Origin of the sequence: Sphingobacterium wenxiniae (assembly GCF_900116225.1) — a bacterium.
Taxonomy (GTDB): Bacteria; Bacteroidota; Bacteroidia; order Sphingobacteriales; family Sphingobacteriaceae; genus Sphingobacterium; species Sphingobacterium wenxiniae.
In genome coordinates this window covers 1-57,671 of the sequence record NZ_FOZZ01000015.1, presented here as the reverse complement: position 1 = coordinate 57,671, position 57,671 = coordinate 1, and the positions used below count along the sequence as shown (strand labels likewise).

At 40.6% G+C, this 57,671-nt stretch carries 50 protein-coding genes and 1 tRNA gene (1 of these 51 running past the window's edge); 20 read left to right on the top strand and 31 right to left on the bottom strand.

Annotated features, from left to right (window positions below; genetic code table 11):
- Both BM375_RS15660 and yidC read left to right on the top strand, forming a co-directional pair.
- Positions 1-275, top strand: partial view of a CTP synthase gene (locus tag BM375_RS15660; RefSeq protein ID WP_093367439.1) — the 3' end only. Its footprint begins 1,354 nt before the window's first position; 275 of the gene's 1,629 nt are visible here — the last part of the coding sequence; its start codon lies off the left edge, out of view; it ends in the stop codon at positions 273-275.
- A gap of 10 nt (positions 276-285) precedes the next feature.
- A complete protein-coding gene (yidC, locus tag BM375_RS15655; protein WP_093367438.1) occupies positions 286-2,109 on the top strand; it encodes a membrane protein insertase YidC in 1,824 nt (607 codons plus the stop codon).
- Between the two features lie 38 nt (positions 2,110-2,147).
- On the opposite strand, the gene BM375_RS15650 is transcribed toward yidC, so the two are convergent.
- Positions 2,148-2,936 (bottom strand): M48 family metallopeptidase, encoded by a 789-nt coding sequence (locus BM375_RS15650; RefSeq protein ID WP_093367436.1) that lies wholly within the window; start codon positions 2,934-2,936, stop codon positions 2,148-2,150.
- 415 nt (positions 2,937-3,351) lie between these two features.
- Here BM375_RS15650 and aspS point away from each other — a divergent pair, with 415 nt between their 5' ends.
- On the top strand, positions 3,352-5,106 hold the full coding sequence (aspS, locus tag BM375_RS15645) for an aspartate--tRNA ligase (RefSeq protein WP_093367435.1): 1,755 nt from the start codon (positions 3,352-3,354) through the stop codon (positions 5,104-5,106).
- A gap of 412 nt (positions 5,107-5,518) precedes the next feature.
- Entirely contained in the window at positions 5,519-6,799 is a 1,281-nt protein-coding gene (locus BM375_RS15640; RefSeq protein WP_093367433.1) for an LUD domain-containing protein, read from the top strand.
- 77 nt (positions 6,800-6,876) lie between these two features.
- On the opposite strand, the gene priA is transcribed toward BM375_RS15640, so the two are convergent.
- Both priA and BM375_RS15630 read right to left on the bottom strand, forming a co-directional pair.
- Positions 6,877-9,357, bottom strand: coding sequence for a replication restart helicase PriA (gene priA, locus BM375_RS15635; protein WP_093367432.1), 2,481 nt, complete (start codon positions 9,355-9,357; stop codon positions 6,877-6,879).
- Positions 9,358-9,366: 9 nt separating this feature from the next.
- On the bottom strand, positions 9,367-9,756 hold the full coding sequence (locus BM375_RS15630; protein WP_093367430.1) for a DUF423 domain-containing protein: 390 nt from the start codon (positions 9,754-9,756) through the stop codon (positions 9,367-9,369).
- Positions 9,757-9,971: 215 nt separating this feature from the next.
- On the opposite strand from BM375_RS15630, the gene BM375_RS15625 reads away from it, so the two are divergent.
- The 6 genes from BM375_RS15625 to BM375_RS15600 all read left to right on the top strand — a co-directional run bounded on the left by BM375_RS15625 (position 9,972) and on the right by BM375_RS15600 (position 18,152).
- Positions 9,972-12,575, top strand: coding sequence for an NHL repeat-containing protein (locus BM375_RS15625; RefSeq protein ID WP_093367429.1), 2,604 nt, complete (start codon positions 9,972-9,974; stop codon positions 12,573-12,575).
- Between the two features lie 212 nt (positions 12,576-12,787).
- Entirely contained in the window at positions 12,788-13,798 is a 1,011-nt protein-coding gene (locus tag BM375_RS15620; RefSeq protein WP_093367427.1) for a DHH family phosphoesterase, read from the top strand.
- 22 nt (positions 13,799-13,820) lie between these two features.
- On the top strand, positions 13,821-14,780 hold the full coding sequence (locus BM375_RS15615; protein ID WP_093367425.1) for an FKBP-type peptidyl-prolyl cis-trans isomerase: 960 nt from the start codon (positions 13,821-13,823) through the stop codon (positions 14,778-14,780).
- A gap of 171 nt (positions 14,781-14,951) precedes the next feature.
- The gene (locus BM375_RS15610; RefSeq protein WP_093367424.1) at positions 14,952-15,734 is read left to right on the top strand and encodes a TatD family hydrolase; all 783 of its coding nucleotides are present in this window, start codon (positions 14,952-14,954) and stop codon (positions 15,732-15,734) included.
- An 8-nt stretch (positions 15,735-15,742) separates the two neighbouring features.
- Positions 15,743-16,765, top strand: a complete 1,023-nt coding sequence (locus tag BM375_RS15605; RefSeq protein ID WP_093367422.1) for an asparaginase — start codon at positions 15,743-15,745, stop codon at positions 16,763-16,765.
- Between the two features lie 91 nt (positions 16,766-16,856).
- Positions 16,857-18,152 (top strand): sensor histidine kinase, encoded by a 1,296-nt coding sequence (locus BM375_RS15600; RefSeq protein ID WP_093367420.1) that lies wholly within the window; start codon positions 16,857-16,859, stop codon positions 18,150-18,152.
- 8 nt (positions 18,153-18,160) lie between these two features.
- Here BM375_RS15600 and BM375_RS15595 read toward each other — a convergent pair whose 3' ends face one another.
- The 4 genes from BM375_RS15595 to BM375_RS15580 form a co-directional block, all read right to left on the bottom strand.
- A complete protein-coding gene (locus BM375_RS15595; protein ID WP_093367418.1) occupies positions 18,161-19,243 on the bottom strand; it encodes a dipeptidase in 1,083 nt (360 codons plus the stop codon).
- A gap of 4 nt (positions 19,244-19,247) precedes the next feature.
- The gene (locus BM375_RS15590) at positions 19,248-20,354 is read right to left on the bottom strand and encodes a D-TA family PLP-dependent enzyme (protein ID WP_093367417.1); all 1,107 of its coding nucleotides are present in this window, start codon (positions 20,352-20,354) and stop codon (positions 19,248-19,250) included.
- A gap of 2 nt (positions 20,355-20,356) precedes the next feature.
- Positions 20,357-20,830 (bottom strand): RidA family protein, encoded by a 474-nt coding sequence (locus BM375_RS15585; RefSeq protein WP_212611702.1) that lies wholly within the window; start codon positions 20,828-20,830, stop codon positions 20,357-20,359.
- A gap of 71 nt (positions 20,831-20,901) precedes the next feature.
- A complete protein-coding gene (locus tag BM375_RS15580; RefSeq protein ID WP_093367413.1) occupies positions 20,902-22,230 on the bottom strand; it encodes a gluconate:H+ symporter in 1,329 nt (442 codons plus the stop codon).
- Positions 22,231-22,439: 209 nt separating this feature from the next.
- Here BM375_RS15580 and BM375_RS15575 point away from each other — a divergent pair, with 209 nt between their 5' ends.
- Positions 22,440-23,030: an MCP four helix bundle domain-containing protein gene (locus tag BM375_RS15575; RefSeq protein ID WP_139227623.1), complete on the top strand. Its 591-nt coding sequence runs from the start codon at positions 22,440-22,442 to the stop codon at positions 23,028-23,030.
- Positions 23,031-23,078: 48 nt separating this feature from the next.
- On the opposite strand, the gene BM375_RS15570 is transcribed toward BM375_RS15575, so the two are convergent.
- Complete coding sequence (locus tag BM375_RS15570; RefSeq protein ID WP_093367410.1) at positions 23,079-23,795, bottom strand: MIP family channel protein; 717 nt, start codon at positions 23,793-23,795, stop codon at positions 23,079-23,081.
- 315 nt (positions 23,796-24,110) lie between these two features.
- Here BM375_RS15570 and BM375_RS15565 point away from each other — a divergent pair, with 315 nt between their 5' ends.
- The 4 genes from BM375_RS15565 to BM375_RS15550 all read left to right on the top strand — a co-directional run bounded on the left by BM375_RS15565 (position 24,111) and on the right by BM375_RS15550 (position 29,525).
- Positions 24,111-25,148, top strand: coding sequence for a UDP-glucose--hexose-1-phosphate uridylyltransferase (locus BM375_RS15565; RefSeq protein WP_093367409.1), 1,038 nt, complete (start codon positions 24,111-24,113; stop codon positions 25,146-25,148).
- An 8-nt stretch (positions 25,149-25,156) separates the two neighbouring features.
- Positions 25,157-26,329, top strand: a complete 1,173-nt coding sequence (gene galK, locus BM375_RS15560; protein ID WP_093367407.1) for a galactokinase — start codon at positions 25,157-25,159, stop codon at positions 26,327-26,329.
- 32 nt (positions 26,330-26,361) lie between these two features.
- Positions 26,362-27,516, top strand: a complete 1,155-nt coding sequence (locus BM375_RS15555) for an aldose epimerase family protein (RefSeq protein WP_093367406.1) — start codon at positions 26,362-26,364, stop codon at positions 27,514-27,516.
- Between the two features lie 161 nt (positions 27,517-27,677).
- Positions 27,678-29,525 (top strand): glycoside hydrolase family 2 protein, encoded by a 1,848-nt coding sequence (locus tag BM375_RS15550; protein WP_093367404.1) that lies wholly within the window; start codon positions 27,678-27,680, stop codon positions 29,523-29,525.
- A 401-nt stretch (positions 29,526-29,926) separates the two neighbouring features.
- Here the strand turns inward: BM375_RS15550 and BM375_RS15545 are convergent, their stop codons facing one another.
- The 8 genes from BM375_RS15545 to BM375_RS15510 form a co-directional block, all read right to left on the bottom strand.
- Positions 29,927-30,529 carry a LysO family transporter gene (locus tag BM375_RS15545; RefSeq protein ID WP_093367403.1) on the bottom strand — a complete coding sequence of 201 codons (603 nt, stop codon included), beginning with the start codon at positions 30,527-30,529 and terminating at the stop codon, positions 29,927-29,929.
- Positions 30,519-30,794, bottom strand: coding sequence for a LysO family transporter (locus BM375_RS15540; RefSeq protein WP_093367401.1), 276 nt, complete (start codon positions 30,792-30,794; stop codon positions 30,519-30,521). The genes BM375_RS15545 and BM375_RS15540 overlap by 11 nt, the downstream gene beginning before the upstream one ends.
- A 53-nt stretch (positions 30,795-30,847) precedes the next feature.
- Positions 30,848-33,022: an alpha-galactosidase gene (locus BM375_RS15535; RefSeq protein WP_212611701.1), complete on the bottom strand. Its 2,175-nt coding sequence runs from the start codon at positions 33,020-33,022 to the stop codon at positions 30,848-30,850.
- Between the two features lie 185 nt (positions 33,023-33,207).
- Positions 33,208-34,734, bottom strand: a complete 1,527-nt coding sequence (locus BM375_RS15530) for a sulfatase family protein (RefSeq protein WP_093367400.1) — start codon at positions 34,732-34,734, stop codon at positions 33,208-33,210.
- A gap of 172 nt (positions 34,735-34,906) precedes the next feature.
- Complete coding sequence (locus BM375_RS15525) at positions 34,907-36,778, bottom strand: RagB/SusD family nutrient uptake outer membrane protein (protein WP_093367398.1); 1,872 nt, start codon at positions 36,776-36,778, stop codon at positions 34,907-34,909.
- Between the two features lie 13 nt (positions 36,779-36,791).
- Positions 36,792-40,247, bottom strand: coding sequence for a SusC/RagA family TonB-linked outer membrane protein (locus BM375_RS15520; RefSeq protein WP_244525930.1), 3,456 nt, complete (start codon positions 40,245-40,247; stop codon positions 36,792-36,794).
- A 132-nt stretch (positions 40,248-40,379) separates the two neighbouring features.
- A complete protein-coding gene (locus tag BM375_RS15515) occupies positions 40,380-41,462 on the bottom strand; it encodes a FecR family protein (protein ID WP_093367396.1) in 1,083 nt (360 codons plus the stop codon).
- A 62-nt stretch (positions 41,463-41,524) separates the two neighbouring features.
- Positions 41,525-42,079: an RNA polymerase sigma-70 factor gene (locus tag BM375_RS15510; protein WP_212611700.1), complete on the bottom strand. Its 555-nt coding sequence runs from the start codon at positions 42,077-42,079 to the stop codon at positions 41,525-41,527.
- A gap of 424 nt (positions 42,080-42,503) precedes the next feature.
- Here BM375_RS15510 and BM375_RS15505 point away from each other — a divergent pair, with 424 nt between their 5' ends.
- Positions 42,504-43,187 carry a DinB family protein gene (locus BM375_RS15505; RefSeq protein WP_093367393.1) on the top strand — a complete coding sequence of 228 codons (684 nt, stop codon included), beginning with the start codon at positions 42,504-42,506 and terminating at the stop codon, positions 43,185-43,187.
- Positions 43,188-43,245: 58 nt separating this feature from the next.
- Here the strand turns inward: BM375_RS15505 and BM375_RS15500 are convergent, their stop codons facing one another.
- Both BM375_RS15500 and BM375_RS15495 read right to left on the bottom strand, forming a co-directional pair.
- Entirely contained in the window at positions 43,246-43,728 is a 483-nt protein-coding gene (locus tag BM375_RS15500) for a hypothetical protein (RefSeq protein WP_093367391.1), read from the bottom strand.
- Between the two features lie 170 nt (positions 43,729-43,898).
- Positions 43,899-43,980: transfer RNA gene (locus BM375_RS15495), tRNA-Leu, on the bottom strand.
- Between the two features lie 621 nt (positions 43,981-44,601).
- Here BM375_RS15495 and BM375_RS15490 point away from each other — a divergent pair.
- The gene (locus tag BM375_RS15490; RefSeq protein ID WP_093367390.1) at positions 44,602-44,913 is read left to right on the top strand and encodes a hypothetical protein; all 312 of its coding nucleotides are present in this window, start codon (positions 44,602-44,604) and stop codon (positions 44,911-44,913) included.
- Positions 44,914-44,922: 9 nt separating this feature from the next.
- A complete protein-coding gene (locus tag BM375_RS17245) occupies positions 44,923-45,096 on the top strand; it encodes a hypothetical protein (protein WP_170852687.1) in 174 nt (57 codons plus the stop codon).
- Between the two features lie 534 nt (positions 45,097-45,630).
- Here the strand turns inward: BM375_RS17245 and BM375_RS15485 are convergent.
- The 4 genes from BM375_RS15485 to BM375_RS15470 are packed head-to-tail and all read right to left on the bottom strand — an operon-like array spanning position 45,631 to position 49,254.
- Entirely contained in the window at positions 45,631-46,485 is an 855-nt protein-coding gene (locus tag BM375_RS15485; RefSeq protein ID WP_093367388.1) for an aldo/keto reductase, read from the bottom strand.
- A gap of 49 nt (positions 46,486-46,534) precedes the next feature.
- Positions 46,535-47,662, bottom strand: a complete 1,128-nt coding sequence (locus BM375_RS15480) for an aldo/keto reductase (protein WP_093367386.1) — start codon at positions 47,660-47,662, stop codon at positions 46,535-46,537.
- 12 nt (positions 47,663-47,674) lie between these two features.
- Positions 47,675-48,784, bottom strand: a complete 1,110-nt coding sequence (locus tag BM375_RS15475) for an L-dopachrome tautomerase-related protein (RefSeq protein WP_093367385.1) — start codon at positions 48,782-48,784, stop codon at positions 47,675-47,677.
- Entirely contained in the window at positions 48,781-49,254 is a 474-nt protein-coding gene (locus BM375_RS15470; RefSeq protein WP_212611699.1) for a PPC domain-containing DNA-binding protein, read from the bottom strand. The genes BM375_RS15475 and BM375_RS15470 overlap by 4 nt, the downstream gene beginning before the upstream one ends.
- A 179-nt stretch (positions 49,255-49,433) precedes the next feature.
- Here BM375_RS15470 and BM375_RS15465 point away from each other — a divergent pair, with 179 nt between their 5' ends.
- Positions 49,434-50,276: an AraC family transcriptional regulator gene (locus BM375_RS15465; RefSeq protein ID WP_093367382.1), complete on the top strand. Its 843-nt coding sequence runs from the start codon at positions 49,434-49,436 to the stop codon at positions 50,274-50,276.
- Positions 50,277-50,629: 353 nt separating this feature from the next.
- Here the strand turns inward: BM375_RS15465 and BM375_RS15460 are convergent, their stop codons facing one another.
- Positions 50,630-51,691, bottom strand: a complete 1,062-nt coding sequence (locus BM375_RS15460; RefSeq protein ID WP_093367380.1) for a linear amide C-N hydrolase — start codon at positions 51,689-51,691, stop codon at positions 50,630-50,632.
- A 19-nt stretch (positions 51,692-51,710) separates the two neighbouring features.
- On the opposite strand from BM375_RS15460, the gene BM375_RS15455 reads away from it, so the two are divergent.
- Entirely contained in the window at positions 51,711-51,947 is a 237-nt protein-coding gene (locus BM375_RS15455; protein WP_093367379.1) for a hypothetical protein, read from the top strand.
- Positions 51,948-52,089: 142 nt separating this feature from the next.
- Here the strand turns inward: BM375_RS15455 and BM375_RS15450 are convergent, their stop codons facing one another.
- From BM375_RS15450 to BM375_RS15420, 8 genes are all read right to left on the bottom strand, one after another.
- On the bottom strand, positions 52,090-52,959 hold the full coding sequence (locus BM375_RS15450; protein ID WP_093367377.1) for a hypothetical protein: 870 nt from the start codon (positions 52,957-52,959) through the stop codon (positions 52,090-52,092).
- Between the two features lie 182 nt (positions 52,960-53,141).
- Complete coding sequence (locus BM375_RS15445) at positions 53,142-53,591, bottom strand: GyrI-like domain-containing protein (protein ID WP_093367376.1); 450 nt, start codon at positions 53,589-53,591, stop codon at positions 53,142-53,144.
- Positions 53,592-53,816: 225 nt separating this feature from the next.
- Positions 53,817-54,581, bottom strand: coding sequence for a type I methionyl aminopeptidase (gene map / locus BM375_RS15440; RefSeq protein WP_093367374.1), 765 nt, complete (start codon positions 54,579-54,581; stop codon positions 53,817-53,819).
- 225 nt (positions 54,582-54,806) lie between these two features.
- Complete coding sequence (locus BM375_RS15435; RefSeq protein ID WP_093367373.1) at positions 54,807-55,340, bottom strand: dihydrofolate reductase family protein; 534 nt, start codon at positions 55,338-55,340, stop codon at positions 54,807-54,809.
- Positions 55,341-55,412: 72 nt separating this feature from the next.
- A complete protein-coding gene (locus BM375_RS17670; RefSeq protein ID WP_398358623.1) occupies positions 55,413-55,619 on the bottom strand; it encodes a helix-turn-helix domain-containing protein in 207 nt (68 codons plus the stop codon).
- A 5-nt stretch (positions 55,620-55,624) separates the two neighbouring features.
- The gene (locus tag BM375_RS15430; RefSeq protein WP_212611698.1) at positions 55,625-56,140 is read right to left on the bottom strand and encodes a DUF6597 domain-containing transcriptional factor; all 516 of its coding nucleotides are present in this window, start codon (positions 56,138-56,140) and stop codon (positions 55,625-55,627) included.
- Positions 56,141-56,670: 530 nt separating this feature from the next.
- Positions 56,671-57,300: a DUF6414 family protein gene (locus tag BM375_RS15425; protein ID WP_449618947.1), complete on the bottom strand. Its 630-nt coding sequence runs from the start codon at positions 57,298-57,300 to the stop codon at positions 56,671-56,673.
- Positions 57,267-57,554 carry a DUF6414 family protein gene (locus tag BM375_RS15420; protein ID WP_093367370.1) on the bottom strand — a complete coding sequence of 96 codons (288 nt, stop codon included), beginning with the start codon at positions 57,552-57,554 and terminating at the stop codon, positions 57,267-57,269. The genes BM375_RS15425 and BM375_RS15420 overlap by 34 nt, the downstream gene beginning before the upstream one ends.
- Positions 57,555-57,671: the final 117 nt, after the last annotated feature.

The following is a 57,671-nucleotide window of genomic DNA, read 5'->3' as shown; positions in this document are numbered from 1 at the left end:
GCAAAACCAAAATATCTGAACGCCACAGACACCGCTATGAATTTAACAACGCTTATTTGAAACAATACGAAGAAGCAGGCATGGTAGCTTCCGGTATCAATCCAAAAACTGGATTAGTAGAAATCGTAGAGCTAAAAAACCATCCGTTTTTTGTCGCAGGACAGTTTCACCCCGAATTAAAATCAACAGTAGCAAATCCTCACCCACTTTTTGTTAGCTTTGTAGCCGCTTCGCTCGCTAACAAAAAAGGAGAAGCAAATGCAAGTAAAAAATAACAGTTAAAAAATGGATAGAAATACCCTCATTGGATTAGTGCTGATTTTTGGAATCCTTGCCGGTTCATTTTACATGATGAAACCGTCCGAACAAGAATTAAAACAAGAACAGCTGCTCCAAGACTCTTTAAAAAGAGCAAAAGAAGGATTACCCCCTTTGAGCTCAGACTCTCTCTCCGCCACAAAAAAAACGGAGACAATTGACACCGCAGCTTTGACCGCACAGCCTTTCGGCACAGCAAAACTTGGTGAAGAACAAGTCATCACCATTGAAAACGAACTTATCAAAGCCCAAATCAGCTCAAGAGGCGGACGTGTAAAATCGGTAGAGCTAAAACAAGAAACAAATTTTGATGGCACACCACTTATACTTTTTGATGGTGATGCTAACAAATTCGGTTTCCTTTTCAAAGCAAACGGAGAAAACATCAACACCAACGACCTAAACTTCACCCCACAAGGTGGTAATATTTCGGTAACTGGTGAAACAGCTCAGTCCATAAGCTTCCGTTTGAACTACAGTGAAAACCAATATTTAGAATACACCTATTCTTTAAAAGGCAACGATTACAACCTTGGTTTAGGTGTAAAAGCTGTAGGCATACAAAACTTGATGGATATCAAAGCCAGCACGATTGCTTTAAACTGGGAAACTTCTTTATTGCAAAAAGAACGCAACATCAAATCCGAACGTGAACGCTCTTCTATTTTCTACAGAGAGGCCAGTGGCAGTGTTGACCACCTGTCCGAAACAAGCGATGATAAAGAAAGTATTGACGAAAAGTTAACTTGGATCGCTTTCAAACAGCATTTTTTCTCCTCGGTGCTAAGCTCAAAACAACCATTTAGCAACTCAGAATTGGAAGTTACTTTCTCCAACAACGATAAGATTGTAAAACATTACCGTGCAAATGCTGACCTGGAATTCTCTTCGCAAAAAGATAACCACTATGCATTCGATTTCTACTTTGGCCCGAACCAATACAAGATCTTGAAAGCACATGGCGATAGTTTCGAGAAGATTATCAAAATGGGTTGGGGGCCTATGGGTTGGATTAACAAGTATATCACCGTACCAATCTTCGATGTGCTGGACGGACTCCATGTAGGTTATGGTCTTATCATCCTGATATTAACTTTATTCCTGAAAGGAATCTTGTTTCCATTGACCTACAAGTCATACCAATCCATGGCTAAGATGCGCGTCTTAAAGCCACAGATAGATGAAATCAAAGAAAAAGTAGGTGAAGATAACCCGATGCTTCTGCAACAGGAAACCATGAAACTCTACAAACAAGCAGGCGTGAATCCATTGGGCGGCTGTTTACCTTTACTATTGCAGATGCCATTCACGTTAGCCTTCTTCTTCTTTTTCCCGAACCTTTTCGAACTACGAGGAGAAAGTTTCCTATGGATAAAAGACCTGTCCACATACGATGATCCGATTACTTTTCCAGCTATCTTTGGCGTGGATCACATCTCTTTGATGTGTGTGTTGATGACCTTGACTACACTATTGACTACATGGTATAACAATGCTACTTCCGGGGCTGCTAACAACCAGATGAAATACATCGGCTATATCATGCCGTTGATTTTCTTCTTCGTATTGAACAGTTTCCCTGCCGGATTGAACTATTATTATTTCCTTTCTGCAGTATTTACCTTCTTAACCCAGTTCATTATCCGTCAATTCATTGACGACGATAAAATTCTAGCGAAAATAGAAGACAACAAAAAGAACCCTAAAGCAGCTAAGAAATCATCCTTCCAGCAGAAAATGGAAGAAATGATGAGACAGCAACAAGCTGCGCAACAGAAAAAAAATAATTAATAAAAAGTAAAGGCTTGGAAATTCCAAGCCTTTACTTTTTATTCTGTAGGTTTTTCAAACCCATCCTTTTCAGCTTTCTTAGCCATTTCCTCTACCCGTTTTTGCGTATCTGGATGTGAGGAGAACAGTTTCTTTGCCAATCCTCCATCCGAAGCCCCTCCGGAAAGTTCTACTAGGCGCTCAAAAGCCATAGACATATACCAAGGATTAACATTATTATCTTTTAGAAATTTATATCCATACTCATCTGCAGTGCTTTCCTGTTTACGGGAGAAACTCATATTAGCAACCTGTTCTCCAAGTTCACCCAACTGAGAACTAGACAAAGCAGCAGCAGTACCGCCTTGCGACGAAACACCATCCTTCAAAGCCGAAGTCATCAATGCCGTTTTAAAAGCATCACGAGAATCCGTATTCTTCACATGACCTATCTCATGACCAATTACGCCAAGCACTTCATTATCACTCATAGCATCCATCAGCCCGGCACAGACCCGTACACTACCATCCGCACAAGCAAAAGCATTTACATCCCGAACCAAGTACACCTTGAAGTTCAAGTCCAATCCATCGTAATTTTGCAGATCCTTGGTCAGGTTCTTTAGGCGTACAGCAAATTCATGGTCATCGGGAGCTACGGGGTTGTTTGCGTCCATCCATTCAATGTATTCCTTTGTATAGCCAATAACATCCTCATTGGAAAGGGTTACCGCCTTTACAGCCTTTGTCGCCGCCCCGACAGATTTTGTATTAATTTTAATCTGTCCATAAGATACCGACGCCATCAACAAGGCCGCCGCACCTAATACCACATGTTTAGTTCCCATAAATAAAATTATATAGTTTGAAATCGTTTTAATTCTTGTTCAACCATAATTGTAACAAATACAATACCAAACATCAAATTTTTCAATTCCTATCTTAAGACAAACACATCTTATTTTTTTATTTAAAATAAAGAGATTGTCCGAAAAGGGTATTAACATTTGAAAAACGCGTCATACTTCCTCCATCGCCAGAGTCGAGGCACAGCGCAATGACGATGATGTTTGACTTTTCGGATACCCTCCTATTTCCCCTCAACACAAATCCCTTTAAAAATAATTTTTGATGCGTTTATCCTGACTCTATTACTAAAGCCTTCGTTATTCTCCATAAAATCCAATATTTTTGTACAAAATCCGACATATTGTTATCATCGTTTGGTTTTTAATTTTTACTTTTTAATTTTCACTTGAGTACATGTACAGAAGTCATCACTGCGGCCAATTAAGAATCGCCGATGTAAATAAGGAAGTGACCTTGGCCGGCTGGGTTCAAAAGACCCGCGATAAAGGTTTTATGGTATGGGTAGATCTGCGTGATCGTTACGGTATTACCCAATTGATTTTTGACGAATCACGTACAGACGCCGCAATCATGCAATTAGCGAAATCTTTAGGACGCGAATTCGTCATCCAAATCAAAGGAACCGTCATCGAACGTGAATCCAAAAACAAAAACATCCCTACAGGAGAGGTGGAAGTGTTGGTTACAGAACTGACTATATTAAACCAAGCAATCCTTCCCCCTTTCACAATCGAAGATGAAACAGACGGCGGCGAAGACCTTCGTATGAAATACCGCTACCTCGACATCCGCCGTAATCCGGTTAAGAACAGCCTATTGTTCCGCCACAAGGTAGCACAGGAAGTTCGGAATTACTTGTCCAATTTAGATTTTTGCGAGGTAGAGACACCTTACCTTATCAAGTCAACACCAGAAGGCGCCCGAGATTTTGTCGTCCCTTCCCGCATGAATCCAGGACAGTTTTATGCTTTACCACAATCCCCTCAAACATTCAAACAGCTGTTGATGGTAGGCGGATTGGACAGATATTTCCAGATTGTGAAATGTTTCCGTGATGAAGATTTGCGTGCGGACCGTCAGCCGGAGTTTACACAGATCGACTGTGAGATGTCCTTTATTGAGCAAGAAGATATTTTAAATGTTTTCGAAGGACTGACCCGTCACCTATTGAAAACCATCCATCAAATCGATATTGCGCAATTCCCCCGCATGACTTTTGACGAAGCGATGCGTACATACGGAAACGACAAGCCCGACATCCGTTTCGGCATGAAATTCGGCGAATTGAACGCCGTAGCACAACATAAGGAATTTGCTGTATTCAATAGTGCGGAATTGGTTGTCGGTATAGCCGTGCCAGAAGCCGCTTCTTACACCCGCAAGCAGATTGATGAACTTATTGACTGGGTAAAACGCCCACAAGTAGGCGCATCGGGCATGGTGTACGTCAAATGTGAAGCCGATGGCAGCTACAAATCTTCCGTGGATAAATTCTATGATCAAGCTGACTTAGCAAAATGGGCTGAAGCTACAGGCGCTAAAGCAGGTGATTTGATTCTGATATTATCAGGTCCTGCAAACAAGACCAGAGCACAACTAAGCGCATTACGTATGGAACTGGGCAACCGCTTAGGTCTGCGCAAACCAAACGAGTTTGCACCGTTATGGGTTGTAGACTTCCCTTTATTGGAGTGGGACGAAGACACAGAACGCTATCACGCGATGCACCACCCTTTCACCTCACCAAAGAAAGAAGATATGCACCTCTTAGATACCGATCCGGGCAAAGTACGTGCAAACGCCTATGACTTGGTGTTGAATGGCAATGAAATCGGCGGTGGTTCTATTCGTATCCACGACAAAGAGACACAAGCCTTAATGTTCAAACATTTAGGTTTTACGCCAGAACAAGCACAGGAACAGTTCGGTTTCTTGATGAATGCCTTTCAATACGGTGCACCTCCACACGGTGGTTTAGCATTCGGCCTAGACCGCTTAGTAGCGATCTTAGGTGGTCAGGAAACTATCCGTGACTTTATCGCCTTCCCGAAAAACAATTCTGGTCGTGATGTCATGATTGATGCTCCGGCAGCAGTTGACCAAGCGCAATTGGAAGAATTAAGCTTGGCGCTAAATATCAAAGGATAATAATTATTTTATTTCTGAAGGGGGCAGCCACAAGGCTGCCCCTTGTTTATTTATCAATAGCATAAAAAACGCTGTCAACCCTATAACGACACAAGCCCAACATAAGAAACACCCAAGAATGACACAAGAAACACCCAAGTCAAAGCCTGTCTAAGACCTGCTTAAACACTGTCTAAGCACAAGAACCGAACAACAAAAAACCATCAAACATCCAACAAACAGGCAGGAGAAAATGGAGAATTTATTCCGACAATTGTCATTCCCTACCATCTAACACTCTGTCTGGCTTCGGAAGACAAAAAATATACAAGCGAAATCTCCATATATTTTAAACATAAAAACAAGATGCACTTACCCTTACACTTCCTCTACACCTCTTGTGTATTTTTTGAAAAAAGAGTAGCTTTACCTCATGGCTCAAAACGTTGCGGAAAAGTTTTTAAAAGATAGTGCGGCTAAGTCTTTCCACCAAAGACATCGGGAGATTATCAACACCAACATTGATAAGTACAATACAGCTTTTGAGCGTGGAAAAAGCAAGTTTTTCAACTTAGAAAACTCCAGGAAGAAAGCCAATATCATCAAGTGGAAAGTCATGGAAAATCTTGATCGCTACTTATTGGATTTTGAAAGCAATTTCCAAAAGAGGGGTGGTAAAGTTATCTGGGCGAACGATGCAGAAGAAGCACGGCAAGAGATTGTCAAGATTATGGAGCGCCATCAGGCTCAATGCGTTGCAAAATCCAAATCCATGGTAGCAGAAGAAATAGCATTGCACCATTTTTTGAAAACACAAAACGTCGATATATTCGATTATACTTCATTGGATACATCGGCAGAATCCCTGACAGATGAGCAAGAAATAGAAGCACAAAAGCTGTTGCGCGAGCAATACACAATGGCTGATATTGGTATCACAGCAGCAAATTTTATAATCGCCGATACCGGAAGTATAGCTATTACGGACAACGAAGGCAACGCACGACTTAGCGCAACTTTTCCTAAAATACACATCGCTTTGGTCGGTATAGAAAAAGTTATTCCGAGCATTAACGACCTCGACCTGTTTTGGCCATTATTAGCTTCACATGGAACAGGGCAGAATCTAACAGTTTACAATACAGTTTTAAGTGGTCCGCGTCAACCTCATGAAACCGATGGACCAGAGGAGATGTATGTCATCCTATTGGATAACGGCCGTAGCAACCTTCTGATAAAAAACGATCAGCGTCAAGCGCTGTATTGCATTTGTGGCGAAGTCTGTTTGAGCACATGCCCAACTTATCAGAACATTCCCGATCAAGCGTACGATACGAGCTATCATACACTTATCAATTCGCTTGTCCCTGCCCGACTAAACAGCATATCGGAATTCAAGCATCCAGCATATGTATCACCGCTGTCCGGAGATGGTTTAGATGCCTGTGCCATTGGTATCGACTACCGCCGTCTGGCATTACTCAACCGCCGTGACTCAGTACAGCACAGTTTAATCTCAAAAACGGATAAACGTACATGGAAATTATTTACATATATCATGCTACGCCGACGATTGATTGACTTTTTTGGAGGAAAAACCAAAAATTTTTTTCTCCGTAACTTCTTCAAAAAAACATGGCAAAAATACGGCGAACTTCCAAAACTGGCTGATAAATCTTTTTCAAAACAATGGAAAGAACAGAATAAAGAATGAGATGTGAGATGTGAGATGTGAGATGTGAGATGTGAGATGTAAGAAAGTTAGTTAACTATATAATTACTTACCACTATCTAATACGGATCCACATCAATAGAAAGACGGACACCTTTATAAGTCTTGTCGACTTCAAAAAGTGTAATAGCTTGACGAATCAGTTCCTTAACCTTCACAATACTGACGTTGTTCCGCTCTATTTTCAAGGTTATGGTCTGAATGAACTGATTCCGTATTCGAGATACCAATGGAGGCTCCGGTCCTAAAACCCGTTCACCTAAAGTAGAACGTAAGAGAGCAGCCAAACGTGAAGCCGCATCCAATGAGATTTGCATGTCCGTATGCCGCACATCTATTCGAATAATACGATAAAAGGGTGGGTACTGATAATTTTTACGTTCCTTAACTTCCGTCATGAACATTCCCTCATAATCGTGGTTTACCACCTGTTCCAATACCCGATGATTAGGGTTATGGGTTTGTATGATAACCTTTCCTGCTTGATTTCTCCGCCCTGCGCGTCCCGCTACTTGTGCAAATAAAGAGAACGCACGTTCGTAAGCCCTAAAATCAGGGAAATTAATCATAGCATCCGCATTAATGATACCGATAAGACTCACACGTCCAAAATCCAACCCTTTGGCTACCATCTGTGTACCAATCAAAATATCGAATTCATGCTCATCAAAAGCCGTAATAACTTTATCAAAGCCGTACTTGCCTTTAGTAGAGTCCAAATCCAAACGCCCTATTCGTGCTTCAGGCAACAAAATCTCCAGCTCCTCCTCTATACGTTCCGTTCCGAAACCCTTGTTTTCGATATGAGGCATCCCACAAGCTGGACATACCTGAATTGGAGCCTCACTATGCCCACAATAATGACAATGCAGATGATGCGTAGATTTATGATAGGTCAAGCTAACATCACAGTTGACACATTTGGCAACCCATCCACAGGTATTACACTGCATAAAGGGTGTATGCCCTCTTCTGTTTTGGAAAAGAATAACCTGCTCCTTACGTTCAATGGCCTCGGTAATACCCTGCAACAATGCCCCCGAGAAATACGAAAACATCTGTTCTTTGCGACCTTCCTCCGCAACATTGATAATCTGTATCTCCGGCAATTGAGATTCACCATAGCGCTCTCTTAAAGCTACTAAACCATATTTATCAGCCTTGGCATTATAGTAACTTTCTATAGAAGGTGTGGCCGAACCCAACAATACCTTGCCTTGATGTAAATGCGCTAAGTAGATAGCGGTATCCCGAGCTTGATAACGAGGTGCAGGATCATATTGTTTATAAGAGCTTTCATGTTCTTCATCAACAATGATTAACCCCAATTGCTGAAAAGGTAGAAAGACAGAAGAACGAGCACCAATGACAACCTTATACTCCCCTTTCAACACTTTATGCCATACCTCCGCCCTTTCATTATCGTTAAACTTAGAATGATATACACCTAATTTATCTCCAAAATGCAGCTTAAGACGATCGGTAATCTGTGCCGTCAACGCAATTTCAGGTAAAAGATATAACACACTTTTACCTTGCTGTATGTGTTCTTCTATGAGTCGAATATATAATTGGGTCTTACCAGAGGCTGTCACACCATGCAACAACACAACATCCTTTTTTTCAAAATATCCACGTATATCCGCTAAAGCACGTTCTTGATTCGTATTCAGATTGAAGTCCACAGTCACTTCCACATCCTCCCCGCCTAATCGGGAAACGATTTTCTCTCGAACAACAAAAATTTCTTTCTCTATCAGACTGGTCAACACACCTGCACTCACCCCTGCCGCTTCCATCACATCTTGCCGACTAACCTCCCCTTTCGTCTTTTCCAATTGCAAGAAAGCCAATACCGCATCCTGCTGTTTAGGCGCACGGTTTAGCGAATCTAACAGTAACCGTTTTCCTTCTGCATCTGAAAATCCCTCAGCCAATAATAAATAAGATTTGCGTTTAGGTTTATAGCGGTCTTTAATTTCTTCGGAGATGAGAATAAAGCCTTGTTCAAACAGAGATTTCAACAAAGGGAAAACGGTCTTTTGCTCCAAAAGTTTGACAATATCATTAATGGTCAATTCACCAGCCATATCCAAAGCTTCCATAACCAAGAATCCTTTGTCGGACAATAGGCTGCGGTCCAATTCATCATTGTCAGAAGCCATAATCTTGGTCTCAGAAGCCATTTTCATGGCCGCTGGCAAAGCCGCCTGCATCACTTCTCCCAAATAGCACATATAGTAATCCGACATCCATTCCCATAAGGCCAACTGCCTTTGGTCAACAATAGCATGCTCGTCGATAATGCTTAGGACGTATTTTGCTTGATATTCTTTAGGCGCTTCGTGGCTGATTTTATGGATGATAGCCGCATAAATCTTATTCCGGCCAAATTGCACAATAGCACGCTTTCCGACCGCAACTTCAGCATTCCATTCAGCAGGAATACGGTATGTATAGGTTTTGGCAATATACAACGGCAAGATAACCTCAACAAATAAGGTTTCGCGCTCCTGCTGAAATAAGGAAATATCCGACATGCACCAAAGTTACGAACGATTTCTAACCGCCGCAACAAAGAGTCCTATCCAACCAATCATAAAAAACAAACCGCCAACAGGTGTAACCGGCCCTAACCATGTCCAACCTTCCAAGCCAATCAGCGAACGTACACTCAATAAGTATAACGAACCTGAAAACAACAGGATGCCCAACACAAATGCGATAAAGGACAATCGGATAGAAGCATTCTTCGCTCTCGAAAATGTAGAAAGGAACAAAAGAGCAAAAGTGTGGTAAAAATGATATTGATTAGCTGTTTTCCATGTACCAATATGGTATTCGCTGATTTTCCCTTCCAATCCATGCGCACCAAACGCACCTAATATGACAGCCAAGAGTCCGGAAAGAGACGCTACCAATATAATTTGTTTATTCATAAAAGAGACTAAATTCCTTAAAAGTACAATTTACGCCTTAAATGTAAAAAATATATAACAAATAGTATGTTTATTTACAGAAAAACATCCCATACATGGCATTATTTTTCCTTCTACTGACATATCTCCCTCTCCCATAGCCATACAGATTTCTCCATACAGAATACTCACAATTATTTTTTACTTTTGAATAGAATAGGGACACAAACTGTGCGATGAGGAACACGATTATTATTACGATACTATTATTTGTTGCTGTTATTGGCGCTTCTATATACTACTTTTCAGATCTAAACAAAGAAAAGACCGAGCCTGTAAAACCGCTTACATTTTTACCGAAAGAGACTTTTCTGATTACGGCTTTCCGCAATGACGCGACCACGGACAATATCTTCAAGGATTTTGAGATTTTCGAGGCTATCATGGGAAAAGAGCAGTTTGAGCAGATGCAATCTTTTAAAAACAAACTGTTGCGCCATAGCGCCATCCAACCTCATGTAGCAGAAGCTGAGATGTATGTTTCCTTTCATCCCGAAGACGGAAAACAACAAGCGTTATTCACTATTCCTACGGTGCAGCGTATAAAAAAAGAACAACTCCAATCCTTATTGGAATCTTTGGATAAGTCTTTCCCTGTCACCTTGCAGGACACCCTACAGCAGCAGATTTTCCGTTTTGATTATGGTTCGAAGGACTCTTCGCTATATGTAGCCTACCACAGGGATATATTCTTTGCTGCTTATTCCAAAAACCTGCTGTTGAAAACCATCGATGACAAAGCTCCTAAAATCGATAAAAAATCAATCCAGTACTTTGCCGAAAACAATAGCCGCAATTCACCTTTGAGTGTATATTTTGTACATAATCAAGTGCCTGAAATCGCAAAATTGCTCATGCGTAAAAAATATGGTAAGGTTATTAGCCTGTTTGACAGTTTAGGTGGGCAATCAGCTTGGAACCTCAATTTCAAAAACGATGCACTTATCCTCAGTGGTGAAAGTCAAACCGAGCACCGGGACAATTACATCGAGTTATTTGGTCATCAGACCAAAACAACACAAAGCTTACACCCTTATTTTCCGGCAAACACAGCATCTTACCTTTCTTTTTCCCTAAGCGATAAAGCACAATTTCATAAAAACTTATGGTCTTTGCTGGAAAAGCGAGAGGAACTTAAACAGATACAAGCACAGTTAACTGAAATCAAAAATAGCAAGAACCTTAGCTACGATACAGATTTCCTTCCACTTTTCAGTAACGAGTTTGCCGTTGTCGAACAGACCAACCAAACAGAACTGGCTTTTATCACACTGAAAGACTCCGCAACATTTCTGAATCAAGCTGAAAAATTTGCCACACGTATTGCCGACTCTATTTATCGTTTCGACCATTCCAATCTGCTCTACGCTTTGTATGGCGATCCGCTTAAATCATTTACTCGTCCTTATTTCACGCAGGTAAACAATATCCTCATCGTGGCTAACAGCCAAAATCTCATCCAACAGTACCAACGTGACTGGAATAGAACGAATCTTTTAGTGGGCTCACTGGGCTTCAAAAATGCCGAACGCATACAGGGAAACGAAGCGAATGTTACCTATTTTGTCCGTACGCAAGCCGCAGCTAACATTATAGCCAATACACTGAAAACCGATTTCAGCCAGACTTTCCGCGATAAGGAAAATTTCGGGTATCAGGACTTTTACGGTTGGTCTATGCAGATCTCCGGCAACGACGGTAATTTTCTCAGCAGCATATACGGTATTTACAAAAGCAAGCATGCCCTTGGCACAACGCCGGAATGGACCTATGAGTTTACCAATCGCCCGATTACGCAACCTTGGGTGTTTGAGCATTCGGATACCAGCCAATTTATTCTCATACAGGAGCAGGACCATACCATACATGGCATACACCCTTCCGGTCATCGGATGTGGTCCACGGTATTCTCTGGTCGGGTCGTAGGACAAATTCAACAGCTCAAAGACCGTTCTATTATACTCGTAACGGACAGAAACCGCTTATACCGATTCGACACGAACGGTAAGCCTTTAAGTGGGTTCTCCGTAGGTCTGCCGGCTGAACCCAGCTTCTCACCGACAATAGCTACTATTGATAACGAAGAACTTATTTTCATACCTGCAGGACAACGCCTATTAGCCTACACCATGGATGGAGAGTCTGCCGAAAATTGGGTAAACAAGAATTTGGATGGCAAAATATTATTCGACATTAAAGTCCTTGACAATAAAGTTTTCGTAGGTACAGAGAATGGACATTTCTATCAATTCAGTAGCCGTGGCGAACTGTTAAAAGAAGAAAACATAGCTGGAAGATTTAAAAACCCTATCCATGTCGCCGCCAATGAGGTCATCCATACCGTAGATACGGCCAACAATCTATTAAGCATCCCATTTGGAGGCCAACCCAGTAAAAGACAACTCATCGATGGCAGTAATAAAGCACTTACTTCATTTGGTCAGATTAATTCGCATCAGCAGCCGCAGTTAATTATCCTGGACGAAAAGAGACTCGCTGTCTTTGGCTTGACGGACAGCACAGAGATGTTTGCCTTTACTTTTACACAGGATGTCGACGACAGACCTCAGTTCTTCAGAGATAGCCAAGGCACATCCTTGATGGGAGTAGCCTCCCGAACAAATAATCTGATTTACATCTTCGATGAACGAGGCGGTGTATACGATGGCTTTCCAATCGAAGCCATGCCATTATTCTATTATGGGAAAATCGACTACAACAGCGCTGATTATTTACTCTGTGTAAGGCGTGATAAAAAGCTGTATGCATTCAAGAAATAACTGTCTTTGAATGAAGTTATCTACAAAGGTTAGATAACTGCAAAAACACGTCATTGCGAGGAGCATAGCGACGAAGCAATCTGCATTTTTCTGGTCATCAGATTGCTTTGTCGTCATTCTTCCTCCTCGCAATGACGATGACAGAGAGCTTTTTAGCTCCCCTATTCTTAAACTCAAATTTTTATTAGTAGGTTTGCATTCTTAAAATTGTTATGCTCACAGGAAAAGAAAATTTAGCGTTACTTAAGACTCCGCGACATATCGTTATCACGACACACCACAAACCCGACGGCGATGCTTTAGGCTCATCATTAGGTCTTTACCACTGGCTAAAAAGCAACGGTCATCAGGTTGATGTAATATTATCTTCAGACTTTCCACAATTCCTGGATTGGATGCCGGGACGTGAAGATGTACTCATTTACCCTCAGGCTACAGAACAGTCAAATGCACTTTTTGAAAAAGCCGAGATTATCTTTTGTTTGGATTATAGCGCCTTAAGCCGTACCAATATATTAGAACCCGTTATACGTGAGGCGAAAGGTCAAAAATGGATGATTGATCATCATCTGGACCCGGAAGATTTCGCGGATTTATCCTATTGGGATTCTCAAGCGGCAGCTACAGCACAACTAATCTATACGTTTATAGCCGATGTTAACAACGAGCCGGAAGCCATCACTCCCGAAATAGCAACTTGTCTTTATGCAGGAATCATGACCGACACTGGTTCTTTTCGTTTCAAGTCAACAACTGCTGCAGTACACCAGATTATTGCCCACCTGATTGAAGCCGGTGCAAAAAATTGGGAAATCCACCAGCATGTATACAATAGTTCCACGGAAAACCGTTTAAAGTTCTTAGGATACTGTCTGTTGAACTGTCTGGAAGTCATTCCCGAGTACAACACCGCACTCTTTGCCATCACAAAAGATGATTTGGCACAATTTCAGGTCAGCACAGGCGATACAGAGGGATTAGTGAATTACGCGCTCTCTATAAAAGGCATTCGTTTAGCTGCTTTATTTATTGATAGAACTGAATTAATTAAACTATCTTTGCGGTCGATTGGGGAAATCCCATGCAATGAGATTTGCAAAAAATACTTTAACGGAGGCGGTCACTTGAATGCTTCTGGCGGAAGTTCTGATGAAGAAATCAGCCAGGTCGTAAACAGATTCAAGTCTGTGCTTCCCGAATACGAAGAAATATTAACAAAATAACAATAGTGATTATATCAAAAAAATGAAGAAATCAATTTTATTCCTTTCAGCTGCTGCTACTTTGTTAGCTACCGCAGCTTGTCAAAATTTCAAAAAAGGTCCAGGTGGTCTTGAATATAACATCGCCAAGGATGCAGGAGCAGAAAAAGCTGAAGCCGGAGACTTTCTGGTTGCACATATCGAAGTATACACCGATAGAAAAGACTCGTTGCTAAGCAGCACTTACGATTTCGGTATTCCACAGCCTATCAACGTTGTTGGCGACTCTATCCCAGGCACATACCCTGGTGACCACAATACTGTGTTGAGAATGTTGGGTGAAGGCGATAGCGCTGTCTTCCGTATCAATTTGGATACTATGGCTGCTAAAACAGGTCAACCAAAACCTGAAATCGCGGATAAATACTTCACTTTTAAAGTAAAAGTTCAAAAACACATCAAAAAAGGTCAATTGACTGATTCAGCATTGTTCGCACAAATCAACACCTACATGGAAGAACAAGTGAACAGCCTTAAAAATGCAGAAGAAAGCAAATTGGCAAAATATGTAGCTGACAAAAAATTAGAACCAAAGAAAACAGCTTCTGGCCTTCAATATGTAGTTAAAGAAGAAGGTAAAGGCAACAAACCTGTCGTTGGTGATACGGTTGTTGTGAACTATGTTGGTTCTTTGGTTTCCGGTAAAATTTTCGACACGAACAATGTAGAATTGGCGAAAAAAGAAAGCCTTTTCAACCCAATGCGCCAATACGAGCCTCTTCGTTTCCGTATTGGACACGACCCTGTAATCCAAGGATGGACTGAAGGTATGCAGTTAATCAACAAAGGTGGTAAAGCAACGTTATTGGTTCCTTCTAACTTAGGTTATGGTGAGCGTGGCGGTGGCCGTGATATTCCTCCATACGCACCGTTGGTCTTCGAAGTTGAATTGGTAGACATTATTCCTGGTCCTGCTGCTGATACTGCAGCTCCACAGCAGTAACGAAAACTAAACATCTGATACAAAACGGGGCCGTTAGAAATTAACAGCTCCGTTTTTTTATTGCCAAAATACCAACAATTTCCCCTTTGATTTAACATTTTCTTTTTTCTGCACATCGGATTAGGCTTTATAATAAGAATATTCTAATTTTAGAGCCTTTAAACACTGATAATGCCCGAAGAAGAATTCATCCTGACCGACACACATACGCATATTTATTACCATGCGAACTCATCCAAATTGGATGAACAGTTGCAACGTTGTTTTGAAAGAAACATATACCGCCTTTTCCTACCCAATGTGGACAGCGAATCCATCCAACCCGTTTTGGATACAGTGAACGCTTATCCCCAGAATTGTTTTCCCATGTTGGGATTGCATCCCTGTTCCGTCAAGGAAAACTATAAGGAAGAGTTAGATATTATTGGTAAAGCATTAGCCGATAATAAAGTGTATGCAGTTGGTGAGATTGGTCTGGATCTCTATTGGGACAAATCTACCTTGGAAATACAGAAAGATGCCTTCCGTACACAAGTCGCCTGGGCAAAGGAACTTAACCTGCCTATTGACATCCATTGTCGGGAAGCCTTTGATGAATTGTTTCCGCTATTGGAAGAATTAAAGGACGAAAAGCTATTCGGTATCTTACATTGCTTTACCGGTACTTTAGAACAAGCACAGCGAGGTATTGACTTAGGCTTTGCTTTAGGTATTGGCGGTGTGGTAACCTATAAAAAAGCAGGGTTGGATGCCGTTGTACGTGAAATAGATCTCCACCATCTTGTTTTGGAGACGGATGCCCCATATCTTGCTCCCACGCCATATAGGGGGAAGGAGAATGAGAGCAGCTATTTATATCATGTTGCAGAAAAAGTAGCCGACCTACATCAAATCAGCGTTGAGGAATTGGCAAAGATTACTACAGAGAATTCTAAACGTATCTTCAACATTTAATACCAATCATGCAAAATATATTTATCATATATACAGGCGGAACCATCGGAATGGTTCAGGATCACGCAACAGGGAGTTTTGTTCCTTTCGACTTTGAACTTATTGCCAGCAATCTGCCAGACCTAGCTCGTTTAAATTACAAGCTGACCGTACATTCTTTTACGCCAATCATCGATTCTTCCAACATGAAACCCTCCATTTGGGTCGAAATGGCACAATTGATTAAGGAGAATTACGACCATTATGATGGCTTTGTGATATTACATGGCTCGGATACCATGTCTTTTTCGGCTTCCGCATTAAGCTTTATGCTGGAAGGCTTACAAAAGCCTGTGATTCTTTCCGGTTCGCAGCTACCAATCGGCGAGATCCGTACCGATGCGCGTGAAAACCTCATGACAGCATTAGAAATTGCGTCTGCGAAAGAAAATGGAAAATCCATTATCCAGGAAGTATGTATACTTTTTGACAACAAACTTTTCCGTGGCAACCGTTCCTTCAAATATAACTCGGCTAAATTTGAGGCTTTCCGTTCCCCAAATTATCCGGTATTGGCAGAAGCAGGCATCCATATCAACTATAATCGCGAGGCTCTGCTGGACAACACAGACCGGGAATTTATCATGCATACGGAGTTAGACAACCGTGTAGGCGTGTTGAAACTGTTTCCCGGTATCAGCCCGTCTTTTGTCCAATCCATTCTGGATGCGGATGTGCGCAGTATCGTGATGGAAACTTTCGGTTCGGGAAATACCATGACCGATGAATGGTTTCTCAGTATGCTGACGGATGCGGTAGCAAAAGGAAAGAATATTGTTGATATTTCGCAATGCAAAGTAGGTTCGGTAGAATTAGGCCGATACGAGACCTCTCAAGGCTTGAAATCATTGGGTGTCCTCAATGGTTATGATATGACTTTTGAAGCTGCTGTCACGAAGCTCATGTATCTTCAAGGACAATTGGCCGACCAAAAAGAAGTTGCTTACTGGATAGAGAAAGATATTCGAGGAGAACTTACTGTTAACGATTAACAGTAAGTTCTTTACAGCACCTTTCCCTATATACAACCAAACTAATTTATTTCTATCTTTACCTAAATTATCATGCCAAGCTACCTGGGGAATGAAAGGGATTTTACTTTTATACAAGCGATTGATTAATATAGGAGTCTATAAGGATATCTCTTATCTAGAGAATCGACGTACACAAATGCTTAACTTCATCGCTTTATGTTGTGTTCCTCTCACGCTTTTTTTTACCATCTATAACTTTTCGGACGGCCGGTATATCCTTTCCGCTATTAATGCAGGTAACTTTCTGGTATCTTTCTTAGTTTACCCACTTCATTACAACCGGCAATACGGTAAAGCTCGCTTCATATTGTTGGGGTTCAACTTTATCCTCTTCGCCTCTGGCAGTTACTTTTTTCACAACGGAGCGATCTATTTTCTTTTAAGTGCTTTCATTGTATCCATTTTAGTGTACGATAAACGCTGGATACCTATTACGACAGGCATTTTAACTGTTATTATTATTATTCTCGTTGAATTTTACCCCTTCCCCAACCTCATGCCCACACCTCTGCCAGAAGGCCGAAAAATGTTCAACATGGTAACGGCTATTTTGTTCATAGGGTTTATTATCAGTTTTTTTAAACATATCCAATACGGTTATCAAAACAAGATTAGAGAGCAAAACGAGCAACTGAAGGGAATGAACCGCAATATGCAAAAACTTTTTTCTATCATTTCTCATGATATAAAAAGTCCCTTAGCTTCCCTACAGAATACACTCATGCTTTTTCGACAAAACCTATTGTCCGAAGAAACAACGAAGGAATTTGTCCATCAGATCAACAAGCGAGTTTCTCACCTGAATATCACCATCGAAAACCTTCTACAATGGAGCAGTAGCAACCTACAGGATATCCAAGCGCATCCAGATCATATATCACTATTGGGCGCTGTAAAAGAGACCTCTCTTTTTCTGGAGGGGATCATTACACATAAAAATATAACACTCGATATTCATATAGATCCTGAGCTTTTTGTATTTGCAGATCGTAACCAATTAGCGATGATACTACGCAATGTCATCAATAACGCCATAAAGTTCAGTTATTCTGATGATGTAATTGCTATAATAGCAACTTCTGACAAGAAGAACATTACCCTTCAAATCATTGATAACGGAATGGGCATTACAGAGGAACAGTCCAACTTATTATTTCAAACATTACAGTCCCCAACTTTCGGAACACAGGGAGAGCGCGGTTCAGGAATAGGCTTACTGCTGACTAACGAATTGGTACAACAAAACCAAGGTTCCATAGCCGTGAAAAAAAATAAGGAGAGAGGAACAACCTTCACAATTATCCTTCCTGTCGGTACAATACAGCGGAAGATTGTCCTTGCATAATTTTTTTCTTACAGAGCTCTTCGCATAAAGCGCAACCAATTGCCGTGGGCAATCTTATCTATATCTTCTGCTGTATATCCTCGATTTCTTAGTATGGGAAATACCTTTTGAATATCAGCAATGGTTTCCAAGTCGTAGGGACATTGCTCTCTACCAAATGCCCCGTCCAGATCACTACCCACTGCAACATGATCTGTATTTCCTGCCAATTGGCAAATATGATCGATATTGTTTGCCATGATCTCCATATTACAGTTGGTAGAAATTGGTGTGGATTGACCACGTATCCAATTTGGCACCATCATCCAAGCATCCAACGCCACACCAATAACAGCATCCCGCTCGATCAATGCCCGAATCATGTCATCACTGAACTGACGGTTATGGTCAACAAAAGTTCGACAATTATTATGACTTGCCCATACCGCCCCCTGATAACGTCCCAATGCGTCCCAAAATGCATCATCATTCAGATGCGTAGCATCCATAATCATGCCCAAGCGATCCATTTCCCTTAGCAAAGCAACACCTTGATCGTTGAGTTTTCCTCTGGCATCTGTACCATTAGCATATCGTCCCGGTCCATAATGAGCGGGACCTATCGCACGCAAACCATATTGATAAGCTTTCTCCACATAACTTATATCAACAATCGAGTCAGCTCCTTCCAAGCTTAAGATATACCCAATGGGATTATCTTGGTTATCACTTCTATGTTCCCACTCCTCTATATGTGCATCCAATTGTTCACGGCTACAAATCATACGCATGTGTCCGTCTGCCTCCATAGCTTTGTACCAGGCCAACTGTCCTTGGGTTTGTGCCCAAGCTTGTTCTGGCGAATACCAACCCGGCAGTGGGCTTCCAGGTTCCACATATCGAGCTATCTGCGTTACTACGACCAGACCAATATTCCCTTTCCGTAACTCTTCAAAAGTAATCGTCGCCTTTCCTCTATCAGGTTTATCCGTCATGCCCTCTTCCCGACGGTTCAGTTCGTCTATTGGTATCCGTAAATCCCGATTCCATTCCATGGCATTCATACTCAAGTCCAGATGCGCATCTATCAAAAAAGGTATTTTCTCGTTCATCAGTTTAAAAGTTTAACATTCTATTCCGGGCAATAACATTCCATGTATCTACAGATACTTGCTCTTCAATTACAGAGACACGGTCATAAAGAGCCACCGTTGGGCATATATGCCGGGGTACGGCATACAATACGGTACCAATAGGATATTGACTGCTGTCAGGCACTTCTAAAACCAAATGTTCTTCACTTTGGAACAACGATTTTGCCTCTTCTACATTCAGGAAAGTAACACGAGGCAAAGGACTTTCAGAAGCCACAGCTTTATAACCCAGATCTATGCAAATATGCTGCTCATCGATAACGGATATAACCCTCGTCAATAATACCGCCGCATAAACAAACTCTTGCTCTGGTAACAGATCACTATAACCCCAATCCCAAAATACAAATGTCCCTGGACTACAAATCACATCCGAACGCGTAGCATGTGCAGTGAATGATGGGCTTCCACCAATTACCATCTGCAAGGGCAAAGCAACATTTGCCTGTAAAAAGTCAAATCCTTTTTTTAACAAAGCATAACTGGCATCACTTTGCTCTCGGCGCACAGTCAAATCCGACGCATGAATATGCCCATCATAACCATGTATCCCTTGCAAGGTCAAGTATTTTTGTATCTGTAATTGTTCCAGCAACTTTGGTAATTCGTGAGAATCAGCACCTGTCCTCCCCATTCCCACATTGAGATCTACATAAACCGATAGATTCAGATTTTCGTCTTGGCCTATATCCCCCAATGACTTAATACTGTCCACATGGTCTACCAAACAAGAGAATTGTATCAACGGATACGCTTTCAAAAGCTGCACCCAACGTTGCAGCTTTGGTCCAACTGGCTGATAAGCCAAGAGCACTTCTTTTGCGTTCGCCATTGCCAACATTTCGGCTTCGGCAATGGTCGAACATTTGAATTGCGTAATCCCTTCAGCGATCATTAACTGACAGACCTCTATCATTTTGTTGGTCTTAACATGGGGACGCAACCTATCCGTATTATTTCCGACCAAGGCTTTCAATAAGCGAATATTGTATTTTATGCGCTCGGGATAGACCAATAGTGCCGGTGAATCTATCTGATCTACGTTCTCTACCTCGTACCAGTTTTCCATCGCTAATCTTCGTGCAATTCAAAAAGCGCTTCGATCTCAACAGGAATATTATCTGGCAGAGAACCAAACCCAACTGCACTACGTGTACCTATACCGTTTTCTTCCCCCCACACAGCTGCAAAAAGTTCGCTACAACCATTGATAATATAAGGGTGTCGTTCAAAATCTCCTGTACAATTCACCATTCCCAACACCTTGATAACACGTTTAATCTTATTCAACGAACCAAGATTCGTTTTGATAGTAGATAACATGGTTAACCCCACTTGCCTTGCTGCAAGTTTACCTGCTTCAGCATCCATATCTTTACCAATACGTCCAATAATAAGTTCTGCATCATCTTGCACAGGCCCGTGTCCTGATAGATAAAGGTATTTCCCGTCAATCACATAAGGCTTGTATACGCCTTTTGGCGCAGGTGCCGGTGGTAAACTCAATCCTAATTCTTCAAATTTTTCATCTGCATTATACATCATCTATCTATTTTTTTTTGTTTTATAAATTTACTATTTGTCATCACTCCCTTTACAGCCATCACTTTATCGCATTAAATCACAAAGGATAACCCAAGTACACCAATCAAACCAACAATCGCAACTAAAGCTTCCATTACCGACCAAGAGCGTAAGGTGTCCTTCACGGTAAGCCCGAGGTATTCCTTGAACATCCAAAACCCGGCATCGTTGACATGAGAAAACATCAGACTTCCTGCCCCAATAGCCAATACCATGAGGTTAGGATCAACTCCGGACGATTTCAGCAAAGGCAATAACACGCCTGCCGCCGTCAAGGCGGCAACCGTTGCAGAACCTACACACCCACGTATTACCGCGGTAATCAACCAAGCTAAAATAAATGGATGAACCGGCAATGTCTGCAAGCTTTCTGCCAATTGCAAGCTTACGCCACTTTCCTCCATAACCTGTTTAAACACACCAGAACCGGCAATGATCAACAAGATCATGGCAATATCTTTTACGGCTTCCCCATAAATGGACATAATTGATTTCATGGATCGCCTCTGTCGTAGGCCCAATGAATAGGTCGCATAGGCTATGGCCAAGAGCATCACAATAGCAGGAGAGCCCAAAAAGCTGATCAACTCATGTGCAAAAGTATTAGATGGTGGAACAATATAAGGCAAAACTGTAAATAATATCAATAAAGCCACCGGTAATAAAGCGGTAATAAAACTATTCCATGTTGTTGGCGCATGATGTAGGCTATCCTGTACTGTACTTTCTGTTGGCTGAAACACTTCAGATTGACTCGTTTTAATATGACCTAATGTTTTTCCAAACAATGGTCCTCCAACAATAATTGCCGGAACCGCAATGACAAGACCATATATCAATGTCAACCCCATATCAGCCTCAAACAAAATCGCTAAAGCAACAGGCGAAGGATGAGGAGGAATAAAACCATGTGTCACGGATAATGCAGCTAACATAGGCAAACCAATATAGACCGCAGAGAGTTTATATTTATATACGATAGAAAATATCAAAGGTACGAGCAAAACAAACCCAACCCCATAAAATAAAGGAATCCCCACCACAAAACCGGTAAACGCCATCCCCCATTGCAAATTCTTGATACCAAACAGACGAACCATTACGCCTGCAATCTTCTCGGCAGCACCTGTTTCAGCAATGAGTTTACCAAGCATCGCCCCCAATACGATGATTAAAGTCAAGCTTCCCATAATTCCGGCAATGCCTTTCTCTACCGTAGTAGGGATAGCAGTCAAAGGAATTCCCAAAGCAACCCCTGCTAATATGGAAACAATAAGAAAGGAAAGGAAGGCATTGATTTTAAAATAGGTGATAAAAACTATCAACAAAAGTAGGCTTAGTAAAACTATTGCAAATACCATTTAGTTTATATGTGTCAGTTATGAAGGTTTATGAAGTTCCTTTTTCCGGAAGCCTCGGTTATTGTTATTGGCTAATATAAGGAATATTGAGAAACAAAGAACAACACATTCTCGAAATAATTCATTAAATTGTCTGGATTATAAACTTAACGCATCGCGTTTAACAGTTAATTTAAGGATTTATGTGGGCATTTGCGATAAAACAAAAAATGACAGCGGCGATACTTTTGTTCACCGTGATTAGCTTGGTGATGCTGACCAATATGCGTGAACAACGAATTGCTACACAGATAAGTACAACGGTCACCTCCATATACGAAGATCGATTGGTAGTGGCACAATATATTCTCCAACTGTCAAAAAAAATAGAAGGTGTTATCACGGTATTGGAAAGGGAAGATAATGAGATTACTACACGTGTACATGACTACTTAGTCCAGATTGCCACCCTCAATGACTTATACGAAAAAACATTTCTTACGGAAATAGAAAAAAACAATTTTGAGGCTTTCAAACAGTTGTGTCAAGATATATCCAAAAACAACAAAACGGGCAACCATGACGCAACATTATTGGCTGCACGTGAAGCAGGCGACACCTTACAGATTCTATCCTTAATACAGGTAGAAGAAGGCAAAAACCAATTAGATGAGGTCCTCAACATGACCTCCTTCTCGAACATACTCTCCTATTTGGAGTTAGCAATTCTCATTGTCATCGCCGTTATCATACAAGTGCTTGTATTTGCTTCAAAAACAATGATGGGAGCAAAAAAACCAACACATGAAAATTTGAACTAATTGAAACCTGAAGGCGTAAGTGTGCCTTCAGGTTAACAATGAATTTTATTAGGATTTCGGTTCAATAGCTTTCCAAGTGAACGCAGCAACAACTGCACCGACAATAGGTGCAACAATGAATAGCCATAGCTGTGACAGAGCCTGCCCCCCAGCAAGGATAGCTGGACCAAATGAACGAGCCGGATTTACGGAAGTACCTGTAACAGGAATAGCGACAAGATGGATCAGCAATAAGGCAAAGCCAATTGCTAGGCCCGCCATAGTAGAATTACCCACAGTTGAAGTTGTTGCTAAAATCACGAAAAGGAACACAAACGTCAAGACTGCCTCGATAAGAAATGCTGCCGTCACACCGTATTCATTTTGGTAACCGGTTCCCCATCCGTTGGAACCATAAGCCCATTCACCCCCGGTAAAGCCTGCCAATTGTCCCTGAAGAATCTGCTGTAATACAAATGCTCCCAATAGCGCACCGATAAATTGTGCTGCGATATAAACCCCAGCATCTTTTACGGATATTCTTCCTGCTGTCAACACACCTATGGTAACGGCCGGGTTAATATGACACCCTGTAATACCGCCAATGGCATAAGCAAAAACAACTACGGAAAGTCCAAATGCCGTAGAAATACCCAACAGCCCAAGTCCTGAAAGCCCTCCAGCTGTGTCAACTCCTGCAATAGCCGCCGCTCCGCAACCAAACAGAACCAAGCCGAACGTACCTATCAGTTCAGCCACAAATTTTGATGATGTTTTAATTTTCATAAATTACATAAAATTAATATTAAGGAAATTTACAACTACTTTATAAAAGAATAAAATCGAATAAAATATTTGTAGATATTCATTTACAACACATTACGGTAGAAAATATTTTTTTTAAAGGATAAAACATTTTACAAAAAAATGTATCTTATTTTTATGTTTAAAATAAACGAAGGATTGAAGACTTCCAAAGTTTGCGAAACTTAGGAAGTCTAAACTCTACTCACACCCCATATATCCAATCAAAAGTATTGTGAAAACCGTTCAAAAAAATTAACTTAGAAAACGCTTAACAACACAAACCTGATAAGACTTATGTTTGATTTTGATCAACCTCATCTGCGTACCAATATCCTGACTGGAGAAAAAGTTCTGGTTTCACCACATCGGAGTGCCCGTCCTTGGCAAGGACAGGTAGAAGCTGGACAAACGGAAACCCGGCCTACTTACGACTCACAATGCTATCTCTGTCCTACCAATACGCGAGCCAACGGAACACAAAATCCTGATTACAAAAACGGTTTTGTCTTCACAAACGATTTTTCAGCGTTATTGCCTAACCCAAATGCAGAAGGTACATTTGATAATGATCTACTTCAAGCCGAGACCGAGCGTGGGATTTGTAAAGTTATTGCCTTCTCACCCCGACATGATCTTACGCTGCCCGAAATGGAAGAGACTGATATTGCGGCTATAGTTGACCTTTGGCAAGAGGAGTTTATGATGTTAAAACAAACACCATGGATTCATTATATACAGATATTTGAGAATAAAGGATCCATTATGGGCTGTAGTAATCCCCACCCTCATGGTCAGATCTGGGCACAACAATCCATTCCTGTAGAAATTAAGAAAGAAGGCAAACAGCAGCTTGCTCATTATCAGCGAACAGGACGCTCACTCCTGCAAGACTATATCGCTGCAGAGGAAAAAGAGCAAAGCCGCATCATTATTAATAACGAACATTTTCTGGTAGTCGTCCCATTTTGGGCAATCTGGCCATATGAAACATTGGTACTCAGCAAGCGTCATTGTCAGCATATCGGACAGTTCACCGACATAGAAAAGCTCAGCTTAGCCCATACACTTAAAGAGTTAACAACCCGTTATGACAATATCTTTAAAACCTCTTTCCCTTATTCGGCCGGGATGCATCAAAGCCCCGTAAACACGGAGGAAATGCCTGAATGGCATTGGCACATGCACTTTTATCCACCCCTACTGCGTTCGGCATCCGTCAAAAAATTCATGGTGGGATATGAAATGCTGGCCAGTCCACAACGGGATATTACACCTGAATATGCCGCCAAAATATTACAAGAACAATCTACGACACACTATAAAAAATCTTAACCACCCCTATGTTTGACATTGCAAATTTTAAACAACGTTTTCAAGAACATTATGGTGAAAACCCCGTACTATTGGTCAAATCACCGGGTAGGATTAACCTTATCGGCGAACATACCGATTACAACGAAGGATATGTACTCCCCGCCGCCATTGATAAGTATATCTACGTAGCATTGAGCAGTCGCGACGATACAGAAATTCATCTGTATTCCGCTAGCTACCAACAAAGTTTCGCCACCTTAACAACAAAAAACGATCTAAGTGATGCCCCTGAGTGGGCAAAGTATATTTTAGGAGTGGTACAGCAGATACAGGCTAGAGGTCGTCACATTAATGGTTTTAATATATCCGTAGACGGCGACGTACCATTAGGTGCAGGTTTGTCCTCTTCAGCAGCCTTAACCTGTGCCGTAGGCTATGCGCTCGACAATCTATTCTCATTGGGACTATCTCGGCAAGATATCGCCTTAATCGGTCAACAAACAGAACATGAAGCCATTGGTCTGAAATGTGGCATCATGGATCAATTTGCTTCGGTTATGGGGAGAGCACAGCATGCCATACAATTAGATTGCCGAAACCTGAGGTATGACTATATACCTTTGCAATGGGGTGAATATGAACTGCTGCTCCTGAACACCAATGTGAAGCATTCCTTAGCCACATCAGCCTATAACGATCGACGGGCCGCTTGCGAACAGGGAGTAAGTTGGGTGCAGGAAGCTTATCCCGAAGTGCAATCTCTTCGTGATGTGACTTTACAACAGCTAATGGTGTATGTACAACCTAAGTCGGAAGACGTTTTCACCAAATGTCTGTTCGTCATCAAGGAAAACCAACGTCTATTAGACGCTTGCCAAGCATTACTCCGTAAGGATATCGAACGCTTCGGGGAACTATTGTTCGAAGCCCATTGGGCACTGAGTCGGGAATATGAAGTAAGCTGTGCAGAATTGGACTTTCTCGTTTCTGCGGCGCAAGAACATCCCGATGTAATCGGGGCACGCATGATGGGTGGTGGTTTTGGCGGTTGTACCATTAACCTCGTAAAAAAAGGACGTTCTGCCGACTTTATACAACAGGTCGCTCCACAATACGAAACACAATTTGGACATGCCTTCACACCTATCGACATCGCTATTGGCGAAGGTTCATCATTGGTTACAAGTGGTGAAGCATAATTATAAAGTTAAATCAAAAACACAAGCTATACATGAAAAGAAACATCCTCCTTTGCCTCAGCCTGGCAGCAGTGTGGAATTTTGCCTGCCAGTCAGGGCATAATACAACACAGGAACAGAAATCTGATACGGTTACTTTAGATTCTACGGCCTTCACTTCGGACATCAATGGAAAGACAGTCACACTTTATACTTTAAAGAACGAGCAAGGTATGACTGTATACCTAACCAATTTTGGAGCACGTATCGTAGGACTTCATGTTCCGAATAAAGAAGGAATACCGACCGATGTAGTTTTAGGTTTTACGAAAGCCAGTGCGTACCATAATCCCGAAGAGCCTTATTTTGGCACTATCGTCGGACCATTTGGAAACCGTATCGCCAAGGGAACGTTTTCGCTTGGAGAGAACACCTATAAACTACCGCAAAATAACGGTGTCAATACTTTACATGGAGGTTTTGAGGGTGTACACTTTGCCATTTGGGAAGCGACAACAATTACACCACGAGCCATTACCTTTGCCTATACCCTCCCCGATGAAAAGGAAGGTTTCCCTGGCAATATAGCGATGGAAGTTACCTATAGTATCCTTCCCGACAACAAGCTGCAGATTGATTACAAAGCTCATACAGATAAGGAAACCATTATCAACCTGACCAATCACGCTTATTTCAATCTGAATGGTGAAGGTTCAGGTACTATCCTGAACCACGAATTGCAACTTTTTGCCGACCACTATACACCTGTGGACAGCACATTAATCCCTACCGGAGAACTGGCCTCGGTTCAAGGATCACCTTTTGACTTCACCGCGACAAAGACAATCGGTCAAGATATAGAAGCCGAGAATACCCAATTGCAATATGGTAAAGGTTATGATCATAATTTTGTACTGAATGGTACAAGGCTTAATGACCTCAACCATGCAGCGCGCATTAAAGGGGAACAATCGGGCATCATTATGGATATTTTCACCCAAGAACCGGGCATACAATTCTATAGTGGCAATTTCATGGCTGATAAAGTGACGCTTAAAAATGGGAAAACGGATAGTTTCCGTACAGGTTTCTGCTTAGAGCCACAGAATTTCCCAGATGCGCCCAATCAACCCAACTTTCCCTCCAGTCGGTTAAAACCCGGAGAAATATATAAAACAAAATCTGTGTATGCTTTTTCTGTGCAGTAGTATCGGCGGGATAGATATTAAGTGTTTGTCGCGCTTCGACTACGCTCAGCGTGACAAATTTTGTGTATCATCCTGAGCGTAGTCGCTGTGCCTCGCCTCTGGCGATGGAAGGATAAACAAATTACTAACAATAAAAACACGATCATTATAAAACGAATACCATGAAAAAAACACTTGTAACACTGACACTACTCTGTTCTACGTTCATACTATCAGAGGCACAAGAATGGAAGCCAGCAGGAGATAAGATTTTAACCTCCTGGGGCGAACAGCTCGATCCTACCAATCCACATTCCGAATACCCTCGTCCACAACTACAACGCAAAGGTAATTGGCAAAATCTCAATGGGCTATGGCAATATACCATAAACAGCAAAGAGCACAACGACATACCAACACAATGGGATGGAGACATCCTTGTTCCTTTTGCTGTCGAATCTGCCCTTTCCGGTGTAGGCAGAAGCCTGAACAAAGACCAAGTTTTGTGGTATCACCGAGAAATAAAAGTGGACAAGAAAGTGCGTAACGGACGCACCTTGCTTCATTTCGGCGCGGTAGACTGGCAATGCGACGTCTACGTCAATGGTCAACATCTTGGACGCCATGAAGGTGGTTTCGATCCGTTCAGCTTTGATATTACCAATGCTTTAAAGAAAGGCGAAAAGCAAGAGATTACCCTTCGTGTATGGGATCCAACCAGTGATGGCCCACAACCACGAGGCAAGCAAATCAATAATCCCCACGGTATTTGGTATACTCCGGTTTCGGGAATATGGCAAACGGTATGGTTAGAGGGCGTACCCGAAACCTATATCGTCCGAACGAAACAGACTCCTGATGTAGATAACGCTCAGCTTCACCTCAGTACCGAAGTAGCACAGGCACAGCCTAACGACCTAATCATCGTCGAAGCTTATGACCAACAGACAAAAGTAGCAGAAACCTCAGCTGCACCAAATGAAGCATTTATCTTACCTATTCCTAATGCGCAGCTTTGGAGTCCGAACTCCCCAAAATTGTACGATCTTCATGTGAAGGTAGTACGTAAAGGAAAAGTCATTGACCAAGCAGATAGCTACTTCGCCATGCGAAAAATCAGCATGAAAAAGGACGGACAAGGCATACAACGCATGTATCTAAATGATGAATTTGTATTCCATTACGGGCCTTTGGATCAAGGCTGGTGGCCAGATGGCTTACATACGGCTCCTTCGGATGAAGCGCTTATATTTGATTTAATCAAAACCAAGGAAATGGGTTTCAACATGATACGTAAGCATATCAAAGTAGAGCCTGCACGTTGGTACCGTCATTGTGATAGCCTTGGGATACTGGTCTGGCAAGATATGCCAAGTGGCGACCTAGACGGCAATATATGGGATATGCACCCTGGTAAAATCCGTTATGGCAAACATGACAAAGACCGTTCCCCTGAATCTGAAGCGATTTATAAAAAAGAGTGGACAAGTATCATGGATGCATTGCACAACTTTCCAAGCATTGTCATTTGGGTTCCGTTCAACGAAGCCTGGGGACAGTTCAAATCCAAAGAGATCGTAGATTGGACAATCCAAAAAGACCCTTCACGCTTAGTTAATGGTGCCAGCGGAGGTAACTTCCTTGCTCCAGGACATATTTTCGATATCCACAATTATCCCGAGCCGGCGATGCCAAGCCCTGAACTGTTCGGTGCAAACTATGTTTTAGCTTTAGGCGAATTCGGAGGACTGGGTCTGCCTGTTGATGGACATACTTGGCAACAAAAGGACAATTGGGGATACCAATCCTTCAAGAATAAAGAGGAATTGAAAAAACGCTATGAAGAGCTTATCAACGACATGAGTAAATTGATTCCGTTGGGTTTGTCGGCAGGTGTATATACACAGACCACGGATGTGGAAGTAGAAACCAATGGTCTGATGACCTACGACCGTAAAGTCATCAAAATTCCGGAAAGCGAACTAAAACGTATCCACGAAAAACTTTATGATAAGAGTTTAGTGAAATAAGAATAACAATCGTCATTTCGATGAGGACATAGGACGAAGAGAAATCTATAGATAGGTCATCCAACTATTAGATTTCTCCTCCTATCGTCATCCTGCTCCCAACCTAAGATAACGTGAGTTCGGTTTAAGCAAACAAACTAAATAATGTCATCCTCTCAGGGTTTCTATTATGATTTATCTAAATATTCTTCAATAATTTCACCACTTCGTGGTTTTTTAAAGTCCGAAGGACTGTTATTATTATACAATAAGATTGATTAATAAATTTTAATCCCGAAGGGATGAAATTATTCTTATCCCGAATTGACGTTAAGGTAGTATGTTCTTACTATTGTCAGATTGCTTCGTTCCTCCATCGCCAGAGGCGAGGCACGGCGCAAAGGACGGTTCTTCATATAGCCTTATACCGAACAAAAGAATGTCACCAAGAAAGGCACTGTTAAATCAACAATAATACCATGGGAAATAGCAATCAGTACATAATCCCGACCGGAATATTGCGTGATAATCGGTAATGTGGTATCCATACTGGTAGCGCCAGCTACGGAAATAGGCGCAAGACGTCCAAACCACCGCAACAATAACGGTGTCGCCAAAAGGGCAATAATCTCCCTCATAATGTTAGACATCAAAGCAATCGTTCCCAAAGCAGCGCCTTTATATTGTGTAATAAAAATACTGGACAAGGAGTAATATCCAAAACCGGATCCCACCGCCATGCTTTCTGCCATTGTCCACTGTGGAAGCAACATACTAACCAGAGCAACACCACCCAATGTACCAACAATAGTTGCCAACGGCACGAACAATATCCGCCAATTCGTTTTACGCAAGGAACGCAAAAGTTCCTTATCATAACCAATTGTCACCCCAACGAGGAACATTAATGCATAAAGTACATAGGTACTGATCTGTTCAGACAAGAATCCCTCGGGAATAACCTTTCCCAAACCGACAATAATGCCCAGCACAAAAAAGCCTATGATGATAAGACTACCCTTCATGTTTCTTGAAAAATAGGTTATATACGAGCTTAGCACAGAGGGCGCTTCCCACTACTGCTCCCAACGTAAGCAATAAAGCCTGCACCCCTAAGGTGTCCAAACTGGACATAATGCGATCATCCTCACCTGCCTCCTTACCCAGCAGAAAAAGCAAGGCATAAATGACCACCATAATGACTTTCCCAGTGTGTTTTAACTTGGGAGTGGATCGCAATAGGATACCCACTCCCACGCCAAATAACATAATTAAGAATACATTTAACATTTCTCCTAATTCAATTTGTCGTTAGATTTTATTTATAAACACTTTAAACTTCATTATTGCACCTTTCCACCAACATTATCATCAACAACCAACCAAGTATAACCATTACCAGGAATGGTCACCTCCAACTCTACTGAAAAATCACGTTCCAGAGGATAGGTTTGCATGTCTTCTCCCTCCGTTCTAACACACACACTTTCTTTCAAGCCAGTATAATACAACGGCAACCGTATTGTACGGATAATAGTTTCAGGTAGCGGATTATACAACATCGCCAAGCCCTTGTGCTTGCTAAAGGCATCCACGTGCAAAATACCATCCCAATCTCTTCCATCGGCCCGTCGCAGATGGATAATATCCGCATTCAAAATATCACGATATTGCTTATACCAGTCGATGACCCCGATAACCATATTCTTAGTTTTCTCGGTATCATACAGACGAGGTCCCCGGTAACAAGCCTGTATCCCAGCCCCATAATATTGTACCATCAGCTGCTTATAATCCTCCAAATGGTCCTCCAAAGGTTCCAATACTGCATCTGGCCCACCCCCGTGATAAGCCGTAAGAGGTACAAAGCCCCAACCCATAGAAGGAATTTGCTCCCATGTCGCATCGTATATATTTTGACGGTTGAGAATACGTTGGTTGGCTCTGGGTAATGCAAAGTTCACTTCCCGATAACCCAATGCTATCTTATTCGTACCATCTAAGAAATACCAATCAGGTGCGTTGACATACACGCCTCTGGCATTTAACCAGTGATACAACTCTTTCTGCATCTGGAATTGATTCCATTGGCTATCATGAAAATCGTGGTGGCCGGGATGACTGGTCGAAGAACATTGATCGCCGGGATAAGGCCCGTCGTTCTCCCAAATATCGAAACCAGTTTCAGCAAAAAATATCTTGATCTTTTCGCTATACCCCTGCCCCCAAACACTCCCAAAACAAGGCGCATTCCCAAAGAAGGCATCACCCGTTTTACCGGTAAGCGGATTGACAACATCATGCTCTTCACTGATTTTTCGCGAACTGAACAAAGAATACCCACCTATCTTTATACCCTGTTGATGGGCATAGTCTGCTAAATTTTTCCAACGCTGCAGATTAGCTGAGGTCGTATCTTCCATGTCGATATGGCTACCAAAGCTTAAAATAAGTGCTTCGTAACCCGTTGTCTTACATTGATCGATAGCTTTACGCACCTGTTCATCATTTTTACTGACCAAATGCATAAATATTGGATTTGACATCGTCCAAGGTGCTATGGTGCGGTACATCTTACGGATAGCCAGTCCTCGTCTTTCACGGTCATAGCTGTCCATCAACAATTCCCAACTACGAATAGATTGTAAAGATTCATTTGGGGAAAGCATGACGCCTACCCCCTTTTCTGGGTAAATAGCAAGTTTAGCAGGAGTATCATAATTATAGTTGACCTGCGAAGTGTAAGCAGTATCTCTTTTCCAGTGCGTCGTCTGGTCACTTAAATGATAGCGCATAGCATTGTTAAAAGCAAAGTTACTTTCTATATAGATGCCGTGCTGCTTCCACATATCTTCCGGACTTCCGACAACCGCACTTTCCTCTTCCACAAGTGCCAGCTCCTCATGTGCGATTTGATTTACGCGGATTGGTTTATTACCCATATTTGTCAGGGTCAGCCATTTGGACAGTAAGGGAATATCATCGTACAGAGCATAATGCACCTCGACCTGTATGTCTTTTAAATTCTCTTGCGTAGAACGATAGTAAAATGTCACTTCCTTACCTTTCGGCAACGTATAGGCAGGAACCCACCAACGTTGATCATTCCAAGGCAATAGTGGTTTTAGTTCTTTGATTTCGTACCTTACAAAGGTAAAATCCGTTGCATCTGTTTGCAGATTGTCCAACCAAGAAGAGAGAAAATAAGCCCGTTCTTTTTGACCATGGAGCCCCCCGATATTATACCAGGCACTATCCAATTGAATCCGGGCTTCAGGCCCCACTGCACGAATAAGTTGCTGCCCTGTAGACTTATTCACAAAATCATAACACACAACATTGGGATATAAATGAAATGTGCGCCTTAATAATCCATTCTGCAGTGTCAGTTCCTTTTTATTGGTTTCAAGAACTTCAGCCCTATATTTACCCTTAGTCAGTAACCAGTCTTCTCCATTTTTTGTTTTTAATATCGGTTGTGCAGAAACTACCGATAAACCAAAAAATATTGCTATCAAAAAAAGGTCTTTAATAAGTTTCATCGTATGAGGTTTCTCTTTAGAATATACAGTTTGTTAGGTTATGCTATAATGCAATTAAAAATACTGAAAACTTTTGTAATCCTAGCAGCAGAAGCCAAAAACGCCCCAATTAATTGGGGCGTAAACTATATATCCTATTTTTAACACAACTAAAACAGTGGTCAATCCTTTAAAAGAATATCATGTGCTTCCTTATCGTCAAATCGTTGGATTTCCTTTTTCAGTTTGGTTTTCATCTTCTTCACAATCCGTTGGTAAGATGGATCGTTGTATATATTGCGAAGTTCCTGAGGGTCGTTCTTCAGGTCAAACAATTCCCAACCCTCAACTCTTTTATAAAAACGAATCAGTTTGTATTGGTTATCCCGCACTCCAAAATGTGGAGAAACGGCATGCTCACCATTTTCATAGTAATGATAATACACTGTCTCTCTGTGTTCTTTCTTTGGATTTTTCAGCGTTTTCAAAAAAGAAATTCCTTGCATATCCTTTGGTTTGCTGACATCTGCAATTTCCAAGATAGTAGGCCCAATATCTGCATTCACGACTTTACTATCCACCTGTGCACCAGCTGGAATTACCCCAGGCCATCGTGCAACCATAGGTGTACGGAACGACTCCTCATACATGAACCGTTTGTCAAACCAACCATGTTCACCCATATAAAAGCCCTGATCGGAAAGATAGACGACCAAGGTATTATCTTCTAAGTAATGAGACTTAAGGTAATCCAACACTCGCCCGATATTTCTATCCATAGACGTTGCGGTATTCAGATAATCAACCATGTACCTTCTGTATTTCCATTCTGCTAGCGCTTTTCCAGAAAGATTATCTAATTTTAACTTTTCATAAATCGGTCGATAATATGCCCAGTATTGTTTCTTTTGCGCATCGGTCATTCGGCTAAAATTACCATCTTTCATCATGTTCTCCCACGAATCGAACATTTTCAGATCGTATCCCATTCGCATATCCTTGTCGATGGACATTTCTTGAACAGCGGCAGCTTCCCGTCCAGCATAGGCATCGTAATAGGTATCTGGCAATGGAATAGAATCCCTATCGTATAATCCAAAATCTTTAGGATCCGGCATCCAAGTACGATGAGTTGCTTTATGACCTATAATCAAACAAAAAGGGTCTTCTGTCCCGATACTATCCAACCATCCCAAAGCTTTATCCGTAACAATATCCGACACGTAGCCTTCTACTCGGGTTTTACCGGTATTGGAAATAAAATCAGGATTAAAGTAGTGTCCTTGCCCGATAAGCACATCATAATAATTGAACCCTTGAAGCTGATGCCCCAGATGTATCTTACCTATCCATGCGGTTTTGTAACCTACTTGCTGCAGGTCTTTGACAAATAGATTCTGGGAAAAATCAAAGTTTGACGTTTCATTATCTTTAAATCCATTTTTATGACTGTATTTTCCTGTAAGTAATGTCGCTCGACTTGGCCCACAAATAGAATTATTGACAAATGCCCTATGAAAAGTCGCCCCCTCTCCCGCTATACGATCGATATTGGGAGTTCGTCCTGTATTGGAACCATATGCGCCAATCGTCTGATAAGCGTGATCATCGGAAATGATAATCACGATATTGGGCTTTTTCTGCTGGGCATGTATTTGTACAGCAATAAAAAGACAGACTACAAAACACGGTATTTGTATTACTCTCATGTAATTCATCTTTGTTCGTTGAGTTATATTAAAGACGTTAAGTTTGTAATGCATAGAGGAATTACCGACATACCTTAAATTTAGAGAAAAATTATAACCTATGGATATTTACAAATAGAAAAAATGCCCAAAATAATATTTTGGGCATTTTTTCATCAATTAAACAGAAGCGTTAATATCCGGGATTCTGTTCGAGTTCAGTATTTCTATTCATCTCGTCACGATGGAAAGATGTGAAGTACATTTTATCGTTCCACACCCTGTTTTCTATACCAGGATCAATAGTATTAACAGCATAGGTATATGTATAGTTATCTTGATCGTATTTATACACAGATACCGATTTCCCAGGCTTTAATTTTCCTTCTATTTTAATGGTTGTCACTTTTCGGCCTAAGGTTTCCGGAGCAATCATCCATCTCCTTACATCGAAGTATCGGTGCTCTTCATAAGCTAATTCGATACGCCTTTCATTACGATAACGAGCCATTAGTGCATTTCCACTATCATTAACAGCGGGCATACCTGCGCGATAACGCACTTTGTTGAGCCACAATCTCGCCTCTGTTTCCTCTCCCAATTCAATACATGCTTCTACATAATTGAGGACTGCCTCAGTGTACCTGAGTAAAGGCCATGGAATAAATTGTCTCGTATTCTGATCGACTATGGCGGGATCTGCATCCACAAATTTACGATAATAATATCCTGTATAAGAACCATTCCAATCTTCTATGGGGCTATTCCGTGTATCCAATCCAAACTGCACAACTTTTACTCCGGAAGCATTTGTTACTTCATATTGACCCGTTTGAATCTGATTATGCGGATCTCTTCCTTTTACATCATCTGTACGAGGTTTCCATTCGGCACCATCATATAATATGGAAGCATAAAGACGAGGATCTCTATTCTGATATGGGGCAGTTTTATGTGCCTCATTTTCCCAATTGAACCTGCTTCCGTCAATCATCTCGTAATCATCGACCAACAATTGTGTTGGCGTATTTCCTGCCCAGTTGTGATAGCCGTTAGGACCGTTATCCCGCCCAACCCAACTGCCGCGCTCATCTTTCAAATCAGAGAAGAAGCGACCTAAGATAAGATCTCTTTTTCCATCCGCATCCGCGACCTTGCTTCCGCCGGCCATAGCAATAGCAATATAATTATTCTTGCCTTGTTCTGCTTCTTCCGCAGCCTCTAAATTAAGTTTATAGCTGTGTTCTGCACGATCAAGAACAGCTTTGCTGGCATCTTTAGCTTTTTTCCAACGATCTGCACGATTTCCAGAGGTATATCCGATATACTGTGGCGACTGATAAACATTGATAACGGAAGATTTGGATTTCGCAGTAGCATTATCATACAGATCACTTGCCGCATAGGTCAATACCCGCGATTTAAGGGCAAGTGCTGCCACTTCGTTTGCCCTACCATCGGTTCTTGCTACACCATCCAATAGAAATGCTGCCGAATCACAATCTTTAACAATAAAATCTACACACTCTTCAAAAGTATTCCGCTCTTTTGCATATCCTTCATCGCCTAATTTATAGACAATATCTATCAGCGGAACCGCACCATGGAGCCTGACCAGTTGATGATAATAATATGCCCGAAGAAAATAGGCTTCACCCAACAATTGATCCGCCAACGCAGGATTATCGAATTTTGGATCGCGCAAATTTTGAATAGCAATATTTGTGGCACGGATACGACGGTACATTTCGTCATATTTGTACGTATCCATAATATATCCCTGTTCGGCATCGTTAACTCTCGCTTCTGTCACGGTGTTAATTCCCCTTCCCGGGTGTGTAAACAATGCTTCATCCGTCATAGAGGCCATTTGTTGTTCATAGAAACCTCCTACACCGAACCCGTTGTAGACTTCAAAGATAAAGGCTTGTGATAATGCGCCGTCACTCCACACACTTTCTTCCGACACCTCCCCAAGCGGTCTGGTATTAACGAAGTCATCATTGCAAGACATCGTTATAGAACCCAGTAAAACTATATATAAAAATTTCTTAAGCTTGCTCATATTCTATAATGTTTTAAAATGAAACCATTACTCCTGCATTTATCAATCTGGCCTGTGGATAGTACTGCCCCAGTTCATTTGTTGCCTCAGGATCTAACACCTTAATCTTGCTCCATGTTAACAGGTTCAAACCACTCACATAAAGACGCAGGTTACTCATTTTCATTTTTTCCAATAGCGACGAAGAGAAGTTATAGCCCAGCTCGACATTTTTCAAGCGGATATAATTTGTACTTCTCAACCAATAGGTATTGTTATACGAGTAATACTGATCACTACGATCCGTAATTCTTGGATGCACATCGCTTGGGTTCTCAATAGACCATCTGTTTTCGTAAAAATCCAATAGATAGTTACCTATTGCACCGGATTCATCCGTTCCTACTCTCAACTCTCCTCCGGTTGCTCCTTGGAATAGGATGCTTAAATCAAAATTTTTGTAATTCAGCCCTAAGTTAATCCCTCCCTGGAATCGAGGGTCTGTATTTCTGTCTCTGCGGACACGGTCATTCGGTGTTATTTTACCATCGTTGTCATAGTCCACATATTTCATATCACCCGGACGTAAATTACCGGTAATCAAGCTATAATCGGTAGTGTTCGCATCGATTGCTGCTTGATCTTTGAAAACACCATCATAGATATAATATAAGCCGGCGTTGATGACTCGACCTGTACTCTGCTGCCAAGCCGGGGCTCCGGGCGCTTCATCCCAGAACACGATTTTGTTTTTTGAATAACCGCCATTAACCGAAATTCTATATCCGAGCTCTCCTATCTGATCTTGCCATCCTACATTGAACTCCCATCCCGAATTATCAACCTTGCCTATATTTTCTGCTGGCAATGTCATCCCTGTGCTTTGTGGTATAGAAGCATTTCTTCTCCAAAGAATGCTGTTTCTGCTATTTTTGAATACATCAAATTCTGCGTTAATTTTTCCACCCAAAAACTGCATGTCCAAACCTAAGTTATAGTTATTTGCTACTTCCCAAGTGATAAAGTTATTCGGCACACGGCTTTCATACAGCGATTTCACGACATCGCCACCAATGATATATGTTCCAAAGGCATACGTCGAGAAATACTGATACTCCTGCAAATCACCATCGTAATAAATATTGTCATTACCCATTTGCCCATAAGAAGCGCGCAATTTCATGTAATTAGCGAAAGGCAGATTGTCCTTCCAGAAGCTCTCTTCGGATAATACATATCCTAACATGACTCCAGGAAAGAAACCATAACGCTTGTTTTCCGGGAACATATAAGAGCCATCATAACGCCACAGGAACTCAGCTATATATTTACTGCTAAAGTTGTAGCCTACACGTCCAAAGTAATTCAAACGGGCACGTTCCCACGCTCCTCCGTCGTTATCTTTCTCGGCATCTCCCCCAGCAAATAAATAATCAATATTGTCTGACAGAAAATAACGTCTGAAAGCGCTGAGATAATCATTGCGGATAGTTTCGCGGTTTACCCCGGCTAATAGGCTGATATTATGATTATTTATAGATTTCTCGTAGTTCAAAACAGCACCCATCAAGATGTTCATCTGATCTTCTTCCATGTGCTGCAAATTAGGCTCTGCGGGACCACGCTTACCTCGTTCTAAGCGAGGTGTTAATCCATCGTCTTCATATCCACCTTGCCAGGTATAGAGATACCAAGGAGTAGTCCATCTCTTTTGTTTTTTCACATACTTATCTACAGATGCAGTTAAGGAAAGCTTTAACCCTTCTACCCACGGATTTGTAATATCGACCTGACCATTGGTCTGTAAATAGTAACGTTTATCATGGTCGTATCCTGTTTGATTAGTCGTAATAACCACGGGGTTCTCACCATGCTCAATATCAGGTCCCGGCATACCATTTGGCCAATAAGCCGGCATCGTCGGGTTTCCACGCATTAACATTCTAAAGATAGTAGCAGCTCCTTTTGTAGGGAAATTTCTATCCTCTTGCCGACCTAAGACACCAAACTGCACTTTGACATAATTATTTATATCAGCATCCAGGTTAATCCTGAAATCATACTGTTTATATCCTGTAGCTGAATTTTTGTAATATCCATCCTGATCTTGGTATCCTAAAGACATAAGATAACGCATGTTTTCAGAGCCTCCATCAATTTGCAGATTATGTCGCTGTTGTTGAGACCAGTTTTTTAATGCTGCCCCATACCAATCTGTATTGGGATGTCCCCATGGATCACTCCCATTTCGGAATAATTCTTTATCTTCCGGAGTGAAAGGCGCTTCCAGATGTCCTCCGTTTGGGCGCTGGTATGATCCTACAGAATTAAATCCTTGCAATGCATTCGTCCATTCGCTCACAGGCAATTTAAAAATTTCCAATTCATTACGAAGCTCCGCATACTTGTTGGCATCCGTTAATTCAGGGATTACGGTAGGTTGAGAAAATCCCTGATTATAACTATAGGACAGTTTTGGTTTACCGGATTTTCCTCGTTTCGTTGTAACCAAAATTACACCGTTTGCTGCCCGAGCTCCATAAATGGCTGCAGACGCATCCTTTAATATGGAGATATTGTCAATATCTGCAGGATTTAAACGATCAAAACCGCCTTGACGTGCAGGTATACCATCAATAACGATAAGTGGCCCGCTATCTCCTAATGTATTTGTACCCCGGATTTTAATATTTGAACCATCATAACCTGGTTCGGCACTGGCGTTAGTAGCAACAACCCCAGGCACACGACCAGCGATTGAATTCGACACGTTCAAAGCCGGGGATTTTCTAAGCTCTTCTCCTTTTACCGCAACCACCGAGCCCGTAATAGTCTCGCGTTTTTGGGTACCATAACCTACGACCACAACTTCCTCCAAATGAGCAAGATCTTCTGCTAACACGATTTGCATGTCTCCCCGCTGAAAAGGAATTTCCTCTGTAAGATACCCGATATAGGAGAACTGCAAAACAACATTCTCATTGTCCACAACTAAGGAGAATTGACCTTCACTGTTGGATAGTGTCGCTCTTTGAGTTCCTTTTTGTGTAACTGATACCGAGGCTATAGGCTGACCTTTAGCATCCCGAATAGTACCTGAGGCCACAAGCTCTTGTGCAAAGCTCTTTTTCCGAACAACGGCACGGTTATTTCCAATAAAGTCCATTGTCAGTTCTCTCTCCTCCAATATCGGTGAAAGTACTTCCTGCCATGGCCTTTCAAAGACATCGACATCATTCACACGGAAATCTTTAATCAGGTTGTCGTTGTAAATAAAGGATACATTGGTTTGTTCTTCTATTGACAACAGTAAATTCTTCAACGTAACCTGTTGATAACGAAATGATACTGTTCCTTGTGCTTTGGATTCATTTGCAAATACACTGCAAGAAAAAGCTATTAAAAAGAATACAGTTAACTTAAACATGAGTAACCATTTTAGGTAATAGGGAATGGGCACATGAAATTCAGCATGTGATTTTTTTTTCATACTTTTAGCGTTTAAAATTAATCAATAGAGCATCCTACTTTCCTACGGCTCGATGCTCAAGGGTTAACATTCGGGGTATATCAGATCAGATATACCCTTTTTTAATTTGAATTAGGTCTATGTCATACTTTTTTATTTTAGATAGATAATACCATTTTCCACTTTATAATTAAATTGCACATCAGTTCTTTGCAACAGGTCAAGTACCTGTTCACAGGTCTGTTCTTGAAAAATCCCTGTAAAAGACTCTTCTTTTAAATTATTATTTACGATAACGATAGTACGGTTATACCATCGTTCCAGTTTCCTCACCACAGATTCAAAGGCATCGCCATTAAATACCAGCTTATTTTCAATCCACATCAGTTCCAATGGCTCTTCATTTTGTATTAAAATCTTTTTATAATCGACAATAGCTTCTGGCGGAGGAGGGGGAAGACTTGGTCTCTGCAGCTTCATCCATCCTTTTTCTTTGGGAGGATGCTGTTTCAGCACTTCTACTTTGTCTCCGGGCTTTAGGACATAATCTTTTCTCCCCTTACGACTGTCAACATGTAATTTTACACTGCCCTCGATCAAGGATGTCTCCGTTCCATGATCCTCGGGATAGGCTTTTACGTTAAAGATTGTGCCGAGGACCTCTATTTCGGCACCCATAGTCTTCACTCGCAACGGTAAATCCCTATTTTTAGCAACAGAGAAATAGGCCTCCCCTTCCAAGGTCATGATCCTGTGTTTTTTACCATATCCTTTTCTTACCCGCAGCACACTCCCGCTATTCAGCCAAATTTCTGTTCCGTCACTCATTCTAAAGAACTTACGTTCTCCTTTGTTCGTCATCATACTCTCCCACTCTACCGTAGTCTTTTCATAATATCGTGCACGCAAAGCAACCAGCACGCCCAAAAGACATATAAAGATAGCTGCGATGGCCATATACCTGTATCTTGAACGTCTTATACTCGGATATTTTTTATCATCTTTTAAAGGAATAAACGGATGCAAATCGTTAGGACAGTTTTTTTCATAAATAATCTCAGCTTCTAACCGATTCTTCTCCGAGTCTCCCTGTCTGATTTTCAGAAAATCCAAAAGTATAGCTTTATCAGAGTCGTTCTTAGCCAACAGCATGAGCTCTTCACATTCAGTAGATGTAAGAGTGCCTTGCAAATGTTTTTGCAATAGATTTAGAAAATGTCTTTCCTCTGTTGACATGGAATATAATTGTGTCTATCTATATAGACACAACCAATCCACAAAATCCCCAATAAAATTTTTTATTTTTTCTTTTTTAAGGTATTCCATAGCTTTTGGAGAGCTATCTGTATGTGCCTGTCCACAGTTTTTGTAGAAATTCCCATAATCTCGGCAGCAGCTTTATAGCTCCGGTTTTCGTCCTTCACCAGTTTAAAAGCTTGTTGGGTTTTGGAGGGAAGCTGTTCAATAGCCTCTTCTATCTGTTTTATTCTTTCATCTGAAATCAGTAGCCTTTCCGGAGATAAAACTTCATCCGTACAGGGATAATCAGTAAGTTCTTCATGACCAACATACGAGGCTTGTTTGATGCGTAAATAATTTAGGCTTTTATTTTTCACCGCCCTGCTCAGATAAGACTCGACAGATGCAACATGGACAAGATCGGAACCTAAGTGCCACATTTTCCACATCACCTCCGAAACAATATCTTCCGCGATATGCTTATCTTTCACAAAAAGGATTGCATAATTTTCCAACACCCGAAAATTGGCAATAAAAAATGCCTTAAAGATCTTTTCATCACGGTAAATGGCTATTTTCTTTCTATCTTCTTCAGATAATGGTTTAAAATACATGGTCGGCGATGCTGTTGCGAAATGCAAGATAATAAATAGCGGATAAAAACAAAAATAAATCCGAAAAACAACTATTTTCAGCATATACATGGTATTAATGTCAGAATACCTAGGTTCCTCCATGTCTTGCTACATGACACAAAATCAGGGACAACAACACCTTGTTGGCGTATACAACAGGTTGTATTACTACAATACACAATGTCATGATACATCATTGTATTGTTATCTTACATTCGTTTGATGCCCCAGCTGTTTATGGTGAAGTTTTTCAATTTTCTCGTTCGGAAAATGAACGAAGTAAGCTCGCTATTATTTTCTTGCCATTTGCAAAGTTCTTTACGGAAAAATAAACTTAATATTGTAAAGAGGATGGGGATACACTCCGCAATCATCCTCTAATTGATACATTTAATAAGTTCTTATGAAAACACCACAAAGATTCATAACAAAAGGTACAACAACCTTGGGCGCATCCCTTTTACTTGCATTAGGATTAGGTTTATCAACAACTACAGCGCATACCCCTTACATTGCGATAGAGCAAGTTCCTGTCAGTTCGGATCAAGACACAACAGAACTAAATAAGCTAATCCAATATTACGAGAGGACTGCTGAAAATTTAAAAAGAAATATCGAAGGATTAAGCAAAGCACAACTTCAATTTAGCCCGGGCGAAGGGAAATGGTCAATCAGCCAATGTGTAGATCACATTGTTCTTTCGGAAAAGATGATTTTCGGTATGACCAAACAGGAATTAGATAAGCCCGTTCCTGCAGGAGAGAAAGAGAAAGTCACACAGACCGATGACGAAATCTCACAGATGATAACAAACCGGACACAGAAGTATGAAGCACCGCCTATGCTACAGGGGTCTGGAAAGTACAACACATCGGAACAGGCCTGGGATGATTTTATCAATGGGAGAAAAGTTATGATGGACTATATCCAACAGGCTGACGTAGCGGACTTACGCAACCATGTGATGAAGCTTCCTACCGGAGTCGCTGATGGCTATCAGAACCTTCTGTTCATAGCTGCCCATACTGCCCGCCATATTTTGCAGATCGAAGAAGTCAAAGCACATCCGGATTTTCCGAAGAATTAAAAAACGAGAGAGGCCTAAGCCTCTCCCGTTCATTTAAACATACAATCTAACTATAAAATCACGCATCATTGTTTTCTTTCTCTATCGTGTCTTTCTGACGCTCGAAGCGATCTTTTCGCATTTTGAAATCCCCCCTTCTGTGCATACGCTTATCTTTCTTCACATGGGCAAATTTCTCTTTCAACTGTGTCTGCTGCTCTACAGTAAGGATTTCACCCATCTTCTCTTTATTCTCTTTCATTGCCTCCCGCTGCTCTTTACGAAGTTCGCCCATCTTAGCGCGAGAATCCGCTTGTCGTTTAGCCTCATCCAATTGGATAGCATAAACCTGACTGCGTTGCTCATCTGTAAATTTAAGCTCTTTATCCAAACGCTCCGTTTTGATCTTAGCCAACTCTTCCGGAGATTTATTCGCCATACGGCGCCCCATTTTTTCACGTTTACCCTTATTTCTTGTTACTTCAGGATCTTGATTCTCCTGTGCATAAGATGCCATCCCTAATCCCGATAATAAAACGACAAGCGATAATAACTTTTTCATGATTTTTCCTTTCTTTTTATACTTTTTAAAAACAATGGTTGAATAAACTCTACATCTTAATAGAGTCTACCAGTCCGACATCGTTTAATACGAAAGAAGTTAAAATGTGTTAATCTAAGGATATTAAAAAAAGAAAAGAGGAACAATCTTTTGACTGCTCCTCTTTTTAGTACCCAGCGCCGGAGTCGAACCGGCACATCCGAAGATATTGGTGTTTGAGACCAACGCGTCTACCAATTCCGCCAGCTGGGCATGCTGTATTCCTTGTTTGACGATGCAAATATAGAAGTTGTTTTAGGTTTTCCAAAATATATTTTTGCTATTTTTTCAAACTGTTTGATTTATAAACGATTTAATTTCTATCAAGAGATATTTGGATGTAGATGCGTAGATAAAAAAGAAGCTTAAAAAAGCTCCAATATTCTTTTCAAGCTTTTTTAGCAGGAAAAATTGTCTCAGCCCTGATCCATCCGATGAGAAGTTGGTCTCAGCTAAATCATACGGACACTTTCGTATCCTTGTCTTTTTGCCGAGCTTTATTAAAAATCCTTCTATATTGCGGGAAGCGTTGATTTAGCTGGTGGTGGTAGAAAGACTCTTAACCTCTACATCTTTTAATTAGCTATTTTCAGTGCCATACCGTTTATTCAGGTTGTCAGGTTGAGACTAATTAATGACCTTACAATCGCTCTTGGCTAGCCCCTTGAACCGTACACACAAATGCTAATCTGTCGATATTTCCCTTAAAACTTCCAATATTCTTTTGTAATTTGCTTGTAAGTTGTTCTTTCTAACTTGTTTATGAATTAATCTGATTTTTCACACGACTAACTCATCTTACACGGCAGGTTATATTAAAGGTATACTACATAAATGAAAACAATCGAAACGCCCTTAATGACAGAAGAGAAACGAGCTTTGCGGAAGGCCATTATCAGCCGAGCTATTTTGTTTTTTGTAGCGTTCTTACCGGTGATAATTTTTACCGTTTACATACTGTATCTTGCCTTGATGAGTTTTGTGGAAGGAGATCAGGAGGCCTTTAGCTATATCGTTCCAATATTATTCGTGCTGTGGTATGCTGCTGCCTATAAGTTTATCTTTCCTCAATACCGGAATATTTTTAAATACGGACAGACCAAACAAATTATAGAAACCAAAGTATTGGATATAAGTCTTTTCTAAAACGGAAAGATGATGAGTTATTATATCACGACCGATTACAATATCATCAACACAGCAAGAAATGTTATCTTTTTTTCGATTCCTGTTGCTAAAATTGAAAAGGGAATGACATTGTATTTGCATATTATTCCTGGCGTAGAAAATGAGATTCTAAGGATTTCTGCATCAGAAGAAAATCAATAAGTAATCACAAATATCACATAAAAACTTACTTGAACGTAAAACAGGTCATGATACATAAGCAAACTAATTGCTGATAACCTTATTTCAAGAGCGAGAAACCATAAAGAATTAACAATTAATATATTACGATAAGGAATTAAGTAAATATCTCTCTAATTATTTTGCTCAAGCAAGCTCAGCAAAATCCACAAACAAAAAAAGCCCTCTGCATTGCAGAGGGCTTTGATTTAGTTGGTCGGGGTGGCAGAATTTTCCACCCCCCCCCCCTAAATCGTTGATTTTGTTATTGTTAGCAAGTAGACTATCAAGAGAGGTAACCGAATAGGTCACCTTTTATATCCGCCGTTGTAGGCTTTTGTGTTCTCCCGATAGGGTTGCTGATAACGGTTTGCGGCTTTGCGAGGGCGGGGCTTTTCACCACAAACTTTCTTGCGAAGCACGGATGTACAAATTTAGCAAAAACTTTTTTACGGAGACGTTTCCTCCCGCTCTTGCAAAACCGATGTTGGTGGCTGCCGTTTTTGTCGGGCTATTTTAATTTTTTATGTTAATTCTGTCTGGCCATATATTGGGTAGTTCCCCGCTAAATCCAATTTCGGGAAGTTTGTCTATTTGTTGTATTTCGTCTTTGGATAATTCAAAATCAAAAATGTTGATATTTTCTTCAATTCTTTCAAGCGTAGTTGATTTTGGAATAACAATGGCTTCGTGTTGAATGACCCAACGCAAGCAAACTTGTGAAACGGATTTGTTGTGCTTTTTGGCGATTGCTACCAAAACCTCATTTCCAAAAACTTTCCCTCTTGCCAAAGGCGACCACGATTCAACAGCAATACCATTTTGTTTGCAAAATGCTGTCAGTTCGGGCTGCCAATAACCCGGATGAAATTCAATCTGATTAACTGCCGGAATGATGTTTGCGGTTTGAAAAAGGGCTTCTAAATGTTCCTGCCAAAAATTACTTACTCCAATAGATTTTATTTTTCCTTCAGCTTGTAGTTCTTCCATAGCCCGCCAACTGTCTGCATTTGCTTTTTGCCAATCAGTATAATTTTTTGCATTGGCAGGCCAATGAATCAGGTACAAATCAACATAATTGAGTCCAAGTTTTTTGAGCGATATTTCAAATGCTTTTTTTGCCTGTTCATACCCCAGATTTTCCCGCCACAATTTTGTTGTAACAAAAATTTCTTTTCTGTCAATTCCGCTTTCTTTTATTCCTTTCCCTACATCTTCCTCGTTGCCGTATATAGCGGCTGTATCAATCATTCGGTAACCTGCTGCTAAAGCATTTTTCACTGATTGAACGCCTTCTTGCTCGGTGGATTTGTAGGTTCCGAAACCTACAATTGGAATTTTATTCCCGTCATTTAAAACTATTTCTTTCATTGTTTATTTATTGTTTTGAATTAGCCTTTAACGCACCAACCTGTCAATACTACGCCTTTGGAATTGGTGCATTTGATGCAATCAGTTTTTTATGTTTCAGTTCTTCCCAAAAGGCAACCGGAATTTTTTCATTAAAAGATGCTGCATTCTGCGTTGCCTGCTCTACGGTGTGTGCACCGGGTATCACGGCAGAAACTACATCCGGTGCTGCCGAAAACTGTAAAGCTGCCGTACGCAAATCTACTTGATGGCTCTCGGCAACGCTTTTTAGAGCCGTCAGCTTTTCCTTTACACCATCGGGAAACTGCCCGTCATACAAATACCTATTCTTACCTGCTAAAAAGCCGGCACATAAGGGAGCCCCAACCACAATGGAAATATCTCTTTCTGCCACTTTCGGAAAAACTTTATTCAAATCATCCTCGTGCTTTATCAGCGAATACTGGCAGGCAGAAAGGAATATATCGGGGTCGGCTGCCTCCAATGACTGTAAAATAGGTTCAATCGTGTTAACGCCCAGCCCCCAGGCTTTGATGATGCCTTCCTCCCTCATTTTGGTAAGCTCGGGCATCGCACCTTTTGCTGCCTGTTCAAAGTAGGCTGCGTAACTGTCTTTCATATCGCCATTGTCGGGCGACAGGTCGTGAATAAACACGATGTCCAGAGAGGAAAGCCCTAATCGCTGTAAGCTGTCTTCAACGCTTCGTCTGACACCCGCAGCCGAATAATCATACTTGTAGCCAAAATTCAGCTTGCTTTTCCACAAAGACCTTTTCATCGTGAAATTCTCATTAGGTTCGAGAATGCGACCAACCTTGGTAGATAGCGTAAATTCTTCCCGTGGTTTGTCTTTTAAAAACAATCCCATTCTGCGTTCGCTAATGCCAAGTCCGTACCAGGGCGAAGTATCGAAATAACGCACACCGGCATTCCAGGCAGCCTCAACTGCCATAATACATTCTATATCGGGGTTTTGCTGAAAGCCGTTTCCCAATGCCACACCTCCAAAACCGTTTTTGTTTTTTGGGCGAAATCTTTTATGCTTTCCGGAATTTTCAAAAGGAGTTGTTATATTGTTTGTTTTTAAAAATGCCGATGCGTATACAGGAATAGAAGCACTTGCTGCCAGACCGACAGCGGCCATTGTACTTTGCTGTATAAACTTTCTTCTTTCCATATTTGTTCTTTTCTATTTGTTTATATTAATTTTTACCACCCAATAAGGCGGTTTCCTCAACTCTTTTCCACCATTGAATCCCGGCAAACGGTTCCATTGCCCGAGAGTAGCATAGACGAAACCATTACGATAAGCCAGTCCGTCAGGCCAGACAAAATTTTCTTTATCGTGAGCCAGTAATTTGTAGTTGCCGTCGGCCGACCGCTGAACAATGGACTGTTGCTCAAAAGCTCCAAAATAGACATTACCGTCCTCGTCTTCGGCAAGTCCGTCGCAAGCCGGGTGTTCTCCTTCAAAAACCACAGCATTTTCGACCGTTTTTTCTGTCGTATTAAAATCGCTCAAAACGTCTGTAGAAATGCTATACAATTTGCGACCCGAAATGGTTGTCCAGTATAAGGTTTTTTCATCAGGACTTATGGATATTCCGTCTACACCACCAACGGGAAATGTTGGTTCTTTCAAATCAAAAACAAGCGGAATACCTTCTAAAAACGCAACAAATCCCGGCTCAGGAGAAGTGGAAAAATGATTACGCAACACCTCACGTACCTTACCACTTGCCACGTCTATCACTACAATGGAATAATGTGCCCCAAAGCCCGAATTAACAATATATACCGTGCCTTGTTTGCCGTGCGACAAATCTACCCGCAAATCGTTGTAATGGGCTTCGTCCGCCAAAACAGGCTTAGGAATTATGAGCTTGTGCAACACTTTTTTGGTGTGAATATCAATCGCCACCACTTTTGCGGCACCTTCGGGAATTTCCTTCATTCCGGAACGTTTACCATCATCTAAAACCCACAATATATCGTTTTTATCGATGAATAATCCGTGTGGCGAAACGAGCCATTCGGTATATGGTTTTGTGCTTGGATAGATGAAATCTTTTTCGGGAAACGGCACTAAATTTCCGTCTGTCAATTCCGCCAAAGCAAACTCTGTATGATTATCAGCGTAGCGTGGAAACCCCAAAAACAAACGATTGTCCGAACTTACCGCAATGCCCGAAGGGTCGGGATTAGGCGGTGCAATTTTTGCAATTACTTCATAATGCTGCTGTGCCGATACAAGGTTGCCGGCTACAAGTAAAATGCTGATGATAAAAAACGCTCTCATTCTTTTTCAAAATCATAAAAGTTCAACCCTACTTCTTCATTCTTTGTTTTTACAATCCGGCTATCTACGGGATAAACGAAAAATTCGGCTGCCCCGCGAATTTTCGCATCCAACAGATGTCCTGCCAATGCGGTATAATCATCTCTGCCTAAGGTAATGTGCAAATGCAGTACCGGCTTGTTTTCCACTTCCGAAATGTTGCCCGTGAGGTTTGTAATTTCCAATTGTTCCCTGAATGTTTTATCTACATACTTTTTCGTTTCGGGATTGAAAAAGCGTAGCGTAGCCTCGTTTGCAGCTCCCAATCCCACGATTTGCCCCGCTTTTATTTTTTGAGAAACCACAAAGTCGGTCAAAGCGTCCACAATGCCCGACTTGTCGGCAATACTCACAACATAAGTGTTTTCAACCTTGCGTGCTGTCCAGTTTTTTCCCTGTAAATTTTGTGCGTTCAATTTAAGTGTCATCATAAGACTTAGGATAATTATACAATAAGCTGATTTCATCATTGAATTCTTAATGTTTGAATTATTTAAATTATTACACTTTTTTGAGCAGAAGTTTGATGCAAAGTTCATTAAAGTTTGGCTTTTATAAATAGTACATTTAAAGGCATTTTTTGCATTTTTGTCTTATATAGGATTTTTGTATGAAAAAAGTACAGTTCGAACAGCTTGTGATACACGACTATGAAGAGAAAACATTCCATTTACCTGTTCACAGCCATACGTATTATGAATTGGTGTATATCCGTAAGGGAAAAGGAATTCATCTGTTAAACAGCAGTAGATTGCCTTATAAAAGAGGTGATATTTTCATCATTAGTCCGGAAGACAAGCATTATTTTGAAATTGCCGAAAGTACTCATTTTACTTTTATAAAATTTACGGATGATTATTTTTCGGGGCATAAGATATACTATCAGGCTGATGCGTTCATTTCTTTGACACCCGAAAATATTATGCGGAATAAATTGCTGAAAGAGGTAAAGTTGAAAATGGATGAACCCTGTATTTCTATTTTGAAAAACACCATAGAAAATATCGTAGCTTATAATTGTAGAAAGGACATAGCCCAATCTCCTTTGATGTTTTACCAGATATTATCCATTTTCGGATTGATTAAGGAGGCTGCCGCAAAACTGAACATCCGTATTGACAACGGACAACCTGAAAAAGAAGAACTAATCTCTTACATCCATCAGCACATCTATGAACCTTCACTGATTCAAATTAAAAGCATAGCGGTTCATTTTGCCATTTCGCCAACCTATTTCAGCGATTATTTCAAGAAGAAATTTGGGATAAGCTACCGGGATTACATCAATAGTTACCGCACAAAATTGATAGAAAAACGCTTGTCTGTTCCTTCGCTCACGATGAAAGAAATTGCCAATGAATTTGGTTTCAGTGATGTGAGCCACTTAAACAGGTCGTTCAAAAAAAATAATGGTGTAAACCCAAGTGCGTTTAAAAAATCCGTCAGCAAATAAGTAGGAGGGTGGGCTTAGTTTTCCGTTTTTGTCCGTATGTTGATGTTTGTATAAATGTCGGTTTACGGTTGCCACCAACGGATCAGGCGCTTGGCGCACGTGCTGGAGCATTGCTCCAAGCGCGTGTTAGAGGACAGTCCCGAAGGGCTGTACTCCGGCAAGCGCCTGATCCGTTGAGAGGGAAGCCCGGAGGGATTTCCTCTCAACGGTTTGGGTATTGCCGAAGGCGGGGATTTTTAGCACAAAATTCAATCTAAGAACGAATGTTGAACCTTGTACAAATGTTCAACCGAAGCCGTTCAGCCCCGATTTTGGCAATACCTTGTTAGCTGCTCGTACAGTTAATTTCACTACTAAATTCCTTGAAAAACAAGCGGTTTACTATCGATAAATTTATCCGAAGTTTCGCCTGCATAAACCTGTTGCTTGTCCAAAGAGAGTTTTTTTACTTTTCCTGTTTGTTGGCTGAAGTCCATTTTTTTCAAATCTACCCAAACTGTATTGGGACTAAGTGCATCTTCAAAATAGTAAACCAAATTCTTTTGGTCAGCAACTATTCTCCATCTGGTAGTCGATAAATTAGGGAATCCTTCGGTCGAAATTCCATAAGGAACAGAGCAATTTCTGATTACGCTAAATACACTTGCGATGGCAACCCGGATATTGTCGGTTTGTGGGATTGCCTCAATATAATAAGATGCACGAACAAATCTATCGGCAGCCCTATTGGTGCCGGGAAGAAAGATTTTGCCCGGAATTTCTTTCCAATACTCATTTATGGCCAATTGCTCTTCAAAAACAGGGTCATTGGTCATTACCGTATAGGAAGGGTCGTGATGTATTACCAATTTGCCGTTTATGTATTCCAAGACAGCATTGTCTCCTGTTGGGTCGGACAACGATAGGTGAATGGTGGTATATTTATCCGTTCCGGGTATATAGTCAGTAACCACAACAAATTCTTCTTTTTTGAAGTGTTCGACTGCTTCTTTTACGGTAGCAAAATTATCTAAAGCATATTGTGCCCATAAAGAAACAGCAAGCCCTTTGGTGTTACCATCTTTTTCAAATGATGGGTACTTTGAATTGTTCAACCATAACATATTTGCATTAAGCCCTTTTTCATTCATCCCATCAGAAACAGCAATATCCCAAGAGCTGGTAACTATACTTCCGTATTTAGAAGTCCATTTAACAGTGTTTTGCCCTGTTTTTCCATCTCTTTGCATACCTCTCGGAAATTGCCATAAATTTGCTGGTATCTCCATTGAGAAGTCCATACTTCGAGCAGTAATGATAGTACCGTTCAGACCTTTATATACTATTCTGGTACAGGCTTCTGCTTTGGTTGTAATTGTCAACATTCCTATCGATAGGATAGCTGATAAACTGATTTTTACAAATAATGTTTTCATACTTAATTTTATTTTGATTATGTTAATTATTTTCTGGTCTATTGTCGTTGTATGGCAGCTAACGGATCAGGCGCTTGGCGCACGTGCTGGAGCATTGCTCCAAGCGCGTGTTAGAGGACAGTCCCGAAGGGCTGTACTCCGGCAAGCGCCTGATCCGTTGAGAGGGAAGCCCGGAGGGATTTCCTCTCAACGTTTTAGCAGCTTGGCGAAGGAGCGGAAAATCGAAGCCGAAAGCTTCAATTTCGCACGAACGTAGCCAATGCTGTGAGCCGTTTTGGCTAAATTAAGGAAAAAAAAGCCAATGCTCACAGTATTGGCGGCATAAAATGTACAAACGTTGAACTTAGTACTTACTCCGCTCTTTTGCCAAACTGCTTGTTGTGCGTTCGTTTTTACTCCTATTCCTTTTCTACTTGTTCAATAACTTCTGGCTCGAAATAATTTTCACCAAGACAATGTCCGCATTTACGAAAACCCAATTTGTCAAGTAATGTGTCCGTAAATGTCATATCTGGGTTATGGAGAAGTCTGTAATACTCAACTAAAAAGTTTTTTACTGGCTTTTTAAATTTTTCGTCATAAGCTCTTAAAAACTCCTTTAAGTCAGAATCATTTAATCCTGTGTCATTTTTATAGATGTCTCCGTGTACATATGCAAGAAATGTCATTTTTCCAAAGCGTTTTATTATTTCCTGTTTGTCGGGGTTGTCTGTGTAAAATTTTCCTGCCTGTCTAAGTATCTCATCAATTTCATTTTCTAAATCTTGAACACTATAATTCTTAACTTGTTCGTTCCCAGAGTTTGAATAGTCTATTGACTTTGGATTTATTTCTCTAGTAATAAAAAACCTAGCTTGCATTTTTTCTATGAAAGCCTTAATGTTGCTTTCCAATAGATGTTTATGTTCTGCAAAAAAGGCTCTAAATCTCTTAATCTCATTCTCGCCCTTTTCTCTTACTTCTTCGGGAATTTCAAAGTTTATAAAATTTGATTGTAATCTTGGACAAGTATTGTCTTTATGATAAGCAGGTTGATTTTCTGGATAAACATATCTCAAACTGTCTTTTACTATAATTGGTTTGTAATATTGAGTTGAAAAGTTATCAGGGTCTTTTAAAAACTCCCTAATTCCTTTTAACATTGCTTGTTCCTTCCTATTAAAAAAATAAATGTCCTTTTTGTAAATAGCAGTTTCAATTTCTGAAAGAGTTATTTCACTCAAAGTTTTCATTATCCTTTTTGAATTTGAAATAGTTATATATGCCATAGAGGTTTGGGGTTCGTTTAAAATGACGCACAACGTTTCGGGGCTTGCCGAAGGCGGGGATTTTTAGCACAAAAGTTCAATAGAATTACTAATGTTGAACCTTGCACAAAATGCTCAATCGAAGCACTTCAGCCCCGCTTTTGGCAAACCCTTGTTACCTGCAGGCTTTGTTTTTTTGTTCTCTAGTTATTTATGGAAAGATAAATATCAATTTCAGCGTTATTCCAGTCAAAACTTCTTTCGTCATAAACTTCAAAGTCAAAGCCAAATTTTCGGTTAAGATTAGATTTCCAAACTCTAGTCCAAGTATCAGAAATGCATCCAGTCATTTGTCCTTTTGCAGTTTCTTTATGATATTTTTGTTCAGGAATTATAAGTTCATCTAGGTTTTCAGGTTTCTCGGTATTCTCATCGACTTTGCATCCGATAAAATATGAAAAAAGTCCATTTTCGTCATTCTCATAATCATAATAAACTGCAATTAATGCGTCTGAGGTTTTATTAGGTATTATTTCAGCTATTTTATTTTCTTCAAAATACTGCCAAAGTTCTCCACAATCTATTCCAGATTGACCATTTTCATTTTTCGTTTTTCTATTTAATTTTAGTCCAAAAAGTTTAAACTTTTCCATTAATTTATTTTATTAAAGTTTGATTTTGTTAAATTGTCACGCCTGATCCGTTGAGAGGGAAGCCCGGAGGGATTTCCTCTCAACGGATCGGCAGCTTTGCGTTCGGGCGGGATTTTCAACCGAAAATTCCGTGCGAGCACAAAGCGTAAATTTACGAAAAAATGTCGAACGGAAACGTTCGACCCGCCTGACGCAAAACTGCTTGTTAGCGGTTCGGGCAGTGTGTCAATTCCAAATTCCATTCATTTCTGTGAGTACGATTGGTTTTCCGTCTGTAACAACAATTGTATGTTCGTGTTGTGCCATAAAACCTCCCTTGTTTCCAACCATTGTCCAACCGTCATTAAGTTCTGTTGAATAGGTCGAAGTTGTTGAAATAAATGTTTCAATAGCTACAACTGAATTTTTCTTAAACCGTCTTTGGTCAAATCGGTTTCTATAATTCATTAATTCGTCTGGTTGTTCGTGCAAACTTCTTCCAATACCGTGTCCACCAAGGTTTTTAATAACCTTAAAACCTCTTTTCTTTGCTTCGGTTTCCATTATGTGTCCAATGTCTGAAATGCGAACACCGCCTTTAATGTTATAGATTGCTTTGTATAAAATCTCTTGTGATGCTTCTATGAGTTTTTGATGTTGATTAATGTCTTGTCCAAGCACAAATGAGCCACCATTGTCTGACCAAAAACCGTTAAGTTCGGCTGAAACATCTATATTCACTAAATCGCCTTCTTGTAATATTCTTTTGTCGGACGGAATACCGTGACAAAATTCATTGTTCACGCTAATACAAGTCCAACCCGGAAAACCATAGGTCAAATAAGGTGCTGATTTTGCTCCAAAGTCCGACAAGATTTTTGCTCCAAAGTTGTCTAATTGTTTTGTCGTCATACCGGGTTTTGCGTAGTTTCGCATTTCCTTTAAAGTTAAAGCAACAGCTTCACTCGCTTTTTTCATTCCGATAAGTTCTTCGTCTCTTGATATTGACATATTCGTCTAATTTTTCTGTTCGTTTGTTTTTTGCACGGTCGCTCGTTGCCTGATCCGTTGAGAGGGAAGCCCGGAGGGATTTCCTCTCAACGGTTCTCGGCTTTGCGTAGTGGGGGAATTAGATGCACTAACTTTCAGCCTATCACAAATGTACAAAAAAAGGACTAACGCCCAATTAAGCACGTCAGCCCCCATTACGCAAAACCGATGTTGGCGGTTCGTTGCTTATTTCTTTCGCTTGTAATGCAGTTGTGTTAATCCCGTTTCAAATGTTTTGACTTCGATAAATTCAAGTGGTTGTTCAGGTCTGCCTTCATTAAAAAGTCTTGTTCCATTGCCTAATAAAACTGGTATTACCGAAATAATAAATTCGTCTATCAAGTCGCATTTTAATAGTTCATTTATTACTTGTGCACCACCGTCACAATAAATCTTTTTCCCCTTTCCAGACTTTAGTCGTTTGACTAAATCGGATATGTTTCCCGTGTAAAAAATCGTTCTACCTACTTGCGGTCTTTCAGTTCTAGTAATTACATAAACATCACGTAGTCCATTATCGTAATGTGACGAGCCAATTTCTTTAAGCACATAATCATAGGTTTTTCTACCAATAATTAATGTGTCAACTGTGTCTGTGAATTCTTTATAGCCATAGTCTTCGCCTTCTTTTTCAACGATTTTTAAGAAGCTTAGGTCGTCATTAGGTTTTGCAATGTAACCATCTAAACTCATTGCTATGAAAAGTGATATTTTTCGCATCTGTATTTAATTTTAAAGTTTCGGCAAAGTTACTTTTCGACAACGAGTTGCACTTTGTAAAAATGCGACAAATTAAAACGATGATGGTGGAAGGCCTGTAATTCGTTTGATTTCGTTGGCAAGATGTGAATGGTCATAATAGCCACATTCAAAAGCAATATCTAATAGGCTTCGGTTTTGATTTGATTTTTTGATTAAATTCAATGCATTCCGAAAACGAATAATGTTTGAATATTCTTTTGGTGACAGTCCAATGAACCTTTTGAAATTTCGCTCCAACTGTCTTACTGTTGTAAAATGTCTTCTTGAAAGTTCCTAACTTGTCCGTTTGTTGAATGTATATCATTAATAACGGTTTGTAATTGATTGGTTTTGGTCATTATCCTTTCGGAATAAAATTGGTCAAAATAATTAAATGAATTTTCAATTGTTTTATCAACATTAAATGAATTAGCTTTTTCAAATTCAATGGTGTCGTTGGTCAGCTCGTTTTGTGAAGTATATCTGTAAAAATTCGCAAAAGTTGCAGGTTTTAGACACACACCTATTAGATGCGTATTGTTATCAATAAAGCTATCTTTAAATGAAGTCATTGCCCCCACAACATACGTTTTTCCAAATTCCATTTTAGTCGAGCCGTTGTCAGTCAAACAAACATCTCCTAAATTCATTACAATACCGGCACAGCCATCTGGAAAAACCCGTTCCCATTGTCTTTCAACTTCGTTTCCTTTCAGTTCCCAGTAGAAATGAATATAAGGTTGTAATTCTTTGTGAGGTTCTATTTTTTTGTACATCATTGGTTTCTTAGATGTCGTTCGTTGCAATGACCGCCAACGGATCAGGCGCTTGGCGCACGTGCTGGAGCATTGCTCCAAGCGCGTGTTAGAGGACAGTCCCGAAGGGCTGTACTCCGGCAAGCGCCTGATCCGTTGAGAGGGAAGCCCGGAGGGATTTCCTCTCAACGTCCAGGCGACTTTGCGAAGTGGCCCAGCTCGTATCGAAGATACGTAAGCAGGGGCATTTAGCAAAGTCGCTTGTTGTAAGCTGTCCGCGCAGCGACGGCTTACAGCAAGCGACGTAAGTCGCCCGGACGTTGCTAAGCAAGGAGCGTAGCGGATTGCTTAGCAACGTTTTGGGTATTGCCGAAGGCGGGGAATTTATGGCTGAAAGCTTAAATTCTGCACGAAGGCGAGCCAAAACGAATTTTTATGAGTTAAATTTAAGAATAAAAAACGAATAAAATTCGTTTTTGGCGGTTAACGAAGCACAAACTTTGAAGTTAGAACTTTAGCCCCGCTTTTGGCAATACCTTGTTATCTGTAGTGCTTTATGTAAAGATTGCAATAGGAATTATTTGTATTACTGGAGGATTAATTTCTGTTACTATCTCTTGGTTTTTAATTCCAGATTCTTCCATATTATTAAATGCTGAAAACATTTGATCTAATAATGCACTATTTAATTTGCTTAAACTCGTTTTCCTTAATAGATTAACTGTTTCATCGCTATCTTTTTGCAATACTCTAGTTACTTTTCCAATTACTGAAAATTCTCCATCAGCTATGTCAGATAATGTTATATCTCCCAAATAAGATTTATCAAGTGTCAATACAACTTTGAAATTTTCATTTTCGCTTTTGTAACTTCCTATTAAATCAATACTTCCTTCGTCCTTTAGTTGATTATTCAATGATTCCATTTGATTTAGGACTTTAGTGTTAGAGTTTGATTTCTGTCCTCCTTTTTTAAGGGCAGGAGTTGAATCATCAAACATTACAGCTAATTTCATTAATGATGAGAAACCATCTAAACTGTCAATTAATGGATTTTTTTTAAGAGATAGCTTTACTTCTATAAATTCACCAGTCTTTGAATTTAAATAGTTGTTTTTAATGATATGTTGATTTTGATGTAAATATTCTCTCAATTTTGAGAATAATGAATTTGGAGTGTGTATTTTTTCTTTTGATTTTTCTTCTTGTTGATTTGTTTTATTTTGTTTTGTTTTGTATAATTTCCTCCAAGTCCAAATTTTAAAAATGCAAATACATTATTAACACCTATTTCACCACTGACACCTTTACTTGTGGAAATATCTGAGGTTTGTCCCGTTTTTACAGATTCAATTTGACTAAAACCATCTTCTATAATTGCAAGAAGGTCAAAAACATACTTTTGATTCAGATAAATTGGAAGAGTAAATTTGTCCATAGTTTGTTGATAGCATTACAGATAACGGATCAGGCGCTTGGCGCACGTGCTGGAGCATTGCTCCAAGCGCGTGTTAGAGGACAGTCCCGAAGGGCTGTACTCCGGCAAGCGCCTGAT

Bases quoted from the DNA above. Each gene is read 5' to 3' on its own strand.
- yidC (WP_093367438.1), top strand. From the start codon at position 286: ATGGATAGAAATACCCTCATTGGATTAGTGCTGATTTTTGGAATCCTT.
- BM375_RS15650 (WP_093367436.1), bottom strand. From the start codon at position 2,936: ATGGGAACTAAACATGTGGTATTAGGTGCGGCGGCCTTGTTGATGGCG.
- aspS (WP_093367435.1), top strand. From the start codon at position 3,352: ATGTACAGAAGTCATCACTGCGGCCAATTAAGAATCGCCGATGTAAAT.
- BM375_RS15640 (WP_093367433.1), top strand. From the start codon at position 5,519: ATGGCTCAAAACGTTGCGGAAAAGTTTTTAAAAGATAGTGCGGCTAAG.
- priA (WP_093367432.1), bottom strand. From the start codon at position 9,357: ATGTCGGATATTTCCTTATTTCAGCAGGAGCGCGAAACCTTATTTGTT.
- BM375_RS15630 (WP_093367430.1), bottom strand. From the start codon at position 9,756: ATGAATAAACAAATTATATTGGTAGCGTCTCTTTCCGGACTCTTGGCT.
- BM375_RS15625 (WP_093367429.1), top strand. From the start codon at position 9,972: ATGAGGAACACGATTATTATTACGATACTATTATTTGTTGCTGTTATT.
- BM375_RS15620 (WP_093367427.1), top strand. From the start codon at position 12,788: ATGCTCACAGGAAAAGAAAATTTAGCGTTACTTAAGACTCCGCGACAT.
- BM375_RS15615 (WP_093367425.1), top strand. From the start codon at position 13,821: ATGAAGAAATCAATTTTATTCCTTTCAGCTGCTGCTACTTTGTTAGCT.
- BM375_RS15610 (WP_093367424.1), top strand. From the start codon at position 14,952: ATGCCCGAAGAAGAATTCATCCTGACCGACACACATACGCATATTTAT.
- BM375_RS15605 (WP_093367422.1), top strand. From the start codon at position 15,743: ATGCAAAATATATTTATCATATATACAGGCGGAACCATCGGAATGGTT.
- BM375_RS15600 (WP_093367420.1), top strand. From the start codon at position 16,857: ATGAAAGGGATTTTACTTTTATACAAGCGATTGATTAATATAGGAGTC.
- BM375_RS15595 (WP_093367418.1), bottom strand. From the start codon at position 19,243: ATGAACGAGAAAATACCTTTTTTGATAGATGCGCATCTGGACTTGAGT.
- BM375_RS15590 (WP_093367417.1), bottom strand. From the start codon at position 20,354: ATGGAAAACTGGTACGAGGTAGAGAACGTAGATCAGATAGATTCACCG.
- BM375_RS15585 (WP_212611702.1), bottom strand. From the start codon at position 20,830: ATGATGTATAATGCAGATGAAAAATTTGAAGAATTAGGATTGAGTTTA.
- BM375_RS15580 (WP_093367413.1), bottom strand. From the start codon at position 22,230: ATGGTATTTGCAATAGTTTTACTAAGCCTACTTTTGTTGATAGTTTTT.
- BM375_RS15575 (WP_139227623.1), top strand. From the start codon at position 22,440: ATGACAGCGGCGATACTTTTGTTCACCGTGATTAGCTTGGTGATGCTG.
- BM375_RS15570 (WP_093367410.1), bottom strand. From the start codon at position 23,795: ATGAAAATTAAAACATCATCAAAATTTGTGGCTGAACTGATAGGTACG.
- BM375_RS15565 (WP_093367409.1), top strand. From the start codon at position 24,111: ATGTTTGATTTTGATCAACCTCATCTGCGTACCAATATCCTGACTGGA.
- galK (WP_093367407.1), top strand. From the start codon at position 25,157: ATGTTTGACATTGCAAATTTTAAACAACGTTTTCAAGAACATTATGGT.
- BM375_RS15555 (WP_093367406.1), top strand. From the start codon at position 26,362: ATGAAAAGAAACATCCTCCTTTGCCTCAGCCTGGCAGCAGTGTGGAAT.
- BM375_RS15550 (WP_093367404.1), top strand. From the start codon at position 27,678: ATGAAAAAAACACTTGTAACACTGACACTACTCTGTTCTACGTTCATA.
- BM375_RS15545 (WP_093367403.1), bottom strand. From the start codon at position 30,529: ATGAAGGGTAGTCTTATCATCATAGGCTTTTTTGTGCTGGGCATTATT.
- BM375_RS15540 (WP_093367401.1), bottom strand. From the start codon at position 30,794: ATGTTAAATGTATTCTTAATTATGTTATTTGGCGTGGGAGTGGGTATC.
- BM375_RS15530 (WP_093367400.1), bottom strand. From the start codon at position 34,734: ATGAGAGTAATACAAATACCGTGTTTTGTAGTCTGTCTTTTTATTGCT.
- BM375_RS15525 (WP_093367398.1), bottom strand. From the start codon at position 36,778: ATGAGCAAGCTTAAGAAATTTTTATATATAGTTTTACTGGGTTCTATA.
- BM375_RS15520 (WP_244525930.1), bottom strand. From the start codon at position 40,247: ATGAAAAAAAAATCACATGCTGAATTTCATGTGCCCATTCCCTATTAC.
- BM375_RS15515 (WP_093367396.1), bottom strand. From the start codon at position 41,462: ATGTCAACAGAGGAAAGACATTTTCTAAATCTATTGCAAAAACATTTG.
- BM375_RS15510 (WP_212611700.1), bottom strand. From the start codon at position 42,079: ATGTATTTTAAACCATTATCTGAAGAAGATAGAAAGAAAATAGCCATT.
- BM375_RS15505 (WP_093367393.1), top strand. From the start codon at position 42,504: ATGAAAACACCACAAAGATTCATAACAAAAGGTACAACAACCTTGGGC.
- BM375_RS15500 (WP_093367391.1), bottom strand. From the start codon at position 43,728: ATGAAAAAGTTATTATCGCTTGTCGTTTTATTATCGGGATTAGGGATG.
- BM375_RS15490 (WP_093367390.1), top strand. From the start codon at position 44,602: ATGAAAACAATCGAAACGCCCTTAATGACAGAAGAGAAACGAGCTTTG.
- BM375_RS17245 (WP_170852687.1), top strand. From the start codon at position 44,923: ATGATGAGTTATTATATCACGACCGATTACAATATCATCAACACAGCA.
- BM375_RS15485 (WP_093367388.1), bottom strand. From the start codon at position 46,485: ATGAAAGAAATAGTTTTAAATGACGGGAATAAAATTCCAATTGTAGGT.
- BM375_RS15480 (WP_093367386.1), bottom strand. From the start codon at position 47,662: ATGGAAAGAAGAAAGTTTATACAGCAAAGTACAATGGCCGCTGTCGGT.
- BM375_RS15475 (WP_093367385.1), bottom strand. From the start codon at position 48,784: ATGAGAGCGTTTTTTATCATCAGCATTTTACTTGTAGCCGGCAACCTT.
- BM375_RS15470 (WP_212611699.1), bottom strand. From the start codon at position 49,254: ATGATGACACTTAAATTGAACGCACAAAATTTACAGGGAAAAAACTGG.
- BM375_RS15465 (WP_093367382.1), top strand. From the start codon at position 49,434: ATGAAAAAAGTACAGTTCGAACAGCTTGTGATACACGACTATGAAGAG.
- BM375_RS15460 (WP_093367380.1), bottom strand. From the start codon at position 51,691: ATGAAAACATTATTTGTAAAAATCAGTTTATCAGCTATCCTATCGATA.
- BM375_RS15455 (WP_093367379.1), top strand. From the start codon at position 51,711: ATGTTAATTATTTTCTGGTCTATTGTCGTTGTATGGCAGCTAACGGAT.
- BM375_RS15450 (WP_093367377.1), bottom strand. From the start codon at position 52,959: ATGGCATATATAACTATTTCAAATTCAAAAAGGATAATGAAAACTTTG.
- BM375_RS15445 (WP_093367376.1), bottom strand. From the start codon at position 53,591: ATGGAAAAGTTTAAACTTTTTGGACTAAAATTAAATAGAAAAACGAAA.
- map (WP_093367374.1), bottom strand. From the start codon at position 54,581: ATGTCAATATCAAGAGACGAAGAACTTATCGGAATGAAAAAAGCGAGT.
- BM375_RS15435 (WP_093367373.1), bottom strand. From the start codon at position 55,340: ATGCGAAAAATATCACTTTTCATAGCAATGAGTTTAGATGGTTACATT.
- BM375_RS15430 (WP_212611698.1), bottom strand. From the start codon at position 56,140: ATGATGTACAAAAAAATAGAACCTCACAAAGAATTACAACCTTATATT.
- BM375_RS15420 (WP_093367370.1), bottom strand. From the start codon at position 57,554: ATGGACAAATTTACTCTTCCAATTTATCTGAATCAAAAGTATGTTTTT.